The organism is Serratia sp. M24T3, assembly GCF_000257645.1.
Taxonomy (GTDB): Bacteria; Pseudomonadota; Gammaproteobacteria; order Enterobacterales; family Enterobacteriaceae; genus Rouxiella.
This window is the reverse complement of the sequence record NZ_AJHJ01000037.1, coordinates 1-48,133: the sequence shown is the minus strand read 5'-3', so window position 1 is coordinate 48,133 and position 48,133 is coordinate 1. Positions and strand designations below refer to the sequence as shown.

General features: G+C 52.0%; 44 protein-coding genes, 1 tRNA gene, 1 other RNA gene and 2 pseudogenes. 23 read left to right on the top strand and 25 right to left on the bottom strand.

Annotated features, from left to right (window positions below; genetic code table 11):
- The 3 genes and pseudogenes from SPM24T3_RS20425 to rpiB form a co-directional block, all read right to left on the bottom strand.
- Positions 1 to 360, bottom strand: a pseudogene (locus SPM24T3_RS20425) (transketolase); the annotation flags it as partial.
- Between the two features lie 16 nt (positions 361 to 376).
- Positions 377 to 1,327, bottom strand: a complete 951-nt coding sequence (tal, locus tag SPM24T3_RS20420) for a transaldolase (RefSeq protein ID WP_009638719.1) — start codon at positions 1,325 to 1,327, stop codon at positions 377 to 379.
- A 222-nt stretch (positions 1,328 to 1,549) separates the two neighbouring features.
- Entirely contained in the window at positions 1,550 to 1,999 is a 450-nt protein-coding gene (gene rpiB, locus SPM24T3_RS20415; protein WP_009638718.1) for a ribose 5-phosphate isomerase B, read from the bottom strand.
- A 523-nt stretch (positions 2,000 to 2,522) separates the two neighbouring features.
- Between rpiB and SPM24T3_RS20410 the strand changes: the two genes are divergently transcribed.
- The 6 genes and pseudogenes from SPM24T3_RS20410 to SPM24T3_RS20385 all read left to right on the top strand — a co-directional run bounded on the left by SPM24T3_RS20410 (position 2,523) and on the right by SPM24T3_RS20385 (position 9,319).
- Positions 2,523 to 3,890, top strand: a complete 1,368-nt coding sequence (locus SPM24T3_RS20410; RefSeq protein WP_009638717.1) for an MFS transporter — start codon at positions 2,523 to 2,525, stop codon at positions 3,888 to 3,890.
- Between the two features lie 10 nt (positions 3,891 to 3,900).
- Positions 3,901 to 5,663, top strand: a pseudogene (locus SPM24T3_RS20405) (dihydroxyacetone kinase family protein).
- Positions 5,663 to 6,448, top strand: coding sequence for a triose-phosphate isomerase family protein (locus SPM24T3_RS20400; RefSeq protein WP_009638716.1), 786 nt, complete (start codon positions 5,663 to 5,665; stop codon positions 6,446 to 6,448). The pseudogene SPM24T3_RS20405 and the gene SPM24T3_RS20400 overlap by 1 nt, the downstream one beginning before the upstream one ends.
- Positions 6,449 to 6,450: 2 nt before the next feature.
- Positions 6,451 to 7,251: a sugar phosphate isomerase/epimerase gene (locus tag SPM24T3_RS20395; RefSeq protein ID WP_192807967.1), complete on the top strand. Its 801-nt coding sequence runs from the start codon at positions 6,451 to 6,453 to the stop codon at positions 7,249 to 7,251.
- A 52-nt stretch (positions 7,252 to 7,303) separates the two neighbouring features.
- Positions 7,304 to 8,161, top strand: coding sequence for a phosphogluconate dehydrogenase C-terminal domain-containing protein (locus tag SPM24T3_RS20390; protein WP_009638714.1), 858 nt, complete (start codon positions 7,304 to 7,306; stop codon positions 8,159 to 8,161).
- A 195-nt stretch (positions 8,162 to 8,356) separates the two neighbouring features.
- Complete coding sequence (locus SPM24T3_RS20385; RefSeq protein ID WP_009638713.1) at positions 8,357 to 9,319, top strand: sugar-binding transcriptional regulator; 963 nt, start codon at positions 8,357 to 8,359, stop codon at positions 9,317 to 9,319.
- A gap of 139 nt (positions 9,320 to 9,458) precedes the next feature.
- On the opposite strand, the gene SPM24T3_RS20380 is transcribed toward SPM24T3_RS20385, so the two are convergent.
- The 3 genes from SPM24T3_RS20380 to amiA all read right to left on the bottom strand — a co-directional run bounded on the left by SPM24T3_RS20380 (position 9,459) and on the right by amiA (position 11,788).
- Positions 9,459 to 9,911: a YaiI/YqxD family protein gene (locus SPM24T3_RS20380; RefSeq protein ID WP_009638712.1), complete on the bottom strand. Its 453-nt coding sequence runs from the start codon at positions 9,909 to 9,911 to the stop codon at positions 9,459 to 9,461.
- Positions 9,911 to 10,834 carry an oxygen-dependent coproporphyrinogen oxidase gene (gene hemF, locus SPM24T3_RS20375; protein ID WP_009638711.1) on the bottom strand — a complete coding sequence of 308 codons (924 nt, stop codon included), beginning with the start codon at positions 10,832 to 10,834 and terminating at the stop codon, positions 9,911 to 9,913. The genes SPM24T3_RS20380 and hemF overlap by 1 nt, the downstream gene beginning before the upstream one ends.
- Positions 10,835 to 10,903: 69 nt before the next feature.
- On the bottom strand, positions 10,904 to 11,788 hold the full coding sequence (gene amiA, locus SPM24T3_RS20370) for an N-acetylmuramoyl-L-alanine amidase AmiA (RefSeq protein WP_037379298.1): 885 nt from the start codon (positions 11,786 to 11,788) through the stop codon (positions 10,904 to 10,906).
- 309 nt (positions 11,789 to 12,097) lie between these two features.
- Here amiA and SPM24T3_RS20365 point away from each other — a divergent pair, with 309 nt between their 5' ends.
- Positions 12,098 to 12,523, top strand: a complete 426-nt coding sequence (locus SPM24T3_RS20365; RefSeq protein WP_009638709.1) for a GNAT family acetyltransferase — start codon at positions 12,098 to 12,100, stop codon at positions 12,521 to 12,523.
- A 200-nt stretch (positions 12,524 to 12,723) separates the two neighbouring features.
- Here the strand turns inward: SPM24T3_RS20365 and SPM24T3_RS20360 are convergent, their stop codons facing one another.
- Positions 12,724 to 13,113, bottom strand: a complete 390-nt coding sequence (locus tag SPM24T3_RS20360; RefSeq protein WP_157135344.1) for a YgiW/YdeI family stress tolerance OB fold protein — start codon at positions 13,111 to 13,113, stop codon at positions 12,724 to 12,726.
- A 284-nt stretch (positions 13,114 to 13,397) separates the two neighbouring features.
- On the opposite strand from SPM24T3_RS20360, the gene SPM24T3_RS20355 reads away from it, so the two are divergent.
- From SPM24T3_RS20355 to SPM24T3_RS20315, 9 genes are all read left to right on the top strand, one after another.
- The gene (locus SPM24T3_RS20355) at positions 13,398 to 13,841 is read left to right on the top strand and encodes a DUF2919 domain-containing protein (RefSeq protein ID WP_009638707.1); all 444 of its coding nucleotides are present in this window, start codon (positions 13,398 to 13,400) and stop codon (positions 13,839 to 13,841) included.
- A 106-nt stretch (positions 13,842 to 13,947) separates the two neighbouring features.
- Positions 13,948 to 14,541 carry an RpoE-regulated lipoprotein gene (locus SPM24T3_RS20350; protein WP_009638706.1) on the top strand — a complete coding sequence of 198 codons (594 nt, stop codon included), beginning with the start codon at positions 13,948 to 13,950 and terminating at the stop codon, positions 14,539 to 14,541.
- Between the two features lie 185 nt (positions 14,542 to 14,726).
- Positions 14,727 to 15,755 carry a sulfate ABC transporter substrate-binding protein gene (locus SPM24T3_RS20345; RefSeq protein WP_009638705.1) on the top strand — a complete coding sequence of 343 codons (1,029 nt, stop codon included), beginning with the start codon at positions 14,727 to 14,729 and terminating at the stop codon, positions 15,753 to 15,755.
- Positions 15,755 to 16,585, top strand: coding sequence for a sulfate/thiosulfate ABC transporter permease CysT (cysT, locus tag SPM24T3_RS20340; RefSeq protein ID WP_009638704.1), 831 nt, complete (start codon positions 15,755 to 15,757; stop codon positions 16,583 to 16,585). The genes SPM24T3_RS20345 and cysT overlap by 1 nt, the downstream gene beginning before the upstream one ends.
- Positions 16,585 to 17,460: a sulfate/thiosulfate ABC transporter permease CysW gene (cysW, locus tag SPM24T3_RS20335; RefSeq protein WP_009638703.1), complete on the top strand. Its 876-nt coding sequence runs from the start codon at positions 16,585 to 16,587 to the stop codon at positions 17,458 to 17,460. The genes cysT and cysW overlap by 1 nt, the downstream gene beginning before the upstream one ends.
- Complete coding sequence (gene cysA, locus SPM24T3_RS20330; protein ID WP_009638702.1) at positions 17,450 to 18,544, top strand: sulfate/thiosulfate ABC transporter ATP-binding protein CysA; 1,095 nt, start codon at positions 17,450 to 17,452, stop codon at positions 18,542 to 18,544. The genes cysW and cysA overlap by 11 nt, the downstream gene beginning before the upstream one ends.
- Positions 18,545 to 18,676: 132 nt before the next feature.
- Positions 18,677 to 19,558, top strand: a complete 882-nt coding sequence (gene cysM, locus SPM24T3_RS20325; RefSeq protein WP_009638701.1) for a cysteine synthase CysM — start codon at positions 18,677 to 18,679, stop codon at positions 19,556 to 19,558.
- Positions 19,559 to 19,771: 213 nt separating this feature from the next.
- On the top strand, positions 19,772 to 20,455 hold the full coding sequence (locus tag SPM24T3_RS20320; protein ID WP_009638700.1) for a response regulator transcription factor: 684 nt from the start codon (positions 19,772 to 19,774) through the stop codon (positions 20,453 to 20,455).
- On the top strand, positions 20,436 to 21,788 hold the full coding sequence (locus SPM24T3_RS20315; RefSeq protein ID WP_009638699.1) for an ATP-binding protein: 1,353 nt from the start codon (positions 20,436 to 20,438) through the stop codon (positions 21,786 to 21,788). The genes SPM24T3_RS20320 and SPM24T3_RS20315 overlap by 20 nt, the downstream gene beginning before the upstream one ends.
- A 74-nt stretch (positions 21,789 to 21,862) precedes the next feature.
- On the opposite strand, the gene crr is transcribed toward SPM24T3_RS20315, so the two are convergent.
- The 5 genes from crr to cysZ all read right to left on the bottom strand — a co-directional run bounded on the left by crr (position 21,863) and on the right by cysZ (position 26,810).
- Positions 21,863 to 22,372 carry a PTS glucose transporter subunit IIA gene (crr, locus tag SPM24T3_RS20310; protein WP_009638697.1) on the bottom strand — a complete coding sequence of 170 codons (510 nt, stop codon included), beginning with the start codon at positions 22,370 to 22,372 and terminating at the stop codon, positions 21,863 to 21,865.
- Between the two features lie 47 nt (positions 22,373 to 22,419).
- Positions 22,420 to 24,147 carry a phosphoenolpyruvate-protein phosphotransferase PtsI gene (ptsI, locus tag SPM24T3_RS20305; protein WP_009638696.1) on the bottom strand — a complete coding sequence of 576 codons (1,728 nt, stop codon included), beginning with the start codon at positions 24,145 to 24,147 and terminating at the stop codon, positions 22,420 to 22,422.
- Positions 24,148 to 24,269: 122 nt separating this feature from the next.
- Positions 24,270 to 24,527 carry a phosphocarrier protein Hpr gene (gene ptsH / locus SPM24T3_RS20300; protein ID WP_003038086.1) on the bottom strand — a complete coding sequence of 86 codons (258 nt, stop codon included), beginning with the start codon at positions 24,525 to 24,527 and terminating at the stop codon, positions 24,270 to 24,272.
- Between the two features lie 403 nt (positions 24,528 to 24,930).
- On the bottom strand, positions 24,931 to 25,896 hold the full coding sequence (gene cysK, locus SPM24T3_RS20295) for a cysteine synthase A (protein WP_009638695.1): 966 nt from the start codon (positions 25,894 to 25,896) through the stop codon (positions 24,931 to 24,933).
- Positions 25,897 to 26,051: 155 nt separating this feature from the next.
- Positions 26,052 to 26,810 carry a sulfate transporter CysZ gene (gene cysZ, locus SPM24T3_RS20290; protein ID WP_009638694.1) on the bottom strand — a complete coding sequence of 253 codons (759 nt, stop codon included), beginning with the start codon at positions 26,808 to 26,810 and terminating at the stop codon, positions 26,052 to 26,054.
- 238 nt (positions 26,811 to 27,048) lie between these two features.
- Between cysZ and zipA the strand changes: the two genes are divergently transcribed.
- The 3 genes from zipA (at position 27,049) to SPM24T3_RS20275 (ending at position 30,485) form a co-directional block, all read left to right on the top strand.
- The gene (zipA, locus tag SPM24T3_RS20285) at positions 27,049 to 28,086 is read left to right on the top strand and encodes a cell division protein ZipA (RefSeq protein WP_009638693.1); all 1,038 of its coding nucleotides are present in this window, start codon (positions 27,049 to 27,051) and stop codon (positions 28,084 to 28,086) included.
- A gap of 92 nt (positions 28,087 to 28,178) precedes the next feature.
- Positions 28,179 to 30,203 carry an NAD-dependent DNA ligase LigA gene (ligA, locus tag SPM24T3_RS20280; protein ID WP_009638692.1) on the top strand — a complete coding sequence of 675 codons (2,025 nt, stop codon included), beginning with the start codon at positions 28,179 to 28,181 and terminating at the stop codon, positions 30,201 to 30,203.
- A gap of 45 nt (positions 30,204 to 30,248) precedes the next feature.
- Complete coding sequence (locus SPM24T3_RS20275; protein ID WP_009638691.1) at positions 30,249 to 30,485, top strand: DUF3820 family protein; 237 nt, start codon at positions 30,249 to 30,251, stop codon at positions 30,483 to 30,485.
- Between the two features lie 84 nt (positions 30,486 to 30,569).
- Here SPM24T3_RS20275 and SPM24T3_RS20270 read toward each other — a convergent pair whose 3' ends face one another.
- On the bottom strand, positions 30,570 to 31,589 hold the full coding sequence (locus tag SPM24T3_RS20270; RefSeq protein ID WP_192807965.1) for a bile acid:sodium symporter family protein: 1,020 nt from the start codon (positions 31,587 to 31,589) through the stop codon (positions 30,570 to 30,572).
- A gap of 104 nt (positions 31,590 to 31,693) precedes the next feature.
- Here SPM24T3_RS20270 and SPM24T3_RS20265 point away from each other — a divergent pair, with 104 nt between their 5' ends.
- Positions 31,694 to 32,623 (top strand): LysR family transcriptional regulator, encoded by a 930-nt coding sequence (locus SPM24T3_RS20265; protein WP_009638688.1) that lies wholly within the window; start codon positions 31,694 to 31,696, stop codon positions 32,621 to 32,623.
- Positions 32,624 to 32,629: 6 nt separating this feature from the next.
- Here SPM24T3_RS20265 and SPM24T3_RS20260 read toward each other — a convergent pair whose 3' ends face one another.
- Positions 32,630 to 33,175 (bottom strand): nucleotidyltransferase family protein, encoded by a 546-nt coding sequence (locus tag SPM24T3_RS20260; protein WP_009638686.1) that lies wholly within the window; start codon positions 33,173 to 33,175, stop codon positions 32,630 to 32,632.
- Positions 33,176 to 33,461: 286 nt separating this feature from the next.
- Here SPM24T3_RS20260 and eat point away from each other — a divergent pair, with 286 nt between their 5' ends.
- The 3 genes from eat to eutC are packed head-to-tail and all read left to right on the top strand — an operon-like array spanning position 33,462 to position 37,073.
- A complete protein-coding gene (gene eat / locus SPM24T3_RS20255; protein ID WP_009638685.1) occupies positions 33,462 to 34,871 on the top strand; it encodes an ethanolamine permease in 1,410 nt (469 codons plus the stop codon).
- 20 nt (positions 34,872 to 34,891) lie between these two features.
- Positions 34,892 to 36,280, top strand: coding sequence for an ethanolamine ammonia-lyase subunit EutB (locus tag SPM24T3_RS20250; RefSeq protein WP_009638684.1), 1,389 nt, complete (start codon positions 34,892 to 34,894; stop codon positions 36,278 to 36,280).
- 31 nt (positions 36,281 to 36,311) lie between these two features.
- Entirely contained in the window at positions 36,312 to 37,073 is a 762-nt protein-coding gene (gene eutC / locus SPM24T3_RS20245) for an ethanolamine ammonia-lyase subunit EutC (protein WP_009638683.1), read from the top strand.
- A gap of 71 nt (positions 37,074 to 37,144) precedes the next feature.
- Here the strand turns inward: eutC and SPM24T3_RS20240 are convergent, their stop codons facing one another.
- The 11 genes from SPM24T3_RS20240 to SPM24T3_RS20190 all read right to left on the bottom strand — a co-directional run bounded on the left by SPM24T3_RS20240 (position 37,145) and on the right by SPM24T3_RS20190 (position 48,130).
- The gene (locus SPM24T3_RS20240) at positions 37,145 to 37,429 is read right to left on the bottom strand and encodes a helix-turn-helix transcriptional regulator (protein WP_009638682.1); all 285 of its coding nucleotides are present in this window, start codon (positions 37,427 to 37,429) and stop codon (positions 37,145 to 37,147) included.
- Between the two features lie 249 nt (positions 37,430 to 37,678).
- Positions 37,679 to 38,455: a queuosine precursor transporter gene (locus SPM24T3_RS20235; protein WP_237713124.1), complete on the bottom strand. Its 777-nt coding sequence runs from the start codon at positions 38,453 to 38,455 to the stop codon at positions 37,679 to 37,681.
- Between the two features lie 70 nt (positions 38,456 to 38,525).
- Positions 38,526 to 39,134, bottom strand: a complete 609-nt coding sequence (locus SPM24T3_RS20230) for a helix-turn-helix transcriptional regulator (RefSeq protein ID WP_009638680.1) — start codon at positions 39,132 to 39,134, stop codon at positions 38,526 to 38,528.
- 285 nt (positions 39,135 to 39,419) lie between these two features.
- Entirely contained in the window at positions 39,420 to 40,733 is a 1,314-nt protein-coding gene (locus tag SPM24T3_RS20225) for a M20 family metallopeptidase (protein ID WP_009638679.1), read from the bottom strand.
- Complete coding sequence (locus SPM24T3_RS20220) at positions 40,733 to 41,722, bottom strand: ABC transporter permease (protein WP_009638678.1); 990 nt, start codon at positions 41,720 to 41,722, stop codon at positions 40,733 to 40,735. Before SPM24T3_RS20220 ends, SPM24T3_RS20225 begins: the two co-directional genes overlap by 1 nt.
- The gene (locus SPM24T3_RS20215) at positions 41,719 to 42,702 is read right to left on the bottom strand and encodes an ABC transporter permease (RefSeq protein WP_009638677.1); all 984 of its coding nucleotides are present in this window, start codon (positions 42,700 to 42,702) and stop codon (positions 41,719 to 41,721) included. Before SPM24T3_RS20215 ends, SPM24T3_RS20220 begins: the two co-directional genes overlap by 4 nt.
- A 70-nt stretch (positions 42,703 to 42,772) precedes the next feature.
- On the bottom strand, positions 42,773 to 43,777 hold the full coding sequence (locus tag SPM24T3_RS20210; protein WP_009638676.1) for an autoinducer 2 ABC transporter substrate-binding protein: 1,005 nt from the start codon (positions 43,775 to 43,777) through the stop codon (positions 42,773 to 42,775).
- A gap of 32 nt (positions 43,778 to 43,809) precedes the next feature.
- Complete coding sequence (locus SPM24T3_RS20205) at positions 43,810 to 44,583, bottom strand: ATP-binding cassette domain-containing protein (protein ID WP_009638675.1); 774 nt, start codon at positions 44,581 to 44,583, stop codon at positions 43,810 to 43,812.
- A 19-nt stretch (positions 44,584 to 44,602) separates the two neighbouring features.
- Positions 44,603 to 45,376 (bottom strand): glutamine amidotransferase, encoded by a 774-nt coding sequence (locus SPM24T3_RS20200; RefSeq protein ID WP_009638674.1) that lies wholly within the window; start codon positions 45,374 to 45,376, stop codon positions 44,603 to 44,605.
- 2,475 nt (positions 45,377 to 47,851) lie between these two features.
- Positions 47,852 to 47,977: non-coding RNA, RtT sRNA (locus SPM24T3_RS24895), on the bottom strand.
- 77 nt (positions 47,978 to 48,054) lie between these two features.
- A tRNA-Lys gene (locus tag SPM24T3_RS20190) sits at positions 48,055 to 48,130 on the bottom strand.
- Between the last annotated feature and the right edge of the window lie 3 nt (positions 48,131 to 48,133).

The following is a 48,133-nucleotide window of genomic DNA, read 5'->3' as shown; positions in this document are numbered from 1 at the left end:
AATACCCTGACCCAGCGGGCCGGTGGTGGTTTCAACGCCAGCGGTGTAGCCGTACTCCGGGTGGCCCGGAGTTTTTGAGTGCAGCTGACGGAAGTTTTCCAGCTCGGTGATTGGCAAATCGTAGCCGGTGAGGTGCAGCAGGCTGTAAATCAGCATCGAGCCGTGACCGTTTGACAGCACGAAGCGGTCGCGGTCAGCCCAGTGCGGGTTGGTCGGGTTGTGGTTCATATAATCGCGCCACAGGACTTCGGCGATGTCGGCCATGCCCATTGGGGCACCGGGGTGGCCGGAATTTGCTTTCTGCACGGCGTCCATGCTGAGTGCGCGGATAGCGTTCGCAAGCTCTTTACGAGAGGACATGTTCTACTCCAGTTGATTACAGTTGAGCGGACAGCATATCTTCCAGCTTTTGCTGGTCGACAGCGAACAAACGAATGCCTTCAGACAGCTTCTCAACCGCCATTGGGTCTTGGTTATGCTGCCAGCGGAACTCTTCTTCGGCCAACGGCGCTGGCTGATGGAATGCTTCTGTAGAGGGAGTCAGTTTACGTTCAACCGGCTCGTTGCTGTTTTTCAACTCTTCCAGCAGATTAGGAGAGATGGTCAAACGATCGCACCCGGCCAGAGCCAGGATCTGATCCACTTTACGGAAGCTGGCACCCATGATCACAGTCTGATAGCGATGTTCTTTATAGTACTTGTAAATGTCGGCCACGGACTGAACGCCGGGATCTTTCGCCACGTCGTAAGCCGCGTTTGGTTCTTTAGCTTGGTACCAGTCGTAGATACGGCCTACAAATGGCGAAATCAGGTAAACGCCGGCTTCGGCACAGGCGCGGGCCTGAGCAAAGGAGAATAGCAGCGTCAGGTTACAGTTAATGCCTTCCTGTTCAAGCTGCTCGGCGGCTTTGATGCCTTCCCAGGTCGAAGCCAGTTTGATCAGAATACGCGATTTATCAATGCCGTGATCGGCGTACATGCCAATCAGTTTACGCGCTTTCGCAACACACATTCCGCGATCGAAAGATAAACGCGCGTCCACTTCGGTTGAAATACGGCCCGGTACGCTTTTGAGGATCTCGAGACCAATATTCACAGCCAGCTTGTCTGAAGCATTGATAATTTGCGTTTCCTTGCTTCCGCCTTGCTTGCGGGCGTAATCAAGAGCTTCTTTAATCAGAGGTTGGTATTGAGGAATATTGGCTGCTTTTAGAATCAGGGAAGGGTTGGTGGTCGCGTCCTGCGGTTCGAAATGGCGAATGGATTCAATGTCGCCGCTGTCCGCTACCACGGTAGTTAGCTGTTTAAGTGCGTCTAACTGGTTCATCTCTTACTCCTTAAGAAGAATCGATACAGCAAAATGTCTATACGTTTTAATTAGAGTACATAGACTGCATCATTTTATTAACACATTGAATGCGCTTTTTCTGATTGTTGTGATGGGCCAGAACTATGGCTTTAGAAATCAACAGGTTGTGAAACCTGTTGGCGAGTCCTGATTTACAAACTTGAAGGTTGCAAAGACGAGGACCCGCTAACAGCAGAAATATTACGCGTTCTTCAATCCTTCATAATAGCCAATTTTCTCGACTTTGCTGGTGGAGCCGCCACCTTCGAAGTCAGAAGCCAGCCAGGCTGCCACTATTGATTTTGCCAATTCAGGGCCGATAACTCGAGCGCCGAGGGTCATGACTTGAGCATTGTTGCTCTTGCGCGCGCGCTCTGCCGAATAAGTGTCGTGACACTGGGCGGCGCGAATGCCCGGCACTTTGTTTGCCACAATGCTCATACCGATCCCTGTGCCGCACAATAGAATGCCGCGCTCAAATTTCCCTTCTTTAATTGCCGTAGCCACGGTGAAAGCAATATCCGGATACAGCGGGTTATTGGCGTCCTGACTGTAATCCACCACTTCAAACCCCTGCTGCTGGATGTAAGTTTTCACGATATTTTTCAATTCAATAGCCGCATCATCGGCTCCAATCGCGATAGGTAACATAATTTCTCCTGCCTAATTAATAGGTTATGACTGTGGGAGTGCTTCATGCCATTTGACATAACGTCCATTTACCTGCTGCGACAACCGGTGCCTTTCGGCAGCGCGCAACGATTATATGCAAGATAACGCAAAACCAATCATATGTTCAACACGTGTTCATTTGTTTTGTGATGGGTGATCTAAATCCACGTTGTGGAGTTAAATGTTTTGAACAAAAAGTGTGGTTATGGGTTGGTTAACCCGTTTACTCCAGCTTTATGAGTCAGGTCACACTTTTGTGATCGGGTGATAGGCAAGTTTTAATGAAAGGTCTACTGTTCATATGTTCACTTAACGAATTTATGAACAACTCGATACCCGTTAGAGGATGAGACCATGATTCAAGCCTGCAAAAGCCCTACAAGCATTGCCCATTTTGCAGCGTCGGATAAGTCATCCCGCGCTTTTGAACGCTGCACGTGTCAGCACACCAGAAGCTCCTCAGTTAACGCTTTGCCTGCTTTTGGGCAAAAGGAGTAAGAAAATGACAACGATTTCTACAGCAATACCGGGCAGCGCTGAAAAGTCAGCGATTCGCAAAATATGTTTGCGACTGGTGCCTTTTGTGGCGCTGATGTTCTTTATTAACTTCCTGGATCGCACCGCCATTTCTTTTGCGGGCCCAAATGGGATGATCAGCGATTTGGGCATTCAGGTTGCTCAGTTCGGACTGGCATCGGGGATCTTCTTTGTGGGATATATCCTGCTCGAAGTGCCGAGCAATCTGGCGCTGCATCGCTTCGGCGCACGCCGTTGGCTGTCGCGCATCATGGTTTCGTGGGGCATCGTTTCACTGCTGTTTACCTGGGTGAGCAGCGTTGAAGGACTTTACTGGCTGCGCCTGTTGCTGGGCGTGGCTGAAGCAGGATTCTTTCCCGGCGCAATCTTCTTCCTTAGTGCCTGGGTTCCGGGACGCTATCGCAGCAAAATTCTCGCATTGTTCTATCTGGCTCAGCCGTTGACTGTGGTTTTCGGCGCGCCGCTGGCCGCCTGGCTAATCAATCATCACGGCCTGTTTGGTCTTGCTGGATGGCGCGTAATGTTCCTCGGCGTTTCAATTCCGGCCATTATTGCCGGTCTGGTAGCCTGGTTCTATCTGGTCGATAAGCCAAAAGACGCCAAATGGCTCACTACAGATGAGCGCGTATGGCTGGAAACCGAGCTGGAGAAAGAAGAGTCGAGCAAGAAAAATGTTCACGGCCATCAGGGTCTGCGTGCCGCTCTCGCCAGCGGTCGCGTGTGGATGCTGTGCATGATTTATTTCGGCTTTGTCTATGGCCTATATGCGCTGGCATTCTTCTTGCCAACGATTATCGGCGGATTCCAGCAGCAGTTCGGCGTGACTTTCAGCGTGCTGCAAAAAGGCCTGATTACCGGCATTCCTTATCTGGTTGCCGCAGTAGTGATGTTCTTCTGGTCACGTGATGCCTCAAAACGTGGTTGCAAAACCTGGCACATCGCTCTGCCTGCGTTGGTTGGCGGCATTAGCGTTCCGCTTGCGCTGTACATGAATTCTCCGGCAGCCACCATCGCGGTAATAACCGTTACCGCCTGTGCAATTTTTGCGGCACTGCCAAACTTCTGGACTCTGCCAACGCAGTTCCTATCAGGAGCCTCCGCCGCGGCCGCCGTAGCGTTAATTAACACCCTCGGCAACGTGGCAGGTTTTTCAGCCGGTTACGTCACCGGAGCACTGCACGATGCCACCTCGAGCTATACCGTTCCGATGATGGTGGTCGGCGGATTTATGCTGTTGTCTGCGCTATTGATGGTGCTGCTGCGTGCCACTCAGCGTCCGGCAAAACCGGTAAACACCACCCTGAAAGACTCGCATTCCGCAAAAGCTGCCTAGGAGTAGTGAAATGACCTATTTATTTAATAAGCCCTCAGCGTTTGCCAATGAGCTGATCGAAGGATTCGTTGCTGCACACTCTGCCAAAGTTCGGCAGGTGCCAGGCGGGGTGGTCAGAAGTACCCGTAGTGAACCCGGTACCGTTGCCGTCGTTATTGGCGGAGGATCGGGTCATTATCCGGCGTTTGCAGGATTAGTCGGGCAAGGCATGGCTCACGGCGCGGCAATGGGCAACCTGTTTGCCTCGCCGTCGGCCCAGCAAATTCTTTCTGTGGCGCGTGCGGCCAACAACGGCGGCGGCGTATTGCTGACTTTTGGCAACTATGCCGGAGACGTACTGCACTTTGGACTGGCACGCGATCGCCTGATTTCCGAAGGCATTCCCTGTGAAATCGTGCTGGTCACTGACGATATTTCCAGCGCCAGCAAGGCCGAGCGCGAGAAACGACGCGGCGTGGCGGGCGATCTGGTGGTGTTCAAAGCGGCATCGGTTGCCGCCGAGCAGGGCCATTCTCTGCAAGAAGTGACACGTATTGCCCGCCTCGCCAATCAGCGAATTCGCTCATTTGGCGTGGCGTTTAGCGGCTGCACCTTGCCGGGTGCTGACCATCCTTTGTTCAGCGTTCCTCAAGGCAGAATGGCGCTAGGCATGGGCATACACGGCGAGCCGGGCATCGGTGAGGCAGATATCCCGACCGCCGACGAGCTGGCCCCGAGGTGCTGGTCAAAAGCCTGCTTGACGAGTTGCCCGATGATATTGCCAGCGCCAAAGGGCAACGCGTTGGAGTTATCCTCAACGGCCTGGGCTCGGTGAAGTATGAGGAACTGTTTGTGGTTTATCGCCGTATCGCCCAGCTTTTAGATCAGGCCGGCATTGTGGCGGTGGATGCAGAAGTGGGTGAATTTGTGACGAGCTTTAATATGGCGGGAGCTTCACTCACGCTATTCTGGCTCGATGAACAGTTGGAAACACTGTGGCGCGCGCCGGCCGATGCCCCCGCGTTTCGCAAAGGTTCTGTGATCGCAGCCGCGCCGCTGGACGAGCAAAAACTGGCCGCCGTCGAGACCGTATTGGTCCCAACCGCCAGCACCGAGTCGAAAAAGGCCGCACAGTGCCTGGTCGGTGTGCTGAATACGCTGGCGCAAACGGTAGTGACCCACGCCGATGAGCTGGGCCGCATCGATGCTATCGCCGGAGACGGTGACCACGGCATCGGCATGGAGCGCGGTGCTTTGGCCGCCGCCGAAAAAGCCGCAGAAATGCAGCTGCGCGGTGCAGGTGCCGGGACCTTGCTGCAACAGGCTGCCGATGCCTGGGCCGATCGCGCAGGCGGCACCTCTGGCGCACTTTGGGGCATGGCGCTGAACGCGCTGGGCACAGTATTTGGTGATGAAAAATATCCCGATGCGGCAAGCGTCGCCGAGGGTGTTCGTAAAGCCAAAGAGGGCATCATGCACTTTGGTAAAGCCAAGGTTGGCGATAAAACACTGGTCGACGTGCTGGTTCCGTTCAGCGACACCCTGAGCGCCAGCGTGAAACGCGGTGATGATTTCGGCACTGCCTGGCAGCTGGCTGCACAGGAGGCCGATGCACAGGCGAAAGCGACCTCAAATCTGCGTCCGAAAATGGGCCGCGCTCGTCCGCTGGCTGAAAAAAGTATTGGCACACCCGATGCCGGTGCCGTTTCACTGGCATTAATTGTTAACGCACTACTGCCGCTGTTCAGCAGCAAGACTGCTGGCAACGTTAAACCGCATGAGGAGCAAATCTGATGAAACCACAACTGACGCTGGGAGTGAGCCTCAAAATGTATTTTGGCTATCAGCAGACGCTGGAATGGTCTCGTCAAATCGCCGACATCATCCGCCTGCATCCGGTTGTGCGCGACGGGCTGGTCGAGCTGTTTGTTTTCCCGTCATTACCCGCCATTGCCGGCACGTTGGACGCGTTTCGCGGCACGCCAATGAAAGTCGGCGCGCAAAACATGTTTTGGGAAGACAACGGGGCTTACACCGGTGAAGTCAGCGGCGTGATGCTGCGAGAAATGGGCTGTGGTTACGTCGAAATCGGCCATGCCGAACGCCGTCGTTATTTTTCAGAAACCGATAAACACATCGCCGATAAAACCACCGCTGCGCTGAGAAATTCGCTCATCCCGGTGATTTGCATTGGCGAGGCCGAACGCTGCCCGGCGGCACAGGCTATCGATCAGGCGGTGGATCAGGCGCATCAGGCACTGGCTCCGGCCGAGAAACTTTCATTAAGCGGCGACGCGATTCTGGCTTACGAACCGCAGTGGGCGATCGGCGCGAAAGAGCCTGCTTCGGCCGATTTTATTGGTGAGGTTTGTCAGGGGCTGTCCGCTCGTCTGGCTGAAAACGCCAGTGGCGCACGTCGGGTGATTTACGGTGGCAGCGCCGGTCCGGGACTGTTAACCCAGCTGGGCACGCGCACCGGCGGGTTGTTCCTCGGCCGCTTCTCGCATCAGCCCGCTGCCTATAAAGCCATTCTCGATGAAGCGGCGACTCTTTTACTTTCTCCCGCCAACAGGAGCTGATGATGGCCATTGGACTGAGCACTTACGCCTTTTTCTGGCGCCATTCCGACCGCGTTCCTGCGCCAATGGGACTGGACGCGATGCTGGAAAACACCGCCGAGCTGGGTGGTCAGGTGTTTCAAATCTGTGATTACGTCGGAATCGAACGTCTTTCGGTAGAAAACCTTGAAAAACTGAGGCAGCGCGCAGAATCACTGGGCGTAGTGCTGGAATTGGGCACGCGCGGCTTGAAAGCCGATCATCTTGGCCGCTATCTCAGGCTGGCGCAGGCGCTGGATGCCAAAATTCTGCGTTCAATGTTCAACAGCCCGGACTCGCGGCCAACCATTGCCGAGGCGCAGCAGCAGCTGGCCCACGTATTGCCTGATTTTGAGCGCAGTGAAGTTGCGCTGTGCATTGAAACTTACGAGCAAGTCCCGACGGCAGACAATCTGGCAGTGGTGAAACATTTCAACTCCCCGTGGCTGGGGATTTGTCTTGATCCTGCCAACTGTGTGGCAGCGCTGGAAACGCCGAAGGAGGTGATTAGCAGCACCGCCCCCTATGTGCTGAATCTGCACGTTAAAGATTTTGCGTTTTCCCGCCGCGATGGCTGGGTGGGCTTTACCTTTGCCGGATGCCCAATGGGCGAGGGATTGCTGGATTATGACGCCATGATTGCCGCCGTGAAGCCAGAGACGCGCGGGATCAATCAGATTATCGAGCATTGGTTACCGTGGCAGGAAAATGCCGCCGCGACCTGTGCCATGGAGGACGCGTGGACGCGTCACAATCTCGAATTTTTGCTGTCCCGTCATTCATAAAACGGGTTTAACAATTTTATAGAAATTTAATAATTTAAGTGAGGAACACATCATGACAACGACTTTGAAAACCATCACTGTATTGGGCGCTGGCGGGAAAATGGGCATGCGAATTTCTGCCAATTTCCAGAAAAGCGGTTACCAGGTGTTTTACTGCGAAAACTCGCCGCGCGCCCAAGAGCAAGTCCAGGCTCAGGGGCGTGAAATCTCTGATGCTGACAGCGTAGTTCAGCACAGCGATGTGGTGATTCTGGCAGTGCCAGACATCGCGCTCGGTGCGGTTTCTACTGCTATCGTGCCTAAAATGAAGGCCGGCGCGGTGCTGCTGACTCTTGATCCGGCGGCAGCTTACGCCAATCTGATTGCCCATCGAGAAGATATTAAATACGCGGTGGCGCACCCGTGTCATCCGTCGGTATTCCTTGAACGCTACACCAAAGAAGAACATGCCGACGCCTTTGGCGGCATTGCGGCTATCCAGCACGTGGCGGCTTCCTATGAGCAGGGCAGCGATGCCGATCGTATTGAATTGGCAAAAGTTGTCAGCGTAATGTACGGGCCGGTCGAGCAGGTTCACTGGGTAACCGTCAAGCAGCTGGCCTATCTGGAGCCGACGCTGGTGGAAACCGTTGCCTGTATGGTCGGTTCATTTATGAAAGAAGCTCTGGATGAAACCGTGAAATCCTGCGGCGTACCAGAAGAGGCGGCGAAAGCCATGCTCTACGGGCACATTCAAATCGCGCTGGCAGTGGCATTTCGTAGCACAAATCCGTTCTCGGATGCTTGTATGATCGCCATGGAATATGGCCGTGAGAAAATTATCAAAGAAGACTGGAAACAGATTTTTGAAGAGAAAGAGCTGGATATCGTGATTGCCCGCATGTTGAAAATCGATGCTATCAAACGCTGATTGGCGGTTTGACATTAACTGAACCAGCAGTGAAACATGGCGCAGACCGCCCGGTTTGCGCCCCTTCCAGCAGATCCACTTGATGACTCTTTTTTCCCGCCTCTTCCAAGTCATGCTGTCGTAATATCTTTATCTAGGCAATAATCATCGATTAGCTTATCAAAGGCAGAATTTGCCAGGAGAATTGAGCCCCGGATGGAAAAGCAAACTGTCATTCAAGATAACGAACTGCTGACTGAGATAGCCGTCGCCTACTATCAGGACGAGATCACTCAGGAAGAGATTGCCAAAAAATTCGGTATCTCGCGCATCAAGGTTGGACGCCTGCTTAAACGCGCGAAAGAAGAGGGCATCGTTGAGATTAACGTGCGCTATCACCCGGTATTCAGCACGCGCCTTGAGCAGCAAATGCTGGAGCGTTTTCCCATCAAACGCGCGCTGATTGCGCTGGACAATCTGGATGAAGATGAGCAGCGTCGTCAGGTCGCCGCGCTGGTCGCCAATTATCTCGGCTCGACGCTAAAAGACCAATCCGTGGTTACCGTTGGTCAAGGGCGCAACGTAGCGGCGATCGCCGATCATCCGGGCAGCATGCCTGAGCGGCAGTGCAAGTTTATCTGTGGCATTGGCGGCACGCATCGTCCCGGCGATTCGATTAATGCTGATCACATCAGCCGTCGGCTGGCGAAAAAGTTTGGTGGCATCAGTGAAACACTTTACGCACCGGCCTATGTGGAAGAGAAAGCCCAGCGCGAAGCGTTTATGCGCAACGGTACTATCAATGAAACGCTGGATCGCGCGCGCAAGGCGGACATCGCGCTGGTGGGCATCGGTGATATGAATGAAAATAGTTACATGGTCAAGCTGGGCTGGTTTACCCCACACGAGATTATCGACGCTAACCTCAATCAGGGGGTCATTGGCGACGTAGCAGGTTATGACTTTTTCAACGCACAGGGCCAGCACGTTGACACGGTAATGAATGAACGGGTGATTGGCCTGAGCATTGATGAGCTACGACAAATCCCCTGCGTGATTGCCATTGCCGCAGAAAACACCAAGGCGCTGGCAATTCTCGGCGCATTGCGCACCGGCGCAATAGACATTATCGCCACTACCGCATTGAATATCCGCACTATTTTAAATATGTCGCAGTAAGCGACTCGCATTCGATGCAAAAAAGCCTGGCTGTCGTTGCTGACTGCCGGGCTTTTGCTATTTATCAGCACGAGCACTTTTCTTGTGATCGTTTATTTTGGAGCACGGGCCTTGATTTGATTGGCCAGCCCCTTTCAGATTAGCCTTTCCTGGCCTGCACCAGCCACTTGTCCAGCTCGTTGGCGAACTGCTGGCGATCGCGCTGGTTCATGGTCGGTGGGCCTCCGGTTTGCACGCCGCTGGCGCGCATCGTATCCATAAAATCACGCATGTTCAGGCGTTCGCGGATAGTTTCGGTGGTGTAGCGCTCGCCGCGCGGGTTAAGCGCCATGCCGCCTTTCTCAATCACTTCCGCCGCCAGCGGAATATCGGCGGTGATGACTAAATCGCCCATTTCTACACGCTTGACGATTTCGTTGTCGGCAACGTCGAATCCTGCCTCCACGCGCAGAGTTCGCAGGAAGCGCGAGGGCGGGGTACGAATAGTCTGATTGGCGACTAATGTCACCAGGGTGCCGGTGCGTTCAGCGGCGCGAAAAAGCACTTCTTTGATGACGTTTGGACAGGCGTCGGCGTCAACCCAAATCTGCATTATTTACTCTCCGACAGCCAGTCGCGTACTGGCAGGAAATCGCGATACAGTGCGGCTTCCGGGCTATCGGGAGCGGGATCAAAACCGTATTCCCAGCGCACCAGCGGCGGCATCGACATTAAAATTGATTCCGTGCGGCCGCCGGTTTGCAGGCCGAACAGCGTGCCACGGTCCCATACCAGATTAAATTCCACGTAGCGACCACGGCGGTAAAGCTGGAAATCGCGCTCGCGTTCGCCCCAGGTCAGCGCCCTGCGCCTTTCAACGATCGGCAGATAGGCCTCGGTAAAGCCGTTGCCGACTGCCTGCATGAAGGCGAAACACTGGGTGAAATCTGGAGTGTTCAGGTCATCGAAGAACAGGCCGCCAATGCCGCGCGCCTCGTCGCGATGCTTGATATAGAAATAGTCGTCGCACCACTTTTTGTATTTCGGATAAACGTCTTCGCCAAAGGGCTGGCAAAGACAGGCGGCAGTCTGATGCCAGTGGCGAGCGTCTTCTTCAAAACCGTAGTAAGGGGTCAAATCGAAACCACCGCCAAACCACCACACCGGATCTTCACCCGGTTTCTCGGCGATAAAGAAGCGCACGTTGGCGTGGCTGGTCGGAATATACGGGCTGAGCGGATGGATAACCAGCGAGACTCCCATGGCCTGGTAACTGCGGCCAGTAAGCTCCGGGCGATGCGCAGTGGCCGAAGCGGGCAGGGTAGCGCCGGAAACGTGGGAGAAATTCACTCCGGCCTGTTCAAAGACCGCACCGCCGGTCAATACCCTGCTCTGGCCGCCACCGCCTTCTTCCCTGACCCATTGGTCTTGCTTGAACTGCGCGCGGCCATCGGCGGCGGCAAGCTGTTGGCAAATACGGTCTTGAAGTGACAGCAGAAAGGCTTTTACTTGGTTGATATCAGGTAATGGGTTCACGGGCTAACTCGCAGTCTTGCGGACAAATAGGCGGCCATTATAGCCCTATTTGCCCGCCAGTTTGCACAGTCAGCGCGGAATTCGTTCGTGGGCGTCGAAATAGGCAAAGAAATTGACTATTCCTTGTGAAATAGCCCCGGCGATTTCCTGACGAAACGCGGTGGTGTTGAGCAGCTGTTCTTCCTCATGATTGGTGATGAACGAGGTCTCCACCAAAATTGAAGGAATTGAGGGTGATTTCAGTACCGCAAAGGCCGCCTGCTCGGTCTGCTGGCTGTGCAGGTGATGAATCGGACGAATACGGTCCAGCACGTGGTGGCCCAGCGTCAGACTATTTTTGATGGTATCGGTCTGCACCAAATCGAACAGCACCTGTTGCAGGTAATTGTTGTCTGCTTCTTTGTATTTTGCCCCGGCAACCAGGTCTGCATCGTTCTCTTTTTGCGACATATAGCGCGCCATCGCGCTGGTGGCACCGCGGTTGGAAAGGGCAAATACAGATGCGCCACTGGCTTCCGGGCTGATGTAACCATCGGCATGAATTGAAACGAATAAATCTGCCTGATGCTGATGAGCGATCTCGACCCGTTGATAAAGCGGGATAAAATGATCGGCATCGCGCGTCAGCTTAACTTCGATATTTGGGTGACTGGCAAGATGCTGGCGCACGTAGTTGGCGATTTCCAGCACCACGTGTTTCTCTTCTGAGCCTTCGTGGCCAATTGCCCCCGAGTCGATACCGCCGTGGCCGGGGTCGATCATCACCAGCTTTTTGGCACCGGGCGGCTTGGGTTTTGGCGCAACTTTGGTGACATGTTCGTTTTGCTGCGCTTGTGCAAAACGGCTACCAAATGCGCCAAAGGCAAGCCCGAGACCAGTGAGTAAAACCTGACGACGCGTAGCAGAGCGAGGAAGCGGTTGGAAATGGAGAAATTTATTGAGTGGATTAAGCATCTGTCCGCAGCCCTTTGATAAAAAGCAGAATGCGGATGTTATATAGTATCCAATCAGCATAATCGACATGAGAACTATTGCTGTTTATTAACAAACTGTGCGATTTTCATATTTTCTCGGCCTGATATTTTCCTGACTTTTTCATGAGGAACGGTCCGGCTGGCATGAAATCGCTAGGGAAAGGGTTAAAAATCGCCGCTGCTGATTAAAAAAATCCTCTCTGCAGGGTAAAAGCGGTGATTTTGATATTGCGTAACAAGCAGATCACGCGATAATCAATGAATAACTTTTTTACAACGGCGAAGAGTGATGGAAATTCGCGTATTTAAACAAGAAGATTTTGAAGAAGTGCTGACCCTATGGGAGCGCTGCGATTTATTACGTCCCTGGAACGACCCCGAGCTGGACATCGAGCGTAAGCAAAATCACGATCCCGAGCTATTTTTGGTCGCTGAAGTCAGCGGTGTAGTGGCAGGCACAGTGATGGGGGGATACGACGGGCACCGCGGATCGGCTTATTATCTGGGCGTGCATCCAGAATATCGCGGACGTGGCATTGCCAACGCGTTGATGAATCGTCTAGAGAAAAAACTGATCGCTCGCGGCTGTCCAAAAATTCAGTTAATGGTTCGCGCCGAAAACGATGCAGTGATCAGCATGTATGAAAAGCTGGATTACGAAGTGATTGAGAGTATTAGTCTGGGTAAACGGCTGATAGTCGATCAAGAGTATTAATTTTCGAGATAGAAGAGTAAGCACAATGCTTATTCGCAGCCCTGTTTTTAACCCATCATTATAAATATCAGGTCGCAAAAGGAGATATTCCTGAGTGCGGCCTGATTTTTTTATGAGGATTTATAGTTTTCTTGCATTCAGGGCTAAATGCCGGCTCTCCCAACCTACTCAGGTCAGGAGAGTCAATGCACATATTGTTATTAATTAATGATATTGACCTTTTTGACGTCGATTTCTTCTGAATCCCAGTCTTTATCAATTTTGCCTTCGAGGCGGACTTTATCCTTCGGCGTGACGTTTTGACCATTCCAGCGCTTGTCATCAATCTCGGCGGTCAGCGTGCCAGTGGCATCGCGGAAAATATATTTATCGTCGCCGGTACGTTTATCGATGTTACCCTCTAGTGCAACCCACTGATCGTCTTTCAAGGTTTTAACGTCTTTTACACTGCTTAATGACGCCGTATCACCGGAGAAACCGCCTTTGCCGTGTGTTTGCTGATCTCCAGGACCCTGAAAACCTCCGCTGGTCTGTGCCAATGCTGGAAGGGTAAAGAGTGTGATCAGGCTTGCCAGAGCTATCTTCTTCATCATAATAGTCATCCTTAATTTTAATTTCTGTGAATTTCAGGCAACCTCCCAACGGGAGATTCTTCGCTGACGTGGCCAGTGAGTGTTGCCTTGATGAACAGTAAAGCAGACTGTTCTTAACAGTTTCTTAAGGTGACTTAATTTATGCTGATCGCGGCAGATATGCCGTTCGCGCAGAAGAATAATCAAAGTATCAATGGCCAACGGGCTTAACGCGCGATCAGTTTGTGTTTCCGACGCTATTTTCTGGCGTCTTAAATTATCGAGGATGATTTTTCCAGGCTATGAATCCTGACGATTACAACAGCCACGGCATGCTCCGCCTGCCGCTGTGGTTCTGGACGATATTAGTGCTACAGGCGCGTACCTGGTTGTTATTTGTGATGGCCGGTGCATCGAGGCAGCAAGGTAACGGTTTGCTGTCATTGTTTTACCCTGACAGACACTCTTTCTGGAACGGGATCTTTCTTGGTATCCCGCCAGTAGTCATTTTTCTGCTTAGTAGCCGACGCCATCTCTGGCCGAGAATTTGGCAGATGAGCTATTGGCTGCTGCTTGCCGGAATGTTTGCCACCTTTGCATTGCAGGCTTTGGGATTATGGCAATCAATGGAAGAACCTAACCTAATCGATATTGCTTTGGCGCTGATGGATGCGGGCGCGTTGGCTTACTGGCTGTTGAGCCGCCGGTTACGTGCCTGTTTCGATGAAGAGCGTCGACTGGTGTGAGCAAGTTTGAGCTGTAGGTTTCAATATTTTGCGGCACTTTTTGCGGCAGATGCACTCCAACTGCCCATTAGCGACAAATTTGAATAATTATCAAGGAGTGTATTTCATGACTATCCGCCCACTTTTGCTGGCGCTACCATTGATGCTGACCGGCTGCTCAACCATGGCGAATATGCATGCGCCGAGCTGGTCCAGTTTTAACCCTCTTAACTGGTTCGGTAACAGTCTGGAAGTCACCGATAAAGGCGTTGGTAAATTAACCGCCAGTACACCGCTCAATGAAAGCGATATCAAAGATGGCCTCGACGATGATTACCGCCTGCGCAGCGGAATGTCGATGAGCGACGGCAAGATGCGTTCCTTCTATCAGGCGATGGATGGCGATACGGTTAAAATTACCGTTTCCGGCGAACCTAAAGGCAACGTTGACAGGATTGAAGTTTCAGATCCTAAGGTTCAAAGCCAGTCGGGTGTCAAAATCGGTACAGTGTTTAGCTCGTTGTACAGCAAAGCCTTTGAATCTTGTGTGAAAGGGCACGGCGATGATTCGCAGAATATTGAGTGTAAAGCGCCTGACAGCCAGCACGTCAGCTATGTCTTCACCGGCGCGTGGGACGGTCCGGACCAGCTGATGCCGTCCGATGACACGCTGAAAAGCTGGAAGGTCAGCAAGATCGTCTGGCACGCCTCAACCAACTAATTTACCCGTCATCTTCGGCACCGCGGCTGCGGTGCCGCTTTTTCCTATCTTGATTCCCCCTTGTTCCGCGTGGCTTATAGCTTTTGATGCTTGTAAATCACCAAATAGTATATAAAACCCTTACTACTCCCGAGTCAGTTATAAATACACTGTAGATCTATAGCTGTTTTCAATTAGGGCAGAGAATGAACAATACATCGGTTAAGAATAAAACCCTCAAGGGTGCGCTTGCCTTGCTGCTGATTGCCGGTGGCGTTGCCTCTGCCTCTGCGACTGAATTGCTTAACAGCTCCTACGACGTTTCTCGTGAACTGTTTGCGGCGTTGAATCCGCCGTTTGAAAAACAGTGGGCCGAGCAGAACAATGGCGACAAGCTGGAGATCAAGCAGTCGCACGCCGGATCATCAAAACAGGCGCTGGCGATTTTGCAGGGGCTTAAAGCGGACGTGGTCACCTATAATCAGGTTACCGATGTACAAATTTTGCACGATCGCGGGGATCTGATCCCGGCGAATTGGCAAAGCCGTTTGCCGAACAACAGTTCACCGTTTTATTCGACCATGGCGTTTCTGGTACGCAAAGGTAACCCGAAAAATATTCACACCTGGGACGACCTGACGCGCAGCGATGTCAAGCTAGTGTTCCCGAATCCTAAAACTTCGGGCAATGGCCGTTATACCTATCTTGGAGCCTGGGGCGCATTCAACCTCGAAGATGGCAATAATCAGGCGCAAACCCGTGAAAAAATGGCGAAGCTGATTAAAAACGTCGAGGTGTTTGATATCGGCGGGCGCGGTGCAACCACCACGTTTGTCGACCGCGGTTTGGGCGACGTGCTGATAAGCTTTGAATCTGAAGTAAACAATATTCGTAAACAGTACGGCGCGGACAAATACGAAGTCATCGTGCCGCCAGTGGATATTTTGGCGGAATTCCCGGTGGCCTGGGTTGACAGGAATGTCGAAAAAAATGGTACCGAGAAGGCGGCTAAGGCCTATTTGAATTACCTGTGGAGTCCGCAAGGGCAGAAGATTATTACTAGCTTCAGCTATCGCGTTTATGACCAGAAGGTGATGGATCAGGCGAAGGGGCAGTTCCCCCAGACCAAACTGTTTAAAGTTGAAGACCAATTTGGAGGATGGCCCCAAGTGATGAAAACCCATTTCGATACCGGCGGTGAGCTGGATAAACTGATCGCGCAGGGACACCAGTAATGTTGTTGTCTACCAAACGAGTATTACCGGGCTTTACGTTAAGCCTGGGCAGCAGCCTGCTGTTTGTTTGCCTGATTTTATTGCTGCCGCTTAGCGCGCTGGTCATCCAGCTTTCGCACATGACGCTGGCACAGTATTGGGCGGTAGTTTCCGATCCTCAGGTCGTGGCGGCCTACAAAGTCACGCTGCTGTCCGCCGGGGTTGCGAGTATTTTTAACGGCTTTTTTGGTATGTTGATGGCCTGGATCCTTACCCGCTACGAGTTTCCCGGCAAGACCATTCTCGACGGCCTGATGGACCTGCCTTTCGCGCTGCCTACCGCTGTTGCGGGCCTGACGCTGGCGGGGCTGTTCTCGGTAAACGGTTTCTATGGTCACTGGTTGGCACAGTTTGATATCAAAGTTGCCTATACCTGGCTAGGTATCGCCGTGGCGATGGCGTTTACCAGTATTCCTTTCGTGGTGCGTACCGTGCAACCAGTACTCGAAGAACTGGGGCCAGAATACGAAGAAGCCGCCGAGACGCTGGGTGCATCGCGCTGGCAGAGCTTTCGTCGCGTGGTGCTGCCGGAACTGATGCCTTCGCTGCTGGCCGGTACTGCGCTGTCGTTTACCCGCAGCCTGGGTGAGTTCGGCGCGGTTATCTTTATCGCCGGTAACATTGCCTGGAAAACGGAAGTCACTTCGTTGATGATTTTTGTCCGCCTGCAACAGTTTGACTACGCGGCTGCCAGCGCAATTGCCTCGGTGATTCTGGCTGCTTCGCTTATCTTGCTGTTCGCAATCAACACGATGCAAAGCCGTTATGGCCGTCGACTGGGAGGCGCATAATGTCGCAACTTACCCAGGTAGAAAATACCGAGCCACGCCGCATTGACTGGCTTAAATGGACGTTAATCGGTGTCGGCACGCTAATCTGCATACTGCTGCTGGTGGTGCCGATGATCACCATTTTTGTACTGGCGCTGTCAGACGGCATTGCAGCCGTGGGCAAGAATCTGGTCGACCCGGATATGCTGCACGCTATTTGGCTGACAGTGCTGATGGCGTTGATTACCGTGCCGGTGAATCTGATTTTCGGCACGCTGCTGGCCTGGCTGGTGGCACGCTTTAATTTCCCGGGTCGCCAACTGCTGTTAACGCTGATCGACATTCCCTTTGCGGTTTCGCCAGTGGTTGCGGGTCTGCTTTATCTGCTGTTTTACGGCGCCAACGGCCCGCTGGGTGGCTGGCTGGACGAGCATAATCTGCAGTTTATGTTTGCCTGGCCGGGCATGGCGATGGTGACTATTTTTGTGACCTGCCCGTTTGTTATTCGTGAGCTGGTGCCGGTGATGCTGAGTCAGGGCAGCCAGGAAGATGAAGCCGCGGTGCTGCTTGGCGCATCCGGCTGGCAGATGTTCCGCCGCGTGACTTTACCCAATATCCGCTGGGCGCTGCTCTACGGCGTGGTATTGACCAACGCGCGGGCCATCGGTGAATTTGGTGCAGTGTCTGTCGTTTCCGGCGCAATTCGCGGAGAAACCTACACGCTGCCATTACAGGTTGAATTATTGAATCAGGATTACAACGTGGCCGGCTCGTTTACCGCTGCCGCACTGCTGACTCTGATTGCAATCGTCACACTATTTCTGAAAAGCGGTTTGCAGTGGCGTTTAGCCCGTAGCAACGACCGACTTGAGCGGGAGGGAAACAATGAGCATTGAAATTAACGGTATCAACAAATTTTTTGGTCGCACCAAGGTGCTAAATGATATCTCGCTCGATATTCCTTCTGGCCAGATGGTGGCGCTGCTTGGGCCTTCCGGTTCGGGCAAGACGACGTTGCTGCGTATTATTGCCGGTTTGGAAAATCAAAGCTCGGGTAAGCTGAGTTTCCACGGGAAAGACGTGACGCGCCTGCATGCTCGCGATCGTCAGGTTGGCTTTGTGTTCCAGCATTACGCGCTGTTTCGCCACATGACGGTGTTCGATAATATCGCCTTTGGTTTAACGGTATTGCCTCGCCGCGAGCGGCCGAATGCCGAAGCGATTAAACAGAAAGTCAGTAAACTCCTGGAAATGGTTCAGTTGAGTCATCTCGGCAACCGTTTCCCGGCTCAGCTTTCTGGCGGGCAAAAACAGCGCGTCGCCCTGGCCCGCGCGCTGGCGGTCGAGCCGCAAATTCTGCTGCTCGATGAGCCTTTCGGCGCACTGGATGCACAGGTGCGCAAAGAGCTCCGCCGCTGGCTGCGCCAGTTGCACGAAGAGCTTAAATTTACCAGCGTGTTCGTGACTCACGATCAGGAAGAAGCGATGGAAGTGGCCGATCGCGTGGTGGTGATGAGTCAGGGCAATATTGAGCAGGTTGGCACGCCGATTGAAATCTGGCGCGAACCGGCGACCCGTTTTGTACTGGAATTTATGGGTGAAGTTAACCGCATCGGCGGCGAGATCCGCTGTTCTCAGCTGTATGTCGGCCAGCATCATTGGCCGCTGGCAATTGCGCCGCTGCATCAGGGTAAGGTTGACCTTTTCCTGCATCCGTGGGAAATGGAAATCACCACTCAGGCGAACACTCGTTGTCCGCTGCCGGTACAGGTTTTGGAAGTCAGCCCGCGCGGTCATTTCTGGCAGCTTACCGTACAGCCGCAAGGTTGGCACAATGAGCCGATTTCCGTGGTATTAAGTGAGGTTGAAGATCAGCGCGCGCCGCAGCGCGGTGACCGTTTCTATGTTGGTGGCCTTAATGCTCGCCTGTACGCGGGCGATCAGCAGCTGCAACCCGTTGCGCTCGCTAAAACGGCCTAATAGTTTTAAAATCCTTCAACTTTAATTAATATGGTTAAAAAAAGGGCGGTAAAATCCGCCCTTTTTATCGTCTTATACTCATTTATTCATTTTAGTGCGGTATTTATATCCAACTGAAATAAGGCAGCCACAGTGAGCACGCTCGAACAATTTATCGGTAATACACCCTTGGTGCGGTTACAACGCCTGTCAAAGGATCTTGATAGCGAAATTTGGGTCAAACTGGAAGGCAATAACCCGGCAGGATCGGTAAAAGATCGTGCGGCATTTTTTATGATCGATCAGGCCGAAAAACGCGGTGAAATCCGCCCCGGCGACACGCTGATAGAGGCCACCAGCGGCAATACGGGTATTGCCCTGGCGATGATATCCGCGCTTAAAGGCTACAGGCTCAAACTGCTGATGCCTGAAAACATGAGCATGGAGCGGCAGGTCGCGATGCGGGCTTACGGTGCAGAGCTGCTGCTGGTCAGTAAAGCTGAAGGCATGGAAGGCGCGCGCGATTTAGCTCGCGAAATGGAGCAGCGTGGCGAAGGTAAAGTGTTGGATCAGTTCAATAATCCTGATAACTCGCTGGCCCACTTTACCACCACGGGTCCTGAAATCTGGCAACAAACGGCTGGGCGTATCACGCATTTTGTTTCTAGCATGGGCACTACCGGCACCATCAGCGGCGTCAGTCGCTTTCTGAAAAGCCAGCGTGCGGATATCCGTATTTTTGGTCTGCAGCCGGAAGAGGGCAGCAGTATTCCGGGTATCCGCCGCTGGCCCGCAGCCTATTTGCCCGGGATTTTCCAGCCGGAGCTGGTCGATGAAGTGATCGACATGGCGCAAAGCGAAGCTGAAATAACCATGCGTTTGCTGGCTCGTGAAGAAGGTATTTTCTGCGGCGTGAGTTCGGGCGGGGCTGTAGCGGGTGCCTTACGGGTGGCAAAAGAATATCCCGGCTCGGTGATTGTGGCGATTATCTGCGATCGCGGCGACCGCTACCTTTCCACCGGCGTCTTTGATTAAACAGGCCGATTTCCGTTTTCTATACTACTATCCTGTTGCTTAAAGCTGGAGATATCGTTGCTGAAAGCCTGGCCCGATTGAATCATTTTTGCGGGCAATTAACCCTGTTTTGTGTCATTGAGGCAGCTCAAAGGTAAAAATAGAGTAAATGCAGCTGCGAGCGGGGCGGAACGGGGTAAAAATAGGCGAAAATTTGTAAGGCGGAAAAAAATAATGAAAATTCTACTGGTTGATGACGATCTTGAGCTGGGCACTATGCTGTGCGAATACCTGATTGCCGAAGGTTTTGATGCTTCTTTGGTCCTTAGCGGTAAAGCGGGTGTTGAAGGGGCAATGTCTGGCGAGTACAGCGCAATGATCCTTGATATTATGCTGCCGGACATGAGCGGCATCGACGTATTACGTCAGGTGCGTAAAAACAGTCGCTTGCCAATCATTATGCTCACGGCAAAAGGCGACAACATCGACCGCGTTATTGGCCTGGAAATGGGCGCCGATGACTACATGCCAAAACCTTGCTATCCACGCGAGCTGGTGGCACGCCTGCGGGCTGTGCTGCGCCGTGTTGAAGAGCAGCAGGATACCCATTCCGACTCCTCCAGCATTCACTATGGCGATCTAACACTGAATCCTGCGACTCGCAGCAGCGAATGGCAAGGTGTTTCTTTTGACCTGACCGCGTCTGAATTCAACCTGCTTGAGCTGCTGTTACGCTCTCCTGAACGCGTGGTTTCCAAAGACGAACTGTCCGAGAAAGGTCTGGGCCGTCCGCGCGAAGCCTACGACCGCAGTATCGACGTTCATATCAGTAATATTCGTCAGAAACTTGCCTCCCTCAAGGGCGGAGATGTGATGACCATCGAGACGGTGCGAAGCATTGGCTATCGAATCCGATAAACGCCTGCGCGGCAGGCTGTTTTGGAAAATCTTGCTGGCCTACTGGGTGACTTTTGTCATCATGACCCAGCTTCTGTGGGCGGTATTCACCTTTTATTACCACCACGAGCCTCCTGAAAGCAGCATTGCGCGGCGTTTTGTCAAACTGCAAATCTCTACGGCGGTTTCCACGCTGCACACGGATGGTTTACCTGCCCTGAACCATATGATTGCGGGCTGGCCTGCCGACGATCGGCGTTTGTTCACTGTGCAGCCTTCCATGATCCCGGCCAAAGGGATAAGTGTTGACGAGCTGGAACCTGGAAAAGCGCCGGTAGATGTTGTCGAATTTGTTCAGGCACCCGACGGTCAGGGCTATCGACTGCATTACGATGTTGAAGGGCTGATGGATGAGTATCGGCCAAAAAGAGAAAATCACGTGTTTAATATGCCGCCTCCATTCTTGTGGATTGGGGGAATTGGCGGGCTGATATTCAGCGCCCTGATGGCCTGGAACTTAACCCGGCCGATGCTACAAATGCGCAAAGCCTTTGGCCGTGTCTCTCAGGGTGATTTATCTGTACGCCTGTTTTCGACCATGGGCAAACGTCACGACGAACTTTCCGAGGTTGCTCGCGATTTTGACTCGATGGCAGAGCGTTTGCAGGTGCTGGTCAAAGCCCGTGAAGAGTTGCTGCACGATGTATCTCACGAGCTGAGGTCTCCCCTGGCGCGACTGCAGCTGGCTATCGGCCTGGCGCGGCAAAATCCGATTAATGTCGAAACCTCCCTCAAACGCATCGAGCATGAGGCAGGGCGACTGGACAAGATGATTGGCGAATTGCTGGCGCTTTCTCGAACCGAGCACAGCATCATGCCTGACGAAGAGTATTTTGACCTCTTCGGGCTCGTTGAAGCAGTGGTTAACGATGCGCGCTATGAGGCTCAGTTGCCGGGGGTTGAAATTGCGCTCAACTGCGATGCAGCGGATGAAGACTATACGGTGAAGGGGAATGCCGAGCTGATGCGCCGAGCTATTGATAACGTGGTGCGTAACGCGCTGCGTTTTTCGGCACGCGGTCAGACAGTGAATGTCTCGCTGGGGGCAAAAGAGGAATATCTTTGCGTTGAAGTCGCCGATCAGGGGCCGGGCGTCGAGGAAGACAAGCTTTCTAGTATCTTTGATCCCTTCGTTCGTGTGATGTCGCCGCTATCTGGCAAGGGCTATGGCCTGGGGCTTGCGATCACCAAGAAAGTGATGGTAGCGCATCATGGTAAAATTGAAGCGCGTAATGGCTCTCCCAGAGGCCTTATAATCGACCTTAAAGTTCCTCACTGGAAAATCATTACCTGACTATTTAGAAAGTTTTTAGAAATGTCTGGCAAAAAAAACGGCGCAATCAGCGCCGTTTTTCATCAGGAAAGATCTTACTTCTTGATGCGAATAATCGGCGTCTCGCCAACCACTACGGTACCAGAAAGCTTAATCAGTTCCTTAATCTCATCCATGTTAGAGATAACAACCGGAGTCAGGGTCGACTTGGCTTTCTCTTCCAGCAGGGCCAAATCAAACTCGATAATCAAATCGCCTTTCTTAACGCGCTGCCCTTCCTCGGCAATACGCTTGAAACCTTCACCTTTCAGCTCGACAGTGTCGATACCGAAGTGGACAAACAGCTCGATGCCGTTGTCGGATTCGATTGAGAAAGCATGGTTAGTTTCAAAGATTTTACCGATGGTACCATCAACAGGCGCTACGATTTTGTTTCCTGATGGTTTGATGGCAATGCCATCACCCACAATTTTTTCAGCAAAAACAACATCGGGAACATCTTCAATATTGACAATCTCACCAGAGATCGGCGCAACGATTTCAATTATGCCGACTTCTTTCTTATCATCAGAAACCAATGATTTTAGTTTATCGAACAAACCCATGATTTTCTCCTAAGCATTAATTTGGGCAGCTTTCCAGCAACGCGCAATTAGCAGAGTGTTTTCTCTTCAATGAATTTGTTTACCAAATTCATCAACTCTTGCGCCGTAGGTTGGGCCAGAGCCTCTTCTGCCAGCGCCTTCACATCTTCGAAGTTTGTATTACGAATAATTTTCTTGATGCGTGGGATCGAGATTGCGCTCATGCTGAACTCATCCAGACCCATGCCCAATAAGAGAAGTGTAGCACGTTCGTCACCTGCTAGCTCTCCACACATGCCAGTCCATTTACCCGCGGCATGCGATGCATCAATAACTTGCTTGATAAGTGCAAGCACTGATGGGGACATCGGATTATAAAGATGAGAAATCAGTTCATTACCGCGATCTACTGCCAGAGTATACTGGGTAAGATCGTTTGTACCAATACTGAAGAAATCGACTTCTTTTGCCAGATGGTGAGCAATTACCGCTGCCGCGGGTGTTTCTACCATCACGCCAACTTCAATAGTCTCATCAAAGGCTTTGCCTTCTTCGCGCAGTTGCCCTTTGAGCAATTCCAGCTCGCCGTTCAGCTCGCGAACTTCCTCGACGGAAATCACCATCGGGAACATGATACGCAGTTTTCCGAAAGCGGATGCACGCAGGATTGCACGCAGCTGGTCGTGAAGAATCTCTTTACGGTCCAGACAGATACGGATAGCGCGCCAGCCGAGGAACGGGTTCTCTTCTTTAGGCAGATTCATGTACGGCAATTCTTTATCGCCGCCGATGTCCATGGTACGAACAATCACCGCCTGTGATCCCATTGCTTCCGCAACGGCTTTATAGGCCTGGAACTGTTCTTCTTCGGTCGGCAGACTATCGCGGTCCATAAACAGGAATTCGGTACGATACAGGCCTACGCCTTCTGCGCCATTACGCTCTGCACCCGCGACGTCACGCACGGTACCGATGTTGGCACAGACTTCAACCTGATGCCCGTCCAACGTAATCGCAGGCAAGTCTTTCAGCTTGGCCAGCTCGTCTTTTTCGCTGATGTACTGAGCCTGATCGGCTTTAAGTTCTTCAATAACGTCCTGCGTCGGGTTGACGTAGATTTTATTGTTTACAGCATCGAGGATCAGATAGTCGTCATTCTTGACCTGTTTGGTCACATCGCTGGTACCCACAATCGCAGGCAGTTCCAAAGAACGCGCCATGATGGAGGTGTGCGAAGTACGGCCACCCAAATCGGTGATGAAGCCCAGTACTTTGTTCAGGTTCAGCTGCGCGGTTTCCGAGGGAGTCAAATCACTGGCAACCAGAATAACTTCACTCTGAATGGTGCCCAGATCGATAATTGGCATGCCGAGAATATTGCGCAGCAAACGTTTACCGATGTCACGCACGTCCGCAGCACGCTCTTTCAGGTATTCGTCGTCAAGTTCTTCCAGCGCCTTGGCCTGGCCTTCAATCACTGAATAGGCGGCAGCGTCGGCAGTGGATTTGTCATCTTTGATGAGGGCTATGATTTCTTGTTCTAGCTCTTCGTCTTCCAACAACATGATGTGGCCTTCGAAGATGGCTTCTTTCTCTTCACCGAAGGTCTCGCCGGCTTTGGTCTTGATCGTTTCCAATTGTGCAGAGGCTTTCGCACGGCCTGACAGAAAACGTTCAACTTCCTGATCGACATTCTCAGGAGAGATTTTTTTCCGGTCGATGACAATTTCATCTTCTTTCAGCAACAACGCCTTGCCGAAAGCAATACCGGGAGATACTAAAATGCCTGAAATCATAACCCTACCTTACTGTTGACTGGTGTTAACTCTTTAGAGACTGTTCAGGACATTAATACCGGGTATAAGTTATTGGCTTAAAAGTAAAAACGTCCTGTTAAGTGTCCCTCTGACCAAGCTTCTTATTCGAGCTCTGCCATCAGTTTTACCAAGTGTTCGACGGCTTTCTGCTCGTCTTCACCTTCAGCGGAAAGGGTAACAACAGTACCCTGAGTCAGACCCAAAGTTTGTAGTTTAAACAGGCTTTTAGCACTGGCACTTTTCCCGTTAGAGGTCACGGTAATGTCTGAAGTGAAACCTTTTGCTTCTTTCACAAATTGTGCAGCAGGGCGAGTATGCAGACCATTTGGAGCAGTAATAGTAACTTCTTGCTGGAACATTGATGTTTCCCCAACTTAATTTAAAGTAACGTTGTGGGGCTAAAGCTTAGCTTATAGGCCTTGCTTTAGCCTGTGAGATTAGCGCCTGAATATTGTTCAGGGATAAACTCCGATGCAACCGAAAAAGTAAAAATTCGCACACCGTGATCAATCTTCAGACCCGATGCAAAATCTTTTCTGATTCATTTCCATTATGCCGCCATTTACTATGCTGTAACAAATCAGTAAAACGATTCAGCTAAAAGCAATTGTAACGGTGATTAATTTTACGCATCGAAATAATTGATGGGTTAAATACTAAACCTTGCTGCTAAAATCAATCACGAAGTGCACTAAACTTTGATGCAGACCACAAAAAAGCACCTATAAAGGTGCTTTTTTGTTCATTTGAGGCGGGGTGGCATTATTGTTGCAATTCTTTTTCTGTAAACAAATCTGCAAACAATGCGGTACTTAAATAGCGTTCGCCGGAAGAAGGCAGAATCACCACGATAGTCTTGTCAGCGTACTCTGGATCCTCCAAAAGTTTCACCGCGGCAGCAACGGCCGCACCGGAAGAAATACCGGCCAGAATGCCTTCTTCTTCCATCAGGCGACGTGCGTAGGAAATGGAGTCGTCATTGGAAATCAGCTCGACGCGGTCCAGCAATTCCAAGTCCAGGTTGCCTGGAATGAAACCTGCACCGATACCCTGAATCTTGTGCGGGCCCGGCTTCACTTCCTGGCCTGCCAGCGTTTGGGTAATAACCGGTGAATCGACTGGCTCAACGGCAACCAGTTTTACGCTGCTTTTTTTACTTTTCAGGTAACGGCCGGTACCGGTAATCGTTCCGCCCGTACCAACGCCCGCGATCAGCACGTCAACCGCGCCGTCGGTATCTTCCCAAATTTCAGGGCCAGTCGTTTTTTCGTGGATTGCCGGGTTGGCCGGGTTGCTGAACTGCTGCAAGATGAGGTAACGCTTAGGATCGCTGGCCTGAATTTCTTCAGCTTTGGCAATAGCGCCTTTCATGCCTTTTGCGCCTTCAGTCAGTACCAGATTGGCACCCAGAGCTTTCAGCAGCTTACGGCGTTCCACGCTCATGGTTTCAGGCATGGTCAGGGTCAGCTTGTATCCGCGCGCGGCGGCTACAAAGGCCAGTGCAATACCGGTATTGCCACTGGTAGGTTCAACCAGTTCGATGTCCTTGGTCAGAATGCCGCTTTTCTCGGCTTCCCAAATCATACTTGCGCCAATACGGTCTTTTACACTGAAGCTTGGATTGCGTGACTCGACTTTAGCCAGTATACGGCCATTGCCAATACGATTCAGGCGAACCAGCGGCGTATGGCCGATTGTTAATGAATTGTCATCATAGATCTTGCTCATAGCCTTTCCTACCTTGTGTCGAATTCTTTTGAGGATAATTTTATGAAATTAAGAGGAAAACGTAAAAAGCATACTTGAACGTCTCCCCTAGTGAAGTAAAGAATTAGTATATGATATGTGAATATGAAATATGTTTTGATTCTAGTACAAAACCCTTAGCGCCTGCCTGATTCGGGCAAATGAACATGGCGGTAACGGTCAACCCACATTGCGGTAGCACCACAAACGGCTACCGGCAAGATCAGCAAATTGAGCACTGGCACCAGCGTAAACACGCTGACCAATGAACCAAACTGCAGGTTATCGACCTTATGGCGGCCCATCGAGCGGCGCATATCGGCGAAGCTGACTTTGTGGTTATCGAAAGGGTAGTCGCAATACTGAATCGCCAGCATCCAGGCGCTAAAGAAAAACCATAACACCGGAGCCAGCGTTTGTCCGACGCCGGGTATAAAATGCAGTAGCAGCAGTAGCAGCGCACGTGGAATGTAGTATCCGAGCTTCTGCATCTCGCGTTTCATGATGCGCGGCAGGTCTTTCATGATGCCCCAGATACCGGCATCGGGAATAACCTTGCCGGTGAGGCGAGCTTCCAGCTGTTCCGCCAGCAGTCCACTAAAAGGTGCGGCAATCAGGTTGGCAATCGTGCTGAAAAAGAAGCTGAACACCAGTAGCACAGAAATCACGGCTATCGGCCAAATCAAATAATCCAGCCAGCGTAGCCATGCGGGCACGTGATTCATCAGGGCCGGGATCCACTGACCCATCTTGGTGAACAGCCACCAAAAAGCGCCGCCCATCAGTAAAATGTTTACCAGCAGCGGGATCACCACAAATCGGCGGATACCGGGAAGAGAGATCAACTTCCAACCCTGGGCAAAATAATGCACTCCATTGACATCAGATGACGGCATAAAAGAAATTTTCTCTCTCAATTGAATAGGCTGGGCTATCATATCGATATGATTTTGCACTGACTAGGCACTTGTTGGATGAAAAGTGTTCAAAAAGAATGCAACATTCATGTTTATTAGCATAAAACAGTGTCCAGACTTGCACTTATCAACTCAGCCAAATAGAGTTAGATAGGTGAATGTTTGCCGCGTTGGCAATGAATAATTACCTTATGGGTAAAGAACAACAGAGATAGCAATGATGCAGGACTTGCGTCTGATATTAATCGTTGTTGGTGCGATCGCCATAATAGCGTTGTTATTGCACGGTTTGTGGACCAGCCGTAAAGAACGCTCTTCGCTTTTTCGCGATCGTCCAGCTAAACGAGTGAAAAAAGAACGAGAGCAAACCCCGAGCGAAGATTTCGTTGATGGGGTGGGAGAAGTGCGCGTGCGTGCGTCCCACTCACATGACGAGCCGTCTATGGGTAGCTATGACGAAGCTGAAAGTTTTGTCCCGATGCACGCCGAACCCAAGCGCGCATCGCAGGCACCTGTGCAGCCTCAGCCTACTCAGCAGCAACCTGCGCATCAGCAGCCGGTTCAGCATGCGCCGCAGCAAAGACCCGTGCCTCCACAGGCGCCGGTTCAGCAGCCGCTGCATGACGATCCTCTGCTTGGCGGTTACTCCGCTGCCGAGCCGGTAAACGCACCGCATCACGAAGCTTACGCCGAGCCTGTTGCTCAGCCTGCTCGTGAGCATATCGCGCCGGTGCCGCCAGCTGAAATTCATGCTGACGCTGCGCCAGCCGCTCGCGCCGAACCACAGCCTTTCGCACCTGCCGAGCCTGAGCCCGAGCCGGTGAAAGAGAAACTGAAAGAAACCGTTCTGGTGCTGCACGTTGCGGCTCATCAGGGTGGGGTAATTGGCGGAGAAGTACTGCTGCAAAGCGTGCTGCAGGCCGGTTTCCAGTTTGGTGCGATGAATATTTTCCATCGCCACGTCAGTCCTGCGGGCAGCGGTCCTGTGCTGTTCAGCCTGGCTAACATGGTGAAACCGGGATCATTCGACCCTGAGAATATGTCTGATTTCTCAACGCCGGGTATTACGCTGTTTATGATGGTGCCTTGCTTCGGCGATGCTCATCAGAATTTCAAACTGTTGCTCCAGTCTGCCCAGCGTATTGCTGACGACGTTGGTGCCGTAGTTTGGGATGACGAGCGTCGTATGATCACGCCGCAGAAGCTTGAGTCCTACAAAGCGCGTATCCGTGAAGTGCTGGAAGCTACCGCCTAGTTCTTCGCTCAAGCAACAGTATGCGTTACAATCTGCCTAAATCTTACTAACCCCCGCATGTCGGGGGTTTTTTATCATTAAGATGGTGAGCCATGGCTACAATTCAACAACAAATAGACGATCTGCGCACCAAGCTGCGCCACCATGAATACCAGTATCACGTGCTGGATGCCCCCGAAGTTCCAGACGCCGAATATGACCGCCTGATGCGCGACCTGCGCGAACTCGAAGAAAAAAATCCCGATCTCGTTACCCCAGACTCTCCTACCCAACGTGTCGGCGCAGCGCCGCTTTCAGCTTTTGATCAGGTGCGCCATCAGGTACCCATGCTTTCGTTGGACAACGTGTTTGATGAAGAGAGCTTCCTGGCTTTCTATAAACGCGTCAAAGATCGTCTTAAAGTTTCTACCGAACTGACCTTCTGCTGCGAGCTGAAACTCGACGGGCTGGCGGTTAGCCTGCTGTACGAAAACGGTGAGCTGGTGCAGGCTGCGACGCGCGGCGATGGCACCACGGGTGAGAATATCACCATGAATGTGCGCACCATTCGGGCTATTCCGCTGCGTTTGACCGGTGACAATATCCCCGCTCGCCTTGAAGTTCGTGGCGAAGTATTTATGCCGCAGCCGGGGTTTGAAGCGCTAAATGAAGAGGCGCGACGTACCGGAGGTAAAGTGTTTGCCAATCCACGTAACGCCGCTGCCGGTTCACTGCGCCAGCTGGACCCGCGGATTACCGCCAAACGTCCTCTGACCTTCTTCTGCTACGGCGTTGGCGCGCTGGAGGGCGGCACACTGCCAGCCAGCCATTTCCAGCGTTTACAGCAGTTTAAGGCTTGGGGATTGCCGGTCAGCGAGCGGGTCAAAGTCTGTACCGGCAGCAGTGAAGTGTTGGCATTCTATCGTCAGGTTGAACAGGATCGCGTCCACCTCGGGTTTGATATCGACGGCGTAGTGGTAAAAATCGATTCGCTGGAAACTCAGGAAACGCTGGGCTTTGTGGCCCGAGCTCCGCGTTGGGCGACGGCGTTTAAATTCCCGGCGCAAGAGCAAATCACGCTGGTGAAAGACGTTGAATTCCAGGTCGGGCGCACAGGCGCGATAACTCCGGTTGCACGCCTGGAGCCGGTTTTGGTCGCAGGAGTCATGGTCAGCAATGCTACTTTGCACAACGCCGATGAGATTGAGCGGCTGGGATTGCGCATTGGCGACACGGTAATAGTACGCCGCGCCGGAGACGTTATTCCGCAGGTGGTTGGGGTGATTGAAGACCAGCGGCCTGAAGATGCGCGCGAAGTGGTATTCCCGACCCAATGCCCGGTATGCCATTCCGACGTCGAACGTGTCGAGGGCGAGGCTGTCGCGCGTTGCACTGGCGGACTCTTCTGTGGCGCACAGCGTAAAGAGGCGTTGAAGCATTTCGTTTCCCGTCGCGCGCTGGATGTTGACGGCATGGGCGATAAAATTATCGACCAGCTGGTGGAAAAAGAGTACGTCAAAAATCCGGCCGATTTATTCCGCTTAACAGCCGGGATCATGACCGGGCTGGATCGCATGGGGCCGAAGTCGGCGCAAAATCTGGCGGCGGCGTTGGAGAAATCCAGAGATACCACTTTTGCGCGTTTCCTTTACGCGCTGGGTATTCGTGAAGTCGGTGAAGCTACGGCGGCAAACCTGGCGGCGCACTACCGCACTATTGATGCATTGCGTGAAGCCGATGTTGAGTCCCTGAAAAAGGTGCAGGATGTCGGTGATGTGGTGGCCAAACATGTTGTCAATTTTCTCGGCGAAGATCACAACAAAGAAGTGATCGACGATCTGCTTAACTTCGTGCGCTGGCCTGCGCCGCAGGTGATTGTGGCTGAAGAAATTGACAGCCCGTTTGCCGGCAAGGTGCTGGTACTGACCGGTTCGCTATCGATTCTTTCACGCGACGAAGCCAAAGATCGCCTGACGGCACTTGGCGCGAAGGTGACTGGCAGTGTGTCGAAGAAAACCGACATGGTGATCGCCGGTGAGGCCGCGGGATCCAAGCTGGCCAAAGCGTTGGAACTGGGTATTCCGGTGATCGACGAAGAGGAAATGATCCGCCTCTTAGGCGATCCCCAAAGTACTTGAAGCGGCAGCGACTTCAATGACGTTGGGTAGTAATGAGGGCAATTTATGGAAAAAGAAAATTTAATTGAAATCGCCAACACTGTTATGCCGTTTGGCAAATATCAGGGCAGGGTACTGATCGACCTGCCGGAAGAGTATTTGTTATGGTTTGCTCGCAAGGGAGAATTCCCCGAGGGCAAGCTTGGCATGCTGATGGAAATGGCGCTGGCGATAAAAATTGAGGGACTACAGGATTTACTGACACCCCTGAGGCGCGGCGGCAACAACCCGCACAGCGAATAAACGTTGGGTATTGATTAAACCGTAGTCATTCCACGAAAAAGCCGATCAGTTTAATGATCGGCTTTTTTAATTTGAATCAGAGAGTTAATTCAATTTAGCCTGAACTTTCGCGCCACCTTCAGCCTGCTGTGCTTCATCGTTTTGCAACTTCAGCTGCTTATTGTGATAGCGCTTTGCCAGCACGGCGCAGATCATCAGCTGTACCTGATGGAAAATCATCAGCGGCAGCACCATCATGCCAATCGCACTTACCGGGAACAGAATATTTGCCAGCGGAATACCGTTAGCCAGGCTTTTCTTTGAACCGCAGAACACGATGGTGATTTCATCTGCTTTCGAGAAGCCCATCCAGCGCGCCATGTAGGTGTTAAAGATGATGACAATCGCCACCAAAATGATGCAGACGATCACGATAAACGCGAAGGTACCCAGCCCAACTTTATGCCAGATACCCTGAGTGACCGCTTCGCTGAACGCAGTGTAAACCACCAGCAAAATCGAGGTTCTGTCGGTTTTGCCGATCATCTTCTTGTGTTTATCCACGAATTTGCCAATAACCGGACGCAGCAGGTGACCCGCCAGGAAAGGAACCAGCAGTTGCAGGATGATGTGCCACATCTGCTCCAGGCCGTTACCTGTGTCGCCCTGAACGTGCATCAATACGCTGACCAGCAGAGGCGAAACGAAAATCCCCAACAGGCTTGAAGCCGATGCGCTGCACACCGCTGCCGCCACATTGCCCCCGGCCATCGAGGTAAAGGCGATTGCAGACTGAACCGTCGCGGGCAAGACACAGAGGTACAGGAAGCCAGAATATATCTGCGGGCTGACGTCAACCGGATGCCACCACTGGAACAGCAGGCCCAGAATTGGGAACAAAATAAAGGTGCTGAACATCACCCAAAGATGCAGACGCCAGTTGTTACTGCCTTCAAGGATCGCCGCGCGCGATAGCTTGGCGCCGTGCATAAAGAACAGGAGGCCGATGGCGAAAATCGTCAGGTCATTGAAGGCAGTGATATAAATACCTCGTGCCGGGACGAACGTCGCCAGCAACACGGTAGCGACCAACATCAGGGTAAAGGTATCAGGCAAAAAACGCAGGGCTTTCATAGCTGTCTCAATAATTTGTAAGTAATAGCGCTATTTTGACTGTTTCAGTTAAAATTATAAAATTGATTTATCTAATCCATTAATGAATCCGATTCATGAATTATTCTCTCAAGCAACTCAAGGTTTTTATCGCCGTGGCGCGTTATGGCAGCTTTAGCCGTACCGGCGAGGTGATAGGCCTCAGCCAGTCAGGTATAAGTCATAGTATCAAAGAGTTGGAGAGTGAGATGGGCGTGCGGCTGCTCGACCGAACCACCCGTGAGGTGGCGCTAACCGATGCCGGACGTCGTCTCGCAAACCGTGTCGAACCCTTGCTGGATGAACTGCATGCAATGCTGCTCGATACCCGCAGCTTCGGCACAGAGCAAAACGGACGAGTGAGGATTGCCTCCAGCCAAACAATTTCAGCTCATCTGATGCCGCAGTGTATCGCCAGCAGCGCCGATATTTTCCCTGATATTCAGATTTTACTCAGGGATCAATCACAACAGCTGGTGCTGAACAGCGTGCGCAATGCCGAGGTGGATTTTGGCATCGTGATCGACCCCGGTTACAGCAACGATCTGGACACCGAGGTGATTCTGCACGAACCTTTCCTGCTGCTGTGCCATCAAGACAACCCGTTTGCGGCGATGGAGGCGGTGCCGTGGACCAGTCTGGACGATGCGCGACTGGTCCTGCAAGATTACTCTTCCGGTAGCCGCCAGCTTATCGACAAGGCGCTGGCAGATTTCTCTGTAAAAACTCTCGTCGTGCAGGAAATAGGTCATCCAGCGACACTGTTTCCGATGGTCGAAGCAGGTATCGGCATTAGCGTTCTGCCCGCGCTGGCGCTGCCCCTTCCTTCTGGCAGCAAGTTGGTGATCCGCCCGCTGGTGCCCGAGGTGAATCGAGCGTTGATGCTGGTGAAACGTAAAAATCGCTCATTGACGCCCGCCGCCCTGGCCATTTGGGAGGTCGTCAAACAGCAGGCGCAGCTTCTTACGGAGAAGCGCAAAGTTTTTGGATTGGATTTCAAAGCTTAACCAATATCAAAGCTTGATTGCCAACTGCGGCCAGCGCTCAGTCCAGCGTTTATCACGCGCGCGCTGCTGCAAAACCTCAGGGATGCCGTGCTTTGGATTGGCGCTGATGGTAAAAGTAAACAGGCTATCAATACCCAGCGGCGCAACCAGCTCCAACTGATTGTCAGCATTGAGACGAACGCCGACGGCGGTCTCGATTTCGACCCAATAACTCATAGCATCGCAGGTCGAAGTGTAAGGTTCGCGACTGTATTTCAAATGCATTCTGGCCTGATTCTTCACCGACCAAGGCAAGTCGGGAGCGAGAGTTTCGAGCTGTTTCTCATACTGGCGATCGGTTTCAGGGCTTAAATCCTGTGAATTAAAATACACGACATCTATATCATTCAGCGGCGAATTATCGGAGCGCTGGTGCAAGCGGTCCCACACCAAATTACGGACAAATCCTGCCGCCAGGCACCAGTCTTCAAGGCCCAGCTTTTGTGCTTCATACAGTGCCCGCATGCGCAGCGCATCTTGTTTAATCCATTCAAATATTTGCTGCTGACTCATCATTACCTCCGAGTATTAAGCCATTTTTATCCTGGCAGACCTTTGCTCGTCCTTTAATAAATCGAGCCGTACCGAATAACGATAACGGGTCTGACGCACCTTTTAAGACCGGGTTATCAAGGCCGCGCGCCAAAATGAGGCAGTGGCATTCAGCCCTGAAGTTGTTTAACGATTTAAATCAGCCGTTATCCAGATAAGGCTAATTTTGCGCAGTTGGTACAGCCCTTGCAAGACCTGATGATAGGTTTGCAATGCAGTGATACATCCACTGGCAGGGGACTCGGTTATGCAGAAAACAAAAGTTGCACCGGTTTTAAAACGCACGTTAGGCAGTTTCCATTTATGGGGCATTGCCGTAGGGCTAGTCATTTCCGGTGAATATTTCGGCTGGAGCTATGGCTGGGCGCAGGCCGGAACCCTGGGCTTTCTGATTACCGCACTGGTGATTGCCGCCATGTATTGCGCGTTTATCTTCAGCTTTACCGAACTGACGACCTCAATTCCACACGCCGGTGGGCCTTTTGCCTATGCCTACCGCGCCTTCGGACCTACAGGCGGCTTTATTGCCGGTTTCGCTACATTAGTCGAATTTGTCTTCGCACCCCCCGCGATTGCGATGGCGATCGGTGCTTATCTCAACGTTCAATTCCCGGCCATTGACCCGCGATGGGTGGCCGTGGGTGCTTACATTGTCTTTATGGGGCTCAACATTATTGGTGTCAGCATCGCAGCAACCTTTGAGCTACTGGTTACGCTACTGGCTATTTTTGAGCTGCTGGTATTTATGGGCGTGGTTGCGCCCGGTTTTAGCATGGCTAATTTTACTCACCATGGCTGGGCCGGTAGCGACAGCTTCAGCCCGGCGGCATTCTCTGGCATTTTCGCCGCCATCCCGTTTGCCATCTGGTTCTTTTTAGCCATCGAAGGGGCATCGATGGCCGCTGAAGAGGCGAAAGATCCACAGACTACCATTCCCAAGGCGTTTATCGGCGGCATTCTGACTCTAACGGTGTTGGCGCTCGGTGTGATGCTGTTTGCCGGTGGCGTGGGCGACTGGAGCAAGCTTGCCAACATTAACGACCCTTTACCTCAGGCGATGAAACTGATTGTCGGCAATAACAGTGGTTGGCTGCACATGCTGGTCTGGCTAGGATTGTTTGGCCTGATCGCCTCGTTCCACGGTATTATTATGGGCTATTCACGGCAGATTTTTGCACTGGCGCGAGCCGGATATCTGCCCAAAAAACTCGCCACGGTTAACGCCCGCTTCCAGACTCCACATCTGGGGATTATTGCCGGCGGCGTAGTCGGGATCGCCGCGATTTTCTCGGATCAGCTAATTGTCATCGGCGGGCAACCTTTGACCGCCAATATTGTGACCATGTCGGTATTCGGCGCAATTGTTATGTATATCATCTCTATGGCGGCGCTGTTTAAACTGCGCCGCAGCGAGCCGAAGCTGATACGTCCTTTCCGTGCGCCGTTTTATCCTTTTGCACCGGCATTGGCGTTGGTGCTGGCGGTTGTTTGCCTCGGGGCGATGATTTACTACAACACCTTACTGTTTATGATTTTTGCCGCCATGATGCTGCTGGCCTACGCCTGGTTCAGGCTGACCCACCAGGCGCGCAGCGATGCCGATCATGATCCGCAACTTGGCAGCCTGAAACCGGCTCCGGTGAAAAGCGGTAAATAACGGGCTTTCCAGGGAGTGTTATGTTCCAGACGACATTAAGCCATCGCAGCTACCAGTTTCGTGATTTGCGCGAACTGATGGCCAAGGCGTCACCGGCGCGTTCCGGTGACTATCTTGCCGACGTCGCCGCCGACAGCGCGGAAGAGCGTATGGCGGCGAAAATGGCATTGGCCGAGGTGCCGCTAAAATTATTTCTGCAACAGATGCTGATCCCTTATGAGCAGGATGAAGTCACACGCCTTATCATCGACAGTCACGACGCCGTTGCGTTTACGACAATCTCACACCTTACCGTTGGCGACTTTCGTGACTGGCTGTTGAGTGAAACCACCGACTCGGCAGTGCTGGCTACAGTCGCCAAGGGCATTACCCCTGAAATGGCCGCGGCGGTCAGTAAACTGATGCGCAATCAGGACCTGATTCTGGTAGCCAAAAAATGCCGGGTGATTACTCGTTTTCGCAATACAATCGGCTTGCCGGGTCATATGAGCGTGCGCCTGCAGCCTAACCACCCGACCGACAACTTGCAGGGCATCGCGGCCAGCATGTTCGACGGGCTGCTTTACGGCTCGGGGGATGCGGTTATCGGCATCAATCCGGCCAGCGACAGCCTGCCGCTGCTCGAAAATCTCAATTATATGCTCGATGACGTGATCAGCCGTTTTGAGATCCCGACCCAGTCCTGCATTCTGACTCACGTTACTAACACTATTCGGCTGGTGGAACGCGGCGCACCGGTAGATTTAGTCTTTCAGTCGATTGCCGGTAGTGAAGCAGCCAACAGCGGTTTCGGCATCAATCTGGCACTGCTTGAAGAGGCGCAGCAGGCAGCGCTGAGCCTCAAACGCGGTACTTTGGGCGATAACGTCATGTATTTCGAAACCGGGCAGGGCAGCTGTCTTTCGGCCAATGCCCATTTTGGTGTCGATCAGCAAACCTGCGAGGCGCGCGCCTACGCTATTGCCCGCCGATTTTCACCTTTGCTGGTCAACACGGTGGTCGGGTTTATCGGCCCCGAATATCTGTATGACGGCAAGCAGATAATTCGCGCCGGGCTCGAGGACCATTTCTGCGGCAAACTGCTCGGCGTGCCTCTGGGTTGCGACGTCTGCTATACCAACCATGCACAAGCCGATCAGGACGATATGGACACACTCTTGACCCTGCTCGGCGCGGCGGGTTTAACCTTCCTGATTGGCGTACCGGGTGCCGATGACATCATGCTGAACTACCAGAGCACCTCCTTTCACGACGCATTATATATCCGCGAGTTGCTGGGACTAAAACATGCGCCTGAATTTGCGGCATGGCTCGAGAAAATGAAGATTATAGACGGCGACGGCAGGCTGCGTGAGACTCGCGCTTCACATCCGTTACTGAGCCAGTTGCCGCAGTTGGGAGGTCGATAATGAGCAAGGAAGGGGATAAAAATGCTCTTCAGTGCATCCCAACCCGTGGGAAACTCTGCGCCAGTTTACCGCTGCCCGTATTGCTTTGGGCCGCACGGGTGCCAGTTTGCCAACCGATGAAGTGCTGCGTTTTGGACTGGCGCATGCACAGGCTCGCGATGCGGTCCATCAACCTTTTAACAGCGAAGAGCTGGAGCCGGAGTTGCACGAGTTGGGGCTAAAAACGTTGCGTGTAGACAGCGCGGCGGCCGATCGCGCGACATACCTTTGCCGACCTGACCTGGGGCGCAAGCTTTCCCAGGATAGCCGTGAGTTTTTGCAGTCACTGCCGATTGAGGTGGCCGATTTGGTTCTGGTAGTGGCTGATGGACTCTCTTCGAAAGCTGTACACCGACAGGCTGTACCGTTGATTAAGGCACTATTGCCGTATCTCGGGCAGTTAGATCTCAAGCTGGGACCGGTGATCCTTGCCCATCAGTCGAGGGTCGCGCTGGGTGATGACATTGCTGAAATTATGAAAGCTAAAGCGGTTGCCATTCTGATTGGCGAACGGCCGGGGCTTTCATCACCGGACAGTTTGGGGATTTATATGACCTGGGGGCCGCACACACGCCGCATGGAGTCGGAGCGCAACTGTATCTCTAACGTTCGACCCGAAGGACTTGACTATCCTCAGGCAGCGTTCAAGCTCGCCTGGTTGTTGGAACAGGCATTTCACCGCCAGCTCTCAGGCGTTAATCTTAAAGATGAAAGCGATAATCCGGCATTACAGGGTCGGGTTCGGCTGGAATAAAGTCATTACGGTACTGTAAGTAATGACTAATGGTTAAAAATAAATCTAAAGAACACGACAATATTTGCAGATCATTTGACGCTTCTTAAAATATTCCTTTTAACCGGACTGTTAGTTAATAATACTTTTTGAATGGTTATCACTAGGTATCGACTAGGCCAAATGTTTTCAGGTTCCAAACCTATGGAGTTTGCAATAATTTTCTCCCCTTTTGGCCAAGGTCTTTGTAAGGCATTACTTAATGTGCTTGAAGCAAGTCCGTGCTCTCGTGAAAGAGCGGATAAGGATTTTTTGGCTTTTCTTACTGCGGCCATAATATCCTCTCTATCCCAGTCAGGTTTTGAGAATTTGATCATAGTAGGTATTCCCTTGCCTATTTAATTATATCTATTCGTTGATTTTTGAATTTAATTTATTGTAATGACTTTTTTGATAAGGGTAATTAATACGCTGAATTAATATGATAATCAACATTAATTTTAATGGATGGTGACTTTTAAAAAACGATGTAGCCATATTAAACAGGGGGGGATTATTGCAAGTGTGACGAAATCGAGTTTTTCAGATACCAAAATTACAGATGGGGGACTAGCCCCCACTATTAGCTATGCGTCATTCTTGATAAAGTAGCGATTAAAGTAATAACGAGACAGGTAAGCGGGAAATACGTTAAAAAATGCATAACCAAACTTGATTATAATTTGTACCACCGCCATTTTAATGATTTCTTCAGTGCTTAATTTTCCGTAGAAAGCGACAAGGCAGAAAACGAAACTGTCTATTATTGCCGCCGTTAGTGTACTGAAAAATATTCGGATAAATAAATATCTGGAATTAGTCATCCTTTTGATTTTGCATAGGACGTATGAATTTACATACTCTGACAAGAAGAAGGATAACGAGGAGGCGAGTACCGCTGATAATACCTGAGAGATTAGCGAGTCATAGGCATTATTCAATCCCCAACTGGGGATGATCGGCAGCATGGTTGAGATACTCAGCAGTAAAACGATAGTCAAATTTGAAAATAGCGATAGATAAATCGCACGCCTGGCCAGTTTTAACCCATAGAATTCGCTTAACAGGTCTATAACCAGAAAAGAAAAAGGATAGATAAAAGTTCCCGGCGTAACAATTAAATCGAATGATTCGATGTAAACAGGTTTTGCTGCCGAAAGGTTGCTGAAAATGTAGAAAATGCTTAATAACAGTACTAGTACTGCATAGAGCATCCACGATTTTTCATTGCGATCCTCGTACTCATAAACCGACGTTGTGTCGCTACCGCTGGAGTAAATTTTACGATAAACCGATTTTATCTCATGGATAGATAATTCATCGATTATTTCACTTTTTTCCAGTTCTTTAATGTCTATTTTCATAAACTTGCCGGATTGCGATATCAGGATGTTCGCTGAGTGATCTGCTCGATTAAAACCAAGCAATTTATATTTATTTCCCATAATTATATCGCTCTTCAATAATTTCGCCAATCATTAACAATTCCGGGGTATCCTCAAATCTGCCGTTTTTAACTGAGAACTGGTTGGTTTTTATTTCATAACACAGAGGCTGCAAGTGCCGATGTATATTGCCTCTTTTGATTATCAGTAAGTCCCCTGAATTGTATTTTTCGGGGATGTCACTCTCTAATATGATGCCTATGACATTTGGGCCATGACCAAAGTAAAATGTTAGATTTTGCTCTGAGACGAGTAAGCCTATTTTTTCATAATAAAATCTCATAGATATGCATTCAGATTGTAAAAAAAGCGGTACAGCGCAAGGGTTCATGTTGCCCGATGAAGAAACTAGGGTATCAATATGCTCCCGTTCGGCCAAATCAAGGTTTTCAATCTCTTTATAAGAAACGCCAAAGAAGTCAGAAACCTTTTGGATTGTTGATTTGTGAATATTAAGAACTCTACCATCCAAAATATTATAAATTGTTGTTCTGTTTAATCCTGTTCGATCACATAATGATACCCGAGTCTTACCACGCGAAGTTAATAAGTATTTTATGTTTTTTTGAATAACTTCTAACTTCTGTTTTTTATACACTTAGACCATCCTTGTAAATGTTAAAGCCATAGGTTGGCACATTTACAAGTGACGGGCAAAGATATTAGCTTGATATATTAAAATAGAATTTCATGGTGATGGATTATATTTATTTTCTATCAATATAACTTTTATATTTTAATAGAAGGAGTTTTGAGGAGGGAAATTGAACCGTGATGATAGGCTTTCGAATTCGAATGGAAAACTAACGGCTTGGCAAATATCTTCACAGGCTTACATCCGTGAAGATATTTGCTCTACATCTAAAAGGCAAAAAAACTCATGTCACCGGCACCATTTCTCGACCGCTATAGCGATTGCCTTGGTGCAGCTTACCAGGTCGCTTATCGATACACGTTCGTTTGGCTGGTGGGACTGTGCCGGATCGCCTGGCCCAAAGTTCACCGTTGGCGTGTTTCCCAAACCAGTCGGCAAACCAATGTCACTGTGCGCGCCAAATCCTGAGAGTGCAGGGGAGAGATCGGCCTCAATCACTGCTTGCTGAAAAGTCTGCACGAACGGATGGTCAGCCGGAATTTCGGCGCAGTCGGCATCTAAAATCCATTCGATGGTGGCCGGATGCTGGCGTAAATAGGGATCAGCCTGACAGATATTCGCCAGATGCTCCTCCACTTCCCGCTTCACGTGACCGCCGAGGCCGAACTCGTCTTTCTCGGACGGCAGATATTGCACGTCAATCACGATTTCGCCGTATCCTGCCGTTGAAGAGGCGTGCTCGCCGACTTTAAGCTGAGTCACCAGAATCATGTTCGGCATTTCCATTAGCGGGTGATTCTTTTTGGGATCGAATTGCCAGCGGCGGTTAATAATATCGATGCCGTCCATAATCTGGCGACACAGCTGCACGGCGTCTACCGGCCCGGTGCTGTACCACGAATTCGGCATCAGCTCGGCGTGACCGCCAACGCCGTTGACCAGAATTTTCCCCCACAGGATACCGTGACACAGTGGCGCAATGCGATTGGCGCTGGGTTCGGTCATGATCCCGGCATCGGCCTTGAATCCCCGGTCAACCATCGCCAGCGAACCCATGCCGCCAATTTCCTCATCGACCACGGTGGTGAAAACGACGTCGCCAGACAGGTTAATCCCCAGTTCTTGCAAAAACTCGACCGCCATCAGCATGCAGGCTACGCCGCCTTTCATATCCACTGCGCCGCGCCCAAACACTTGCTGGTCAATAACTTCTGGAGCGAAAGGGTCTGTGTTCCAGTGCGCGCGAGCGCCGGGTGGAACCACGTCAATATGGCCGGTTAGCATGATCGATTTGCCGCCACCGCTGCCTTTTAAGGTGCCGCCAAGGTTAGGGCGACCTTCAAAAGTACGGCCTTTGTTGGCCCCCGGACGGCCTTTATATTTTTCATACAATGCCGGACCATCTGGGTCCCAGAGATCGGTAGTCATGCCCAGAGACTCCAGTCGTTTTTGCAGATACAGCTGGCAGTCGCGTTCGCCTGGCCCTGCCTGTGTTGGGTCAACCAGCACAATAGAGGGGAATGACAAGATGTCACACAGCGTATCGACAATGCGCTGTGAGTTGGCTTCAATGTGCGCTGAAATCTTTTCTGAAAGAGACATTATCGGGCTCCGTTAATTTGCGAAACGCGTGATGAGAGACGGTCGGCAAGCAGTACGGCGATGAGCAGAATACCCACTACGCCAACCTGCCAGACGCTATTGATGCCAAACTGCAACATGCTGGTTTTCAACGCCACCAGCAGCAGTACGGCGGCAAAGACGCCGCTGACGCCACCCTTGCCTCCAAAAATGGCGATACCCCCCAGCAGCGCGGCGGTCAGCGATTCGAGTTCAAGATTGACGCCTGCATCAGGGCGGCCGCTGCCCAGCCAGGAAAGAGAAACAAAGCCGGCAGCACCCGCCAGAAGGCCACACAGGCTGTAGAGCAAAATGCGAACTTTATCGACCGGAATGCCGACCAGACGCGCCGAGTTTTCGTTGAAGCCCATCGCGTAAATCCAGCGACCCCAGCTGGTGTAAGACAGGATCACCGCGACAATCACAAACGCAGGAACAACCAGCGTCAAGAATGGCAGCGGAATATCGCCCAGCATGCCTCGACCCCACGGCAGCGCCCAGCCAGGTACGCCAGACTGCGCCGCGCCGTCGGTGAGGCACAGCGCCAAACCGGAGTACAGATAAAAGGTGCCGAGGGTGACAATCAGCGGATAAATACGCAGTTTGGCGACTAATAGCCCGTTCAACGCGCCGAGAAGTCCGCCGCAAAGCAGACAAACCAGCGGCAAAAGCGCCGATGGAACGCCGTATTGCAGACTCATTATGCCCACGATAGCTGACAGCGAGACATTGCCGCCCACCGAGAGATCGATACCGGCACCGCCGCACAGCACCACTAGCGCCTGTCCGAGCGAGACCAGAGCCAGCAAGGTAGCAAATTGCAAAATACTGCTCAGCGTGGAGCCAGAAAGTATCGAAGGCTGGGCGATGAGCACCACGATGGCCAACAGGATCCACAGGCTGGCAAGAATGCTCAGCACCAGGTTTCGCTGGCACCAGCGCAGCAGGCTAAAGGAGTGGGATAAGGTCACGAGGATCGCCTCCCGCTAACGGAAACCGCTTTTGGGCGCGTCAGCCACGGGTGAAATTTCAAACGACCGGCGACTACCTCGGCAATCAGCACTGCCAGCAGCAACGCGCCAGTGACTACCGTTTGCCACAAAGAAGGCACGCCGATTAACAGCAGACCGTTTTGCAGGATGCGCAGCAAAAATACCCCGAGTACCGTGCCGAGCAGGCTGCATTGTCCGCCCATAATTCCGGTGCCGCCTAAAACCACGGCGGCGATCGCTTCCAATGCCAGCGTACTGCCGACCGTCATTTCGACGTTGCGATAAGTGGCGACGTAAAAAGTAGCGGCGAGACCACAGAGTGCGCCACTGATGATAAAGGTGGCAAAACGCACGCGCGTCACCGCAATACCTGACAACCTGGCCTTGTCGGCAGAATGCCCGATAGCCAGCAGATGCGGCCCAAATGGCGTGCGGCGCAGGGCCAGCCATACCAGCAGATAAGCCAAAATGATCACCCAGGCGGTCACCGGCAAGCCAATAAAGTGGCTTTCGAGCCGCTGAGTGAGAGTGGCTGGCAGACCTGAAAGCCATTGACCGCCAAGCAGGGCAAATACCGCCGTGCGATAAACGCCGTACAGCCCTAAAGTACCGACAATTGAAGGGATCTTGCCGAGCACTACCACGCTTGCGGTAATCAACCCGGCGATAATACCAATCGCCGGACCAGCCAAGGCAGTGAGTGTCGGATCTAGCGTGGTGTTCAGCAGTTGCCCGACGACAATTGCCGCCAGCCCCATCACCACGCCGACCGAAACATCGACGCCACCCATCGCCAGCAGCAGCGTCATGCCAAGACCAATCAGCAGCAGCTCAACACTGTTGCGCAGCACGGTGGTGAGGTTGTCGGCGGTCGCAAAATAGGGCGATGCCAGGCTAAAAATAACTATCGCCAACAGGCAGACGGAGGCCAGCGTGATTTCGCGCGCGGAAAACGACATTATCGATTTTAGGGTCAATGGAATTGCCACGGCGCTGTGCTCTCCGTTGAGTCAAACTTCATGAGCCAGATCAGAAATGAAACTGATCGACATTTTTAGCCGTGAACACCGCCGGTGCGCCAAGCAGCAAAATGCCGGTTTTTGCATCGTATTTAACCGATTGGTCTAGGCCCGGAACCGTGTTTTCAGCAGAGAAAGCTTTGCCATCAATGAGTTGCTTACCGGCCCAAACGGTCAGGTAGCCGAGTTTTTCCGGGTCCCACAGCACCGTGAAGCCAAACGATCCGCTTTTCAGGTAACTGCGGGCGGTATTCGGACTGCAATATCCGCTGCCGACCACTTTGCCAATCTTGCCCGCCGTTTCGATAGCCTGAGCAACGCCAGGGCAAGTCGTCGAGGCGACCGCAATGATGCCTTTAAGATCGGGATGCGATGACATCAGATCGGTAGAGATCTGCGCCGCACGACTGGCGGTGCCACCGGCAAACTGTGGCTTAAGCAGCACGACGTGTGGATATTTTTCCTTGACGCGTTTTTGCATAAAACCGATCCACGCGTTGAGGTTAGAGGCGGTGGCTTCACCCGAGACAATACCGATGGTGGCGTGATCGCCTACGCGCTGGACCATCTGGTCAATCATGGTTTCACCCAATCCCTGGTCGGTTGCCTGAGCGACATAAACCGCACGGCCGCTGTCAGGTGCATCACTGTCACTGGTAAAAAGTTTGATGTTTTTGGCTTTCGCCTGAGCGACCACGGGAGCAATGCTCGAGGCATCGAGCACGCTGACCGAAATCGCGTTGACCCCTTGGGCTATCAGATTCTGTACAATTTGCAGCTGATCCATGGGGTTGGTATCAACCGGACCGGAATAGATAAAATCGACGCCAAAGGCCTTGGCCGCGCGCTCACCGCCGTCCTGCATCGCCTTGAAATAGGGAATACCGATGATTTGCGGCACGAATGCAACTTTCGGTTTGTCTGCGGCCCAGGTCGTTGCAGTCCCCGAGACCAGCAGGGTAGAGGCGACCAATGTTACTGCAAGCGTCTTTACTAGCTTTGAAGTCTTGAGCATAGGGTTCCACCATCGATAAAGGATTAACGCGGCTAAACAGTGACAGCATCGAACGCTCGCGCGTCGGGATGAGCGCCCGTAATTAACGAGACAATTTCTTCGGGTGTGGTTTCTGAACGACGGCGTTCGGCGATTTTCCTGCCACGGCGGAACACGACCATGCGATCGGCGACCTCAAATACGTCGGAAATGTTGTGGCTTATCAATACGACTGCGCAGCCGCGTTCGGCCAGTTTTCGGGTCAGGGACAATACCTTGCGCGTTTCGGCTACCGCCAGAGCTGCCGTGGGCTCATCCATGATAACCAGCCGTGCATTGAGATTCAGCGCGCGGCAAATCGCCACCGCTTGCCGTTGCCCGCCCGAGAGGCTGCCAACCGGGGCTTGCGGATCGCTAATGTGCGCTTCAAGTTCTTGCAGTAACTCGGCGACACGAGTTTGCATCGCCTGCTGGCGTAAAAAAGGAATGCCAAGAAAGCGGCGTTTCAACTCTCTGCCAAGGAATACGTTTTCTGCTATCGACAAATTTTCAGACAGCGCAAGTTCCTGAAAAATGGTAGCAATACCACAGTCGGCGGCTTCCTTTGGCGAGGAAAATATCACCGGCCTGCCTGCGACCAGCAATTCACCCTGCGTGGCGGGATAGGCTCCTGCCAACACTTTGGTGAAGGTCGATTTTCCGGCACCGTTATCACCCAGCAGTGCCAGCACTTCTCCGGCATAGATATCAATGTTGATATCATTGAGCGCGGTCAGTGCGCCGAAGCGTTTGCTGATATGTTTAGCCTGAATGTAGGGTTGATTCATCGCACGGCGCCCCTGATTATCATTTGGACTCTAAACGGGTGAGCCAGCTCAGGCAGTTTTTCCACAGCTGGTCATAGCCCGGCCACTCGATAAATTCTCCCGGCACCCAGTGCGGGCCGATGTCAGAGGTCCAGACCAGCGAACGACCCTCACCATAGGCACCGCTTACCAGCAGCGGATGCCCGCCTTCCTCGTCAGGAAGAGTGGCTAGCACCTCGGCACCGTCTTTAAGCAATACTTCATTAGCGCCAAGTAGCAGAGGCCATTCGCCATCAATGCCTTGCAAAATTGGATGATCTTTCGCGGCAACAATCTTGGCCGAGAATCCCTCGGGGATCTCCAGACGATCGTCATAAGGCAGGCAGGTCACAGGCAGCGCATCTTCGACCGGCGTATTGCGCCAACGAGCCTTGCCGTCGATGCCCTGGAAGGAGAAATATCCGCCAATCATCATCAGACCACCGCCTTCTGCGGTCCATTGACGTAAGAGTTTCAGGCGGTTAGGCATGGGTTTGCTGTGCATCCACACGGCAGGCGGCAGCAGCAAGGAGTTAGCGCCAATATCAGACAAAATAATCGCGTCGTATTCTTTCAGACCTTGGAGGTCAAAGGGCAGTTTCTCGACCACTTCATGAGCCGGTATGTAAGTCAGCTCAAATTCAGTATTTTCCAGCGCTTTGACCAGAGGTTCGGCACCTAAATGGAAGGTCACACTGCCAAACTGATCGAATCCTTTATAATGGGTCGCTGAACTGACCCAGCTTTCACCTAACAACAATACGCGTTTGCTCATGCTGCTCTCCTGAACGGGGCTTGCTCTTGCCCCCGGGATTTAAAAGAGGGATGCTGCGATTTAAAATGGGGGGTGGATCGTGATCGATCCTCAAATATCTCAACGGCTGATGACCCTTTGATATCAAAGTAAACCGGTTTAGTAAAGCGGTTTAGTGATTGAAATATGTGCAATGTGGCGAAATATAAGTCAATTGTATGAAGGTTAGGTGAAAGGGGATTTTTGCGACAGGATTATCTTATGGTCGAGGGGGCGGTTTTTGGAAAAACCTGCTTAAAACTTTTAAAGAAGGTGAGGGGGGATTTGGCTTAGGCCGTGCCCTCTTGCATCTCCGCGCCCTTTGGGTGTCGTTGCCTGTACGGCACCAGACGATGAGTTCGTTTCAGTTGCCACCGAGTGTGGCGTTGGTCGCGCCGCTGCGCGGTCCCTTCGTTCGTTCGAAAGCCAAAAGCGTCTTTCTCCCTCCCTCAGCGCCGCCCCGAGGCCGCCAATCAGGGCTATTGAAGAAAAATCGGCAACCTAAGCTGAGGTCCAAAAACTTTCCATCCGGCATAAAGTCAAAAATCCATCGCCCTTACCCGTTATTTTTCCTTTGCCGTTGTGAGTTTTATTTAAAAAAGGAGGGAGCGGTTTTCCCTAGGGGCTAATATTGGCGCACTCCGTGACGGCGCTGAATGAGAGGAGGGAGACGTTTTTGGCTCCTGACCGAGCGAAGGAATGGCGGAGCCACGCGGCAACGCGCCACACAGAGGAGTGACTGTAAAGAGCTACAAACTTGAGAACCGTTTTATTCAACGGCGACAAGGGCCCGGGATTCTTAAGGGTGGCGGCCCAAGGGCCACCCTTGAGGCGGTCTGGGCCGCAGCCCAGTAAGCGAAGCGCATGAAGTTGAATTTGAAGTTAAGCCATGCGCAGCATTAAGCGTAGCGTTGGACGCGAGCAACTTTCAAGGCCATCAAACTCCGAGCATTTTTTCCGGTTCAATAATTTCAATGGATATTTAACCGGCAGTGCCGGAACCGGGCAAGAGGTCTCCAGGGCGAGCCCTCTTGCATCTCCGCGCCCTTTGGTGTCGTTTACTTGTACGGCACCAGACGATGAGTTCGTTTCAGTTACCAACGTGTGTGGCGTTGGTCGCGCCGCTGCGCGGTCCCCTCGTTCGTTCGAAAGCCAAAAACGTCTTTCTCCCTCCCTCAGCGCCGCCCCGAGGCCGCCAATCAGGGCTATTAAAGAAAAATCGGCAACCTGACCTTAGGTCCAAAAACTTTCCATCCGGCATAAAGTCAAAAATCCGTCGCCCTTACTAATTATTTTTCCTTTGCCGTTGTGAGTTTTATTTGAAAAAGGAGGGAGCGGTTTTCCCTAGGAGCTATTAATGGCGCACTCCGTGACGGCGCTGAGTGAGAGGAGGGAGACGTTTTTGGCTCCTGACCGAGCGAAGGAATGGCGGGGCCACGCGGCAACGCGCCACACACAGGAGTGACTGGAAAGAGCTACAAACTTGAGAACCGTTTTATTCAACGGCGACAAGGGCCAGGGATTCTTAAGGGTGGCGGCCCAAGGGCCACCCTTGAGGCGGTCTGGGCCGCAGCCCAGTAAGCGAAGCGCATGAAGTTGAAGTTGAATTTGAAGTTAAGCTAAAGGCCGCGCGCAGCATCAAGTGTGGCGTTGGTCGCGAGCAACTTTTAAGGCCATCAAACTCCGAGCATTTTTTCCGGTTCAATAATTTCAATGGATATTTAACCAGCCGCGCCGGAACCGGGCAAGAGGTCTCCGGGGCGAGCCCTCTTGCATCTCCGCGCCCTTTGGGTGTCGTTTGCCTGTACGGCACCAGACGATGAGTTTGTTTCAGTTGCCACCGTGTGTGGCGTTGGTCGCGCCGCTGCGCGGTCCCTTCGTTCGTTCGAAAGCCAAAAACGTCTTTCTCCCTCACTCAGCGCCGCCCCGAGGCCGCCAATCAGGGCTATTAAAGAAAAATCGGCAACCTAAGCTTAGGTCCAAAAACTTTCCATCCAGCATAAAGTCAAAAATCCATCGCCCTTACCCGTTATTTTTCCTTTGCCGTTGTGAGTTTTATTTGAAAAAGGAGGGAGCGGTTTTCCCTAGGGGCTAATATTGGCGCACTCCGTGACGGCGCTGAGTGAGAGGAGGGAGACGTTTTTGGCTCCTGACCGAGCGAAGGAATGGCGGAGCCACGCGGCAACGCGCCACACACAGGAGTAACTGGAAAGGGCTACAAACTTGAGAACCGTTTTATTCAACGGCGACAAGGGCCCGGGATTCTTAAGGGTGGCGGCCCAAGGGCCACCCTTGAGGCGGTCTGGGCCGCAGCCCAGTAAGCGAAGCGCATGCTATTGAAGTAAAATGAAATTAAAAATAGAAGGATATGACGGCATCTGCAGCTTTTGAAATGCTAAAATTTTTAGTGGCGCTGAAACGCAAAAAACGCCCGTTAGGCGCTTTTTTCTTACTAAGTGGTGGGCCGTGCGGGATTGATTCGGCCTTCGGCCTCACCCTGCGGGCAACGCTTGCGCATTGTCGTCTCGCTTCGCTCGGCTCGAACCTGTGCGCAGCTTCTCACCCACACGGCCAGGGGAATCTGCAGCTTTTGAAATGCTAAAATTTTGAGTGGCGCTGAAACGCAAAAAACGCCCGTTAGGCGCTTTTTTCTTACTAAGTGGTGGGCCGTGCGGGATTCGAACCTGCGACCAATTGATTAAAAGTCAACTGCTCTACCAACTGAGCTAACGGCCCACT

Excerpts from the sequence above, each read along its gene's own strand:
- tal (WP_009638719.1), bottom strand. The coding sequence starts at position 1,327 with ATGAACCAGTTAGACGCACTTAAACAGCTAACTACCGTGGTAGCGGAC.
- rpiB (WP_009638718.1), bottom strand. The coding sequence starts at position 1,999 with ATGTTACCTATCGCGATTGGAGCCGATGATGCGGCTATTGAATTGAAA.
- SPM24T3_RS20410 (WP_009638717.1), top strand. The coding sequence starts at position 2,523 with ATGACAACGATTTCTACAGCAATACCGGGCAGCGCTGAAAAGTCAGCG.
- SPM24T3_RS20400 (WP_009638716.1), top strand. The coding sequence starts at position 5,663 with ATGAAACCACAACTGACGCTGGGAGTGAGCCTCAAAATGTATTTTGGC.
- SPM24T3_RS20395 (WP_192807967.1), top strand. The coding sequence starts at position 6,451 with ATGGCCATTGGACTGAGCACTTACGCCTTTTTCTGGCGCCATTCCGAC.
- SPM24T3_RS20390 (WP_009638714.1), top strand. The coding sequence starts at position 7,304 with ATGACAACGACTTTGAAAACCATCACTGTATTGGGCGCTGGCGGGAAA.
- SPM24T3_RS20385 (WP_009638713.1), top strand. The coding sequence starts at position 8,357 with ATGGAAAAGCAAACTGTCATTCAAGATAACGAACTGCTGACTGAGATA.
- SPM24T3_RS20380 (WP_009638712.1), bottom strand. The coding sequence starts at position 9,911 with ATGCAGATTTGGGTTGACGCCGACGCCTGTCCAAACGTCATCAAAGAA.
- amiA (WP_037379298.1), bottom strand. The coding sequence starts at position 11,788 with ATGCTTAATCCACTCAATAAATTTCTCCATTTCCAACCGCTTCCTCGC.
- SPM24T3_RS20365 (WP_009638709.1), top strand. The coding sequence starts at position 12,098 with ATGGAAATTCGCGTATTTAAACAAGAAGATTTTGAAGAAGTGCTGACC.
- SPM24T3_RS20360 (WP_157135344.1), bottom strand. The coding sequence starts at position 13,113 with ATGAAGAAGATAGCTCTGGCAAGCCTGATCACACTCTTTACCCTTCCA.
- SPM24T3_RS20355 (WP_009638707.1), top strand. The coding sequence starts at position 13,398 with ATGAATCCTGACGATTACAACAGCCACGGCATGCTCCGCCTGCCGCTG.
- SPM24T3_RS20350 (WP_009638706.1), top strand. The coding sequence starts at position 13,948 with ATGACTATCCGCCCACTTTTGCTGGCGCTACCATTGATGCTGACCGGC.
- SPM24T3_RS20345 (WP_009638705.1), top strand. The coding sequence starts at position 14,727 with ATGAACAATACATCGGTTAAGAATAAAACCCTCAAGGGTGCGCTTGCC.
- cysT (WP_009638704.1), top strand. The coding sequence starts at position 15,755 with ATGTTGTTGTCTACCAAACGAGTATTACCGGGCTTTACGTTAAGCCTG.
- cysW (WP_009638703.1), top strand. The coding sequence starts at position 16,585 with ATGTCGCAACTTACCCAGGTAGAAAATACCGAGCCACGCCGCATTGAC.
- cysA (WP_009638702.1), top strand. The coding sequence starts at position 17,450 with ATGAGCATTGAAATTAACGGTATCAACAAATTTTTTGGTCGCACCAAG.
- SPM24T3_RS20320 (WP_009638700.1), top strand. The coding sequence starts at position 19,772 with ATGAAAATTCTACTGGTTGATGACGATCTTGAGCTGGGCACTATGCTG.
- crr (WP_009638697.1), bottom strand. The coding sequence starts at position 22,372 with ATGGGTTTGTTCGATAAACTAAAATCATTGGTTTCTGATGATAAGAAA.
- ptsI (WP_009638696.1), bottom strand. The coding sequence starts at position 24,147 with ATGATTTCAGGCATTTTAGTATCTCCCGGTATTGCTTTCGGCAAGGCG.
- ptsH (WP_003038086.1), bottom strand. The coding sequence starts at position 24,527 with ATGTTCCAGCAAGAAGTTACTATTACTGCTCCAAATGGTCTGCATACT.
- cysK (WP_009638695.1), bottom strand. The coding sequence starts at position 25,896 with ATGAGCAAGATCTATGATGACAATTCATTAACAATCGGCCATACGCCG.
- cysZ (WP_009638694.1), bottom strand. The coding sequence starts at position 26,810 with ATGCCGTCATCTGATGTCAATGGAGTGCATTATTTTGCCCAGGGTTGG.
- zipA (WP_009638693.1), top strand. The coding sequence starts at position 27,049 with ATGATGCAGGACTTGCGTCTGATATTAATCGTTGTTGGTGCGATCGCC.
- ligA (WP_009638692.1), top strand. The coding sequence starts at position 28,179 with ATGGCTACAATTCAACAACAAATAGACGATCTGCGCACCAAGCTGCGC.
- SPM24T3_RS20275 (WP_009638691.1), top strand. The coding sequence starts at position 30,249 with ATGGAAAAAGAAAATTTAATTGAAATCGCCAACACTGTTATGCCGTTT.
- SPM24T3_RS20265 (WP_009638688.1), top strand. The coding sequence starts at position 31,694 with ATGAATTATTCTCTCAAGCAACTCAAGGTTTTTATCGCCGTGGCGCGT.
- SPM24T3_RS20260 (WP_009638686.1), bottom strand. The coding sequence starts at position 33,175 with ATGAGTCAGCAGCAAATATTTGAATGGATTAAACAAGATGCGCTGCGC.
- eat (WP_009638685.1), top strand. The coding sequence starts at position 33,462 with ATGCAGAAAACAAAAGTTGCACCGGTTTTAAAACGCACGTTAGGCAGT.
- SPM24T3_RS20250 (WP_009638684.1), top strand. The coding sequence starts at position 34,892 with ATGTTCCAGACGACATTAAGCCATCGCAGCTACCAGTTTCGTGATTTG.
- SPM24T3_RS20240 (WP_009638682.1), bottom strand. The coding sequence starts at position 37,429 with ATGATCAAATTCTCAAAACCTGACTGGGATAGAGAGGATATTATGGCC.
- SPM24T3_RS20235 (WP_237713124.1), bottom strand. The coding sequence starts at position 38,455 with ATGAAAATAGACATTAAAGAACTGGAAAAAAGTGAAATAATCGATGAA.
- SPM24T3_RS20225 (WP_009638679.1), bottom strand. The coding sequence starts at position 40,733 with ATGTCTCTTTCAGAAAAGATTTCAGCGCACATTGAAGCCAACTCACAG.
- SPM24T3_RS20215 (WP_009638677.1), bottom strand. The coding sequence starts at position 42,702 with ATGTCGTTTTCCGCGCGCGAAATCACGCTGGCCTCCGTCTGCCTGTTG.
- SPM24T3_RS20210 (WP_009638676.1), bottom strand. The coding sequence starts at position 43,777 with ATGCTCAAGACTTCAAAGCTAGTAAAGACGCTTGCAGTAACATTGGTC.
- SPM24T3_RS20205 (WP_009638675.1), bottom strand. The coding sequence starts at position 44,583 with ATGAATCAACCCTACATTCAGGCTAAACATATCAGCAAACGCTTCGGC.
- SPM24T3_RS20200 (WP_009638674.1), bottom strand. The coding sequence starts at position 45,376 with ATGAGCAAACGCGTATTGTTGTTAGGTGAAAGCTGGGTCAGTTCAGCG.